Genomic DNA, 57,234 nt, shown 5'->3' with positions numbered 1-57,234 from the left:
CTCGTTCTCATGGGCGCCGGCGTCTGCGCCAACGTCTCGCTGAAGGGCACCCTGGGCAGCGCCGCAGGGTGGGTCGCCATCAGCTTCGGCTGGGGCCTGGCCGTCTTCTCCGGTGTCTGGGTTTCGGCCCCGTCCGGCGCCCACCTGAATCCCGCGGTCACCCTGGGATTGATGGTGAACCCCGAAGCAACCGAGCTGGCCCCAGGCATCCCGAAGTCGGCAGCGACCGCGCTGGTCTACGTGGCCGCGCAGTTCATCGGCGCTTTCCTGGGCGCCGTCACCGCCTGGCTGGCCTACAAGAAGCACTTCGACGAGCCGGCCAACCAGGGCAAGGTGCTCGGAGTGTTCGCCACCGGCCCGGCCATCCGCTCCTACGGGTGGAACGTGGTCTCCGAAGCCATCGGCACCTTCGTGCTGGTGTTCGTGATCGGCGGCTTCGGCGGGACGCCGCACGGGCTCGGCCCGCTGGCGGTCGGCCTGCTGGTCGTCGCGATCGGCCTATCCCTCGGCGGAGCAACCGGATACGCTATCAATCCAGCACGTGACCTCGCCCCGCGTCTTGCGCATGCGGTGCTGCCGATCCCCGGCAAGGGGTCCTCGGACTGGGCCTACTCGTGGGTTCCCGTCTTCGGTCCGCTGGCCGGCGGAGCCTTGGGCGGCCTGGCCGTCGCCGTCCTGCTGTAATGCCGCACCCACTAGAGAAAGTTGATCGACAGTGAGCAACAAGTACGTCATCGCCATTGACCAGGGAACCACCAGCTCCCGCGCCATCGTCTTCGACCACGCCGGAGAGGTCGTCTCCGTGGGGCAGAAGGAGCACGAGCAGATTTTCCCGGCCGCCGGATGGGTGGAGCACAACCCGATCGAGATCTGGGACAACGTGCGCGAGGTCATCGGCACCGCGCTGGCCAAGGAGAACCTGACTCGCCACGACATCGAGGTCGTCGGCATCACCAACCAGCGCGAAACCACCGTGGTGTGGGACAAGCACACCGGTGAGCCGGTATACAACGCGATCGTCTGGCAGGACACCCGCACCCAGGACATCGTCGACGCGCTGTCCGCCGAGGGCGGGATCGAGCGCTACAAGGACCGTGTCGGGCTGCCGCTGGCGACCTACTTCGCCGGCACCAAGATCAAGTGGATCCTGGAGAACGTCGACGGGGCGCGCGAACGTGCCGAGGCCGGCGACCTGCTGTTCGGCACCACCGACACGTGGGTGCTGTGGAATCTGACCGGCGGGCCGGAGGGCGGCGTGCACACCACCGACGTCACCAACGCCTCGCGCACCCTGTTCATGAACCTTGAAACCCTGCAGTGGGACGAGCAGATCCTGGCCGACTTCGGGGTTCCCGCCTCGATGCTGCCAGCGATCAAGTCCTCCTCCGAGGTGTACGGCACGGTCGCCTCCAACCAGCTGCTGCGCGAGGTGCCGGTCGCCGGCATCCTGGGCGACCAGCAGGCGGCAACCTTTGGGCAGGCCGCCTTCGGTGCGGGCACCGCGAAGAACACCTACGGCACCGGCTGCTTCCTGATCTTCAACACCGGGCAGGAGATCGTCTCCTCGAGCAACGGGCTGATCACTACGCTGGCCTACAAGCTGGGCGACGCCGCCCCGGTGTACGCGCTGGAGGGCTCGATCGCGGTCGCCGGGTCGCTGGTGCAGTGGCTGCGCGACAACATCGGCATGATCGCCAGCGCCCCGGAGATCGAGGAACTGGCCAGCCACGTCGAGGACAACGGTGGGGTGTACATCGTGCCGGCGTTCTCCGGACTGTTCGCCCCGTACTGGCGTTCGGACGCGCGCGGCGCGATCGTCGGGTTGACCCGCTTCGCGGACAAGCACCACATCGCCCGCGCGGCCCTGGAGTCCACCGCGTTCCAGACCCGCGAGGTGCTGGACGCGGTCAACGCCGACGCCGAGGTGCCGCTGACCGAGCTGAAGGTGGATGGCGGCATGGTCGCCAACGAGCACCTGATGCAGTTCCAAGCCGACATCCTCGGCGTGCCCGTGGTCCGCCCGAAGGTCACCGAGACCACCGCGCTGGGCGCCGCCTACGCGGCCGGCCTGGCCGTCGGGTTCTGGAAGGACCTGGGCGAGCTGGAGGCGAACTGGTCAGAGGACAAGCGCTGGGAGCCTGTGATGGGTGCCGAAGAGCGCGAACGCAGCCTGCGGCTGTGGAAGAAGGCTGTCACCCGCACCTTCGACTGGGTCGACGAAGACACCAAGGCCTAGCGTTTTCCCGACGGCCCAACAGTCGGCCGACCACTGATCCCGGTCAACCACCAGGTTGGCCGGGATCCTTTTTCGTTCACCCGCGCCGGTCCGCGGGAGGATCCGTGGCCGGGGGCCCAGCGCCGCCGGGCGGGTCGTCGTCGAGCTGCAGGGCGCCCCAGTAGGTATTGCGCCGGGGCTTCTGCTCGGGATCAAGGTGCGGCGGCAGCAGCACATGCGGCAGCCCGTTGACGTCGACCACTTTCAGCTGGCCGGAGTGGCGGCCGTGGTGCTCGTTGGAGCACATCGCCGCCCCGGAGTCGACGCTGGTCGTGCCGCCTTCCGCCCATGGCTTCTTGTAGTGGTCGATCTCCACCAGGTCCGGGGGCGTCGTGCATTCGGGCACAATGCACCCGCGATCACGGGCCATCACCGCCATCTTGATGTATCCCTGGTGGAAGCGCCTGGAGCGTCCGACGTCCAGCGGTTGGCTGTTGCCGCCCAGCACCAGCGGGATCACCCGGGCTGTGACCAGTAGTTTTCTCAGCTCGCCCGGCGGGATGTCCACCCCGTGGGCGCTGATGCCATGGGCCTCGGCCAGGTTCTGCAGGTCCTTGAGCCGCAGGTAGACCAGGACCTTCGGCACGATCGGCTTCGCGGCGCTCCCCGTGAACGACGTGGTGAGGATGGCCATCAGCGCGTTCAGCCGGCGCAGCGGGGCGCTCGGCTCCTCGGCGGCCGGCTCCTCGGTGTCGTTTTCATGTGGTTCGGCGTCGGGATCGGGCTTCGGGCCGTCATCATCCGCTGCGGTGCCCGCTGGGGACTCCTGATCGGGCTGCTGGTCCGCGCTGCTGGAGGGCTCCAGGTCTTCCGCGGCCCAGCCGGGCATCGGCCCCTCGGGCTGGAGCCAGTCAGGCGTCGGCCGCTGATCGCCGGACGCGGTGCCCTCATTCTCCGCTGCGGGGGATTCCTGTTGTGCGGGGGAGTCCGGGGGCTCGGGCGAAACGGCCTGATCCGCGTCGGGCTTGCGCGCGTGCTTGCCGGCCTTGGTGCGTTTGCTGCCGGACTGGGCCGCTACCGAGCGCAGGTACTCCGCGTGGGCGGCCAGGGTGCGCAGGGTGAAGGTGTGCACACCCCGGACGACTGGCCCGATGAACAGGCCCAGGTCCGGCGGGAGCTTTTCCTCGTGCAGCTCCTTGTAGGTCTTGATCTGCGTGCCGATCTGCTTGCGCGCCTCGATCGGGCCGAGCTCGCGCAGCGCGGCGGCTGCATGCTCCTCCAGCAGCCTGCCGTCGGCCGCGCGGGCGGTGAGCGAACAGGGCACCCCGTCGAAGGTGGTGTCCGGTTTTTCGAGCTTCTCCAGGCTGCGGGCGGTGCCGGCGATGGCGCGGCGGTCGGCCTGGCCCTGGGCGTAGATGCTGGCCAGGTGCTCGAAGCGCGGCGCGCAGATGGTGCCTTGGGCGGTGCGCCGGCCGATGAGCAGGTGCGCGTCGTCGATCCGGCGTTGCGCCTCGAAATAGGTGATGCCCAGCCATGCGGCGAGCAGATCGCCGGCGGTCTTGTAGCTAGCCCGCCCGGTGGCGAACTCGGGCTCGACCTCCAGATCGCAGGTTCCGGCGCGCAACGCATCGTAGGTGGCCAGGCTGAGCCCGGCCGCGCCGGTGACCTCGGCCTCCAGCGCGCCGGCCAGCTGCTCGCGGTGCACCTGCTGGGCGAACTGCTCCACCAGCTGCGCATGGGCGAGGACCAGGCGGGGATCGCGCGTCTCGTGGACCAGCCGGCCGAGCGCGGTGAACAGTGCCAGGCACAGCGCGCCCAGGCGCACCAGCATGCCAGCGGTGAGCTGGGTCCCCAGATGCTTCGGGGAGGTGCACAAGGTGTGCAGCGCGGTGAGCAGGGCTTCGGTGGTCATGAATCCAGCCTCGGGCCGAAGCCGGCGGCGCGGGGGCAGGCGCCTGCGCAGTGTGGATAACCCGGCCAGCCGATTTTCCGGCTGCGGCCTAGGGCGCCGCGGAGGAGGGTGGCGAGGCAGGGTCCCCAGGCGCCGGCGGCAGCTCCGGATAGGCGTCGTCGGGCAGCGAGATGGTGAAGCCGGCGTCCCACACCGCGTGGCCGGTGACGGCGACCCGGCCCTCTCCCTCGGTGCTGCCCAGCAGCACGGAATAGGAGCTGCCCATCTGCTCGCCGACCAGCACCTGCACATTCTGCGGGGTGACCCCGGCGCCTGCCAGCAGCTCCCGGGTCCTGCCGAGCATGCTCGGCTCCAGCTCGACGCCGGCGTAGGGGGTTGCCACCCGGCAGGCGGCTTCCACGTCCTGGTCGTACGCGGCCTGGACCAGCTGGCGGCCGGCTTGCTCCAGGGAGGCGACAGGTTTCCTGCCGTCGCAGGTGTGCCCTTCGTAGGTGCCGAGCATGGCGCAGCCCGAGAGCAGGAGCGCGCCGACGGGCAGCAGCAGGCCCGGGGCGAGGACGCGGCGCGCACGGCGCGGGAAGCATGGGATCATGAGCCCATTGTGGCCGATGGCGCGATCGACCGCATCGATGTTTCAGGCGCGAAGGTGCCGCGGCGCGGACTGTGGGCAAGCTTGCGCTTCATCGATGCGGCATGCACCGCCCGGGGTGCGATAGAATCACCCTATGTATTCCCAGCGCGACCTAGTCTAAGAGCGGCCTGACGGCCGTACCCCCGAGTGGAAATTTGGGGGCTTTTGTTGTGTCTGGAAGCAGAAACCAGTTTTCCGTCAGGAAATTTTTCCGCGAATCTGTGAGAAGAGCTCAGTGACATCATCGACGAACGAGACCAGAACCTACGACTTCAAGGACATTGAGTCCAAGTGGCTACCGGTTTGGGACGAGCTAGAGGTGTTCAAGCCGGCCGACGACGGCACGCGTGAACGCCGTTACGTCCTGGACATGTTCCCCTACCCCTCGGGCGACCTGCACATGGGCCACGCCGAGGCCTTCGCCATGGGCGACGTCGTGGCTCGGTACTGGCGCTTGCGCGGCTACGATGTCATGCACCCGATCGGCTGGGACTCCTTCGGCCTGCCCGCGGAAAACGCAGCGATCAAGAACAACGCGCACCCCTCGGACTGGACCTACACCAACATCGACACCCAGGCCGCCAGCTTCAAGCGCTACGCCATCTCCGCCGACTGGGACCGCCGCCTGCACACCTCGGATCCGGAGTACTACCGCTGGACCCAGTGGCTGTTCACCAAGTTCTACGAGAAGGGCCTGGCCTACCGCAAGGACCACCCGGTGAACTGGTGCCCGAAGGACCAGACCGTGCTGGCCAACGAGCAGGTCGTCAACGGCGCCTGCGAACGCTGCGGCACGCAGGTGACCAAGAAGTCGCTGAACCAGTGGTACTTCAAGATCACCGACTACGCCGACCGCCTGCTGGAGGACATGGAGCAGCTCAAGGGCCACTGGCCCGAGCGCGTGCTGCTGATGCAGAAGAACTGGATCGGCCGCTCCGAAGGCGCCGAGGTGACCTTCGAGATCGAGGCGCACGATGAGAAGCCTGCGGTGAAGATCCCGGTCTTCACCACCCGCCCGGACACCCTGTATGGCGCGACCTTCATGGTGGTCGCCGTGGACGCGGACCTGGCCGGAGAACTGGTCACCGACGAGCACCGCGAAGCCCTGGAAGCCTACCAGGAGCAGGTCAAGGCGCTGTCCGAGATCGAGCGCCAGTCCACCGAGCGCGAGAAGACCGGCGTGTTCACCGGGCGCTTTGGCATCAACCCGCTCTCGGGGGAAAAGCTGCCGATCTGGGCCGCCGACTACGTGCTGGCCGACTACGGCACCGGCGCGATCATGGCAGTGCCCGCGCACGACCAGCGCGACCTGGACTTCGCCCGCACCTTCGACCTGCCGGTGCGCGTGGTCGTCGAAACCGGGCTGGAAGACCCGAACGAGACCGGCATCGCCACCGCCGGCGAGGGCAAGCTGGTGAACTCCGGCGCACTGGACGGCCTGGAGAAGGCCGACGCGATCGCCAAGGCCATCGAGATCGTCCAGGCCGCCGGCACCGGCGAGCACACCGTGAACTTCCGCCTGCGCGACTGGCTGCTGTCCCGCCAGCGCTTCTGGGGCACCCCGATCCCGATCATCCACTGCGAGGCCTGCGGCGAGGTGCCGGTTCCCGAGGACCAGCTGCCGGTGCGCCTGCCCGATGACCTGCGCGGCGAGCAGCTGGCCCCGAAGGGCACCAGCCCGCTGGCGGCCGCCGATCACTGGGTCAACGTGGCGTGCCCGACCTGCGGCGGCGCCGCAAAGCGCGACACCGACACCATGGACACCTTCGTGGACTCCTCCTGGTACTTCCTGCGTTTCGTCTCCCCGAACTACACCGAGGGCCCCTTCGACCCGAAGGCCGTGCGCGACTGGATGCCGGTCGGGCAGTACGTCGGCGGCGTCGAGCACGCGATCCTGCACCTGCTGTACTCCCGCTTCTTCACCAAGGTCATCTACGACCTGGGGCTGATCGACGTGCAGGAGCCGTTCAGCGCGCTGCTGAACCAGGGCCAGGTGCTCAACGGCGGCAAGGCCATGAGCAAGTCGCTGGGCAACGGCGTGGACCTGGGCCAGCAGCTTGACAAGTTCGGCGTCGATGCCGTGCGCCTGACCATGGTCTTCGCCTCCCCGCCGGAGGACGACGTGGACTGGGCCGACGTCTCGCCGTTCGGTTCGCAGAAGTTCCTGGCCCGCGCCTGGCGCGTCGCCCAGGACGTGGCCAGCGCCCCGGGCGTGGACTACGCGGCAGGGGACAAGGCGCTGCGCCAGGTCACCCACCGCACCGTGCACGAATCCGCCCAGCTGCTGGACTCGGGCAAGTTCAACGTGGTGATCGCCAAGACCATGGAACTGGTCAACGCCACCCGCAAGACCATCGACTCGGGCGCCGGCGCCGCGGATCCCGCGGTGCGCGAGGCGGCCACCGTTATCGCGCAGCTGCTGAGCCTGTTCGCCCCGTACACCGCGGAGGACATGTGGCAGGCGCTGGGCTACGCCCCGAGCGTCGTGACCAGCGCCTGGCCGACGGTCGACGAGTCGCTGCTGGTGGACGACACCGTCACCGCCGTGGTGCAGATCAAGGGCAAGGTGCGCGCGCGCCTTGAGGTCCCGGTGGACATCTCCGAGGACGCGCTGCGCGAGCAGGCGCTGGCCCACGAGGCCGTCGTGCGCATGCTCGACGGGAAGGCGCCGCTGAAGGTGATCGTGCGCGCCCCGAAGCTCGTGAACGTGGTCCCGGCGCCGTAGGTCCGGCCCGACGTGTACCGTAAGCTCAAGACATGACTGAGCGATCCAAGAGCCCACGCACGGGCTGGCTGCACAAGCTGCTGGCCCCGCGTGGGCTTTCTGGCACCCGGATCGGGGTGGTGACCGATTCGGCCTCCTGCCTGCCGCCGGCCCTGCTGCAGGCCCCGGACTTCATCCAGCTGGGCATCCCGATCATCGTGGACGACCATGTGCACGGCGAGGACACGACCGCGCTGATGATGGGCCTTGCCATGGGGCAGGCGGTGAAGACCTCGCGCCCGGCCCCCGGCGAGTTCGCCCGCGCCTACCGCCAGCTGGCCGAGGCCGGCTGCCAGGCGGTCATCTCCATCCACCTCTCGGCGGGGCTGTCCGGAACCGTCGACGCCGCCCGGCTGGCCGCCTCCGAGGCGCCGGTGCCGGTGAGCGTGATCGATTCGCGCACCGTGGCCATGGCCCAGGGCTTCGCGGTGGCCGACGTGCTCGCCGCGCGCGACGCCGGCGCCGGGCTGGGCCTGCTGGAGCAGATCGCCTCCGGCGCGGCGGTGAACCGCGTGTACTTCGCGGTGCCCTCCCTGGAGCAGCTGCGCCGCGGCGGGCGGATCAGCGCGGTGTCCTCGGTGTTCGGCAACCTGCTGAACGTCAAGCCGATCCTGGGCATCGCCGGCGGGGTGATCGCCCCGCTGGAGAAGCCGCGCTCCTTCGCGCGCGCCCAGGCGCGACTGGTGGCCCTGGCCCAGCGCGACGCCGCCGCGGCGACGGGCCCGGTGCGGCTGGGCGTGATGCACTTCGGCGCCGCGGAACTTGCCACCGAGATCGCCACCGAGCTGAACCCCTACTGCGAGGGCGAGGTGCTCATCGAGTCGCTGCCGGCGGTGCTGGCCGCGCACACCGGCATGGGGGTGCTCGGCGTGGCAGTGGCCCCGCTGTATCCACAGCCCGCGCCGCACCAGGGGCCTGCGGCATCCGGCTAGCCCAGACTGGGGTCCATGGGGCGCCATGACTTCTTCAGCAGGTACGCGCCACGTGCCTCGCGGCTGCGTTTTGCCGTGAGCCGCGTGGCGGTGCTCGTGCTGGTGCTGGTGGTGCTGGCCTGGATCGGGCTATCCATCCTGCTGGCCCCGCCGCCGACCACCACGCAGCTTGAGACCGTGCCGCTGGTCTCCGACCCCTCGCCGCCGCCCGGCGCCGCAACGCCGAGCACGGCGGCTGCTGGCGCCCTGCCTTCGGGCACCGCCGCGCCGGGGAACTCCGAGGGCGCGGTGACCGTGCACGTGGTGGGTGCGGTGAAGAAGCCCGGGGTGTACACCCTGCCCGCCGGGGCGCGCATCGTCGACGCGCTGGAGGCGGCCGGCGGCATGCGGCGCACCGCCCGCCCCGAACTGCTGAATCTCGCCGCCCGGTTGGCCGACGGCCAGCAGATCGTGCTGCCCGGCAGCGCGGACGCCCAGGCCGCCCCGCCCTCCGCCGCCGGCTCCAGCGCTCCGGTGGATGGCACGGACGGCGGCGCCGCCGGTGCGAAGATCTCGCTGAACAGCGCCGACGCGCAGCAGCTGCAGGAATTGCCGGGGATCGGGCCCGCGCTGGCCCAACGCATCATCGACTTCCGCGAAGCCCATGGGCCGTTCGCCTCCGTGGAGGAGCTGGACGCGGTCTCCGGCATCGGCCCGGCGGTGCTGGGCAACCTGCGCGAGCTGGTGCAGCCATGAGGTGCTTGTAGTGCGCACCGACTTCCGCGGGCTGTGGCTGCTTGCCGGGGCCTGGCTCGCCGCGCTGCTGCAGCCCCCGGGGTGGGCGATGCTGGCCCTGCTGGGCGCCTTCGCCGGGCTGTTCGCGCTGCTGCTGCGCGCCCGGCACGACGCGCCGCATGCGGCCCCGTGGTTCACCGGCCCGCTGGTGCTGCTGCTCGGCGCGCTGGCGGTGCTCGGCACGAACCTCGGCGCCGCCGAATGCACCCTGCCCGAACCAGGGGACCAGCAGCGCCGCATCACCGCGCACTTCGAGGACCCGCCGCGGCCCGCCGACGGCGGCGGGGTCGCCGGCGCCGCCCTGCTGACCGGCTACCAGCACCGCGGGCACTGGCAGCGGTGCCCGATCCCGATCCACCTGGCCCTGGCCGCCCCGCTGCCGGGCCACGCGCGGGAGTTCACCGTGATCGCCTCGCTGCAGCCGGCGCAGGACTCCGGCAGCTTCACCTGGTGGGCCCGGGCCGACAGCGAGCCGAAGGTCACCAGCTGGCAGCTGCCCACCCCCGCCTCGAATCTCAAGGAGCGCTTCGCCGCGCAGCTGGTCGGGCTGCCGCCGAACGCCAGGGCGCTGCTGCCTGGCATGCTCTACGGGGACCGCTCCGGGCAGGACCAGGCCCTGGGCGAGGCGATGAAGGGCAGCGGGCTGAGCCACCTGACAGCGGTCAGCGGGTCGAACATCGCCCTGGTCGGCTCGATGCTGATGGTGCTGCTGCGGCTGTTCGCCGTGCCCCGGGTGCTGGCCGGGGTGCTGATGGCTGCCGGGCTGGGGCTGTTCGTCGCCTTCGTGGGGCCCGATCCCAGCGTGCTGCGCGCCGGCCTGATGGGCGCGATCGCGGTGTTCTCGCTGCTCTCCGGGCGCGGCCAGGGCTCGCTGGGCATCCTGGGGCTCAGCGCCGCCGTGCTGCTGCTCGTGGACCGATCGCTGGCCGCCGAGCCGGCGTTCGCGTTGTCGGTGCTTGCCACCGCCGGCATCATCATGCTTGCCCCGCCGCTGGCCGAACTGGCAGCACGCATCCTGCCCGCGCTGCTGGCCGAACCCACGGCCATCTGCGTCGCAGCCCAGTTCACCTGCCTGCCGGTGGTGATCGCGCTGAACGCCGACTTCAGCCTCTACTCGCTGCCGGCGAACCTGCTCGCGGCCCCGCTGCTGCCGGTGATCACGGCGCTCGGGGTGGCCGCGCTGCTGCTGTGCACCGTGATTCCCGGCGCAGCGCACGTCCTGGCCTGGCTGATCGGCTGGCCGGCCGAGGCGATCGGGCAGCTCGCCCACCTGGCAGTGCGGCTTCCCGGGGCCAGCCGCCCGTGGCCCGAGGAACTGCCGGGCATCGTCATCGCTGCGGGCATCGCGGTGGTCTTCTGCGTGCTGCTCATCGCCGGCAGCCAGACCGAGCGGCTGCGCGTGCGCCGCACCTGCCTGGCGCTGCTCGGGGTGCTGGCGGTGTTCCTGGCCGCGCTGGTGCTGCCGGCGACGCTGTTCTGGAAGCCCCCGCTGCACGATCCGTGGACCATCGCCATGTGCGACGTCGGGCAGGGCGACGCGCTGGTGGTCCGCGACGGCGAATCCTCCGGCTGGCTCATCGACGCCGGGCCGCCGGGCGGCGGGGTCTCCGGCTGCCTGCGCCAGCTGGGCATCACCACGCTGAGCAAGGTGTTCATGACCCACCAGGACGCCGACCACTTCGGCGGCGTGCCGGAGCTGGAGTCCTCGGGCATCACGCTGGGGGAGCGCCTGGTCTCCGCCGGCTTCCCCGAGGCGCTCTGGCAGCCGCACCGGGTGCTGGTTCCGGGGGACACCGGGCAGGGGCAGGGCGTGTCCTACCGGGTCATCGGACCGGATCCCGCCATGGTGCCGGGGGCCGAGCCGAACGACATCTCGCTGGTGCTGCGCTTGAGCTTCACCCGCGGGGACCGGCAGATCGACTTCCTCACCGGCGGGGACATGGAGGAGCAGGCCATGCACCGGCTGCTCGCCGCCAGCCCGCAGGGGAACGCCACGATCCTCAAGGCCTCGCACCACGGCGCCCGCAACGGCGGGCAGGAGCTGATCGAGGCCGCCCGGCCCCGGGTGTTCCTGGTCTCGGTCGGCGCGGAGAACACCTACGGGCACCCCAACCAGGGCATCATCGACACCGCGCAGCGCCTGGGCGCCCAGGTGCTGCGCACCGACCAGCTGGGCACCGTTCTGCTCACATTGGATGCCGACGGCGTGCACGCGGCCTCGCTGGGGGCGCCGGTTCGGTAGGATCGAAGTATTGCCCCAGCACTAAGGAGTTCGATGGCACGCGCCCAGGCCAATCCCGGGATCTCTTGGCGAGACCTCACCCCGCAGCCGCTGATCCTGCTCTCCGGCTCGGAGCAGTACCTCGCCTCCCGGGCCTTCGAACTGCTGCGCGCCCAAGCCGCCTCCCGCGAGGACATCGCGCACACCCGGCTGAACGCGCAGAGCTACGAGCCCGGTGAGCTGCTGCTGGCCACCAGCGCCTCGCTGTTCTCCACCGCGAACCTGGTCGAGATCCACGACCTGGCGAGCATGAACGAGTACTTCCTGAAGGACGCGCTGGCGTACCTGAAGAGCCCGGCGCCGGAGAACGTGCTGATCATGCACCACTCAGGCGGCACCCGCGGCAAGAAGCTGCTGGACGCCATCAAGGCCGCCGGCGCGGTGATCGTGAATTGCCAGCCGGTGAAGAAGGACGCGGAGAAGATCGAGTTCGTCACCGCCGAGTTCAAGGCCGCCAAGCGCCGCATCACCAACGACGCGGTCAAGGCCCTGGTCGCCGCGGTCGGCAATTCGCTGGCCGAGCTCGGCTCCAGCTGCTCGCAGCTGAGCCAGGACACCACCGGCACCATCGACCAGGACGTGGTCGACAAGTACTACGGCGGCCGCGAGGAAGCCACTGCCTTCAAGGTCGCCGACGCCGCGATCGCCGGCAACGCCCAGGTTGCGCTGCGCATGCTGCGCCACGCGCTGAGCACCGGAACCGACCCGATCCCGATCGTCGCCACGCTGGCCATGAAGGTGCGCCAGCTGGCCAAGGTGCTAGGCGTGAATGAACCCGCCGCAGTGCTGGCTTCCCAGCTGGGCATGGCCCCGTGGCAGGTGCAGCAGGCGCAGCAGCAGGCCCGCGGCTGGAAGCGCTCGGATCTGGCGGCCTGCGTGGAGACGATCGCGCAGACCGACCGCATGGTCAAGGGCGGGGGACGGTCGCCGGGCTACGCACTGGAACGCGCGATCCTGTTCATCGCGGGCAAGGCCCCGCGCCACTAGCCTGAACCCACCAAGGCGCTGCCAGAAACTGGCGGCGCCTTCGTCGTAGTCCGGCTGAACAGCTGCAGCGGCTGCAGGTTGCCCGGAGTGCAGCACACAGAGGGCAAAACAAAACCCCCGGAACCGAAGTTCCGGGGGAGTTGCAAAGTCTAGCTGCGCTTAGAGGGCGTTAACCTTCTTGGCCAGGGCCGACTTGCGGTTAGCGGCGTTGTTCTTGTGCAGAACACCCTTGCTAACAGCCTTGTCCAGCTTCTTGCCGGCCAGACGCAGTGCGTCGGTTGCCTTGTCCTTGTCACCGGCAACCACAGCTTCGTTCACGCTGCGGATAACGGTCTTGACCTCGGAGCGGACAGCTACGTTACGCAGGCGTGCCTTCTCGTTGGTGAGGATGCGCTTCTTCTGGGACTTGATGTTTGCCACTTAATAAACTCTCTCGTTTATCGTCTTATACGGTCGGTAGAGGGTTCATCCTTCAGGCCATCGACTGAGCGGTGTGGGGCACCTATGGCGACCCGAAGGGGGCGTGTCGCCCAACCTGCGCGACACACAAGAGTTAACTCTAGCAGAACGGGCCCCCAACGGCGACCGGTCAGCGGCGGTTGTTTAGGACCTTCACCACATTGCGGAAGCGGTCTTCGTCGAGGATTGCGCCTTCTCGCCGCACCGCGTCCTGGGACAGCCGGATGATGCGGTCGAGCTTCACCTCGCTGGGGCGCCGTTCGCGATCCCAGGAGCCGGTGCCGATGTCCAGGTAGTTCGGGTTGTGGTGCTGCGAGTTGTTCTTGTCCTTGCTGGTGAGCATCAGGCCCAGCAGCCATCCGCCCTCGCGCCCGATGACCAGCACCGGCCGGTCCTTGCCCTGGGAGTGGTCCTCCTCGTAGGGGACCCAGCCCCAGACGACCTCTCCCGGGTCTGCATCCCCGTCCATGCTGGGGTTGTACTCGTAGCGGACGGGTCCGGTGAAGTCCCCGGGGTACTCCGTGCTGGTGCCCGCCGCCGGGGCGGGTCGATGGCCGTGGTGGGCGGGTCGAGCGCTTTGCGCGGCGGGACGATGGGAGGTCGAGGCACCGCTTCGCTGCGGCTTGGCACCGCCCGATTTGGTGCTCTTGGTGCTGGAGGAACTCAGTTCCTTGACCGCGCGGAGGATGAAGTCGAATATCTTCTGTGCATTCAAAGCCATGCACCACAAACTATCAGTGCGCGCCGCGGGGAATATGTCCTCACCCGCAAATCATGACAGAATAGGCGTAATTCAATCATGTCTGCTCATTGCTAGTGAGGTCTGTTTAGGTGTCTCCATTGGCCCGCACCGCTCCGGTGCCTGCCGCGACCGATCCGTCGCTTATCCGTAACTTCTGCATCATCGCGCATATCGACCATGGCAAATCCACCCTGGCCGACCGCATGCTGCAGCTGACCGGCGTGGTTTCTGCGCGCGAAATGAAAGCGCAGTACCTGGACCGCATGGATATCGAGCGCGAGCGCGGCATCACCATCAAGTCCCAGGCGGTTCGCATGCCATGGGAGGCCGACGGCACGGCCTACGCCCTGAACATGATCGACACCCCGGGCCACGTGGACTTCACCTACGAGGTGTCCCGCTCGCTGGCCGCCTGCGAAGGCGCGATCCTGCTGGTGGACGCCGCCCAGGGCATCGAAGCCCAGACGCTGGCGAACCTGTATCTGGCGATCGAGGGCGACCTGACGATCATCCCGGTGCTGAACAAGATCGATCTGCCCAACGCGCAGCCTGAGAAGTACGCGGCCGAACTGGCGAACCTGATCGGCTGCGAGCCTGAGGAAGTGCTGAAAGTCTCCGGCAAGACCGGCGAAGGCGTCGAGGCGCTGCTGGACGAAGTCATCAAGCAGCTGCCTGCCCCGGTCGGCGAGGCCGACGCCCCGGCCCGCGCGATGATCTTCGACTCGGTCTACGACACCTACCGCGGCGTGGTCACCTACGTTCGCGTGGTCGACGGCAAGCTGGAACCGCGCGAGCGCATCCAGATGATGTCCACCGGCACCACCCACGAACTGCTGGAAATCGGTGTCTCCTCCCCGAATCCGATCCCGTCCAAGGGCCTGGGAGTGGGCGAGGTGGGCTACCTGATCACCGGCGTGAAGGACGTGCGCCAGTCGAAGGTCGGCGATACCGTCACCAACTCGCTGAAGCCCGCCACCGATTCCCTGGGCGGCTACGAAGAGCCCAAGCCGATGGTGTTCTCCGGCCTGTACCCGCTGGACGGCACCGACTACCCGGCGCTGCGCGACGCGTTGGACAAGCTGCAGCTGAACGACGCCGCGCTGATCTACGAACCGGAAACCTCCGTGGCCCTGGGCTTCGGCTTCCGTGTGGGCTTCCTGGGCCTGCTGCACCTGGAAATCACCCGCCAGCGCCTTGAAAGCGAATTCAACCTCGACCTGATTTCCACCGCCCCGAACGTGGTGTACGAGGTCATGGGCGAGGACAAGCAGCTGATCACGGTGACCAACCCCTCGGAATTCCCGGACGGGAAGATCCTCGAGGTGCACGAGCCGATGGTCGCCGCGACCATCCTGGCCCCGAGCGAGTTCATCGGCGCCGTCATGGAGTTGTGCCAGTCCCGCCGCGGCACCATGCGCGGCATGGACTACCTCTCCGAGGACCGCGTGGAAATGCGCTACCACCTGCCGCTGGCCGAGATCGTGTTCGACTTCTTCGACCAGCTCAAGTCCCGCACCCGCGGCTACGCCTCGCTGGACTGGAAGGCCGACGGCGAGCAGGTCGCGGACCTGGTCAAGGTCGACATCCTGCTGCAGGGCGATACGGTCGACGCGTTCTCCGCGATCACCCACCGCGACAAGGCCTACAGCTACGGCACCATGATGACCTCGAAGCTGCGCGAGCTGATCCCGCGCCAGCAGTTCGAGGTGCCGATCCAGGCCGCGATCGGTTCGCGCATCATCGCCCGCGAGAACATCCGCGCGATCCGCAAGGACGTGCTTGCCAAGTGCTACGGCGGCGACATCAGCCGCAAGCGCAAGCTGCTGGAAAAGCAGAAAGAAGGCAAGAAGCGCATGAAGATGGTTGGCCGCGTGGAGGTCCCGCAGGAGGCGTTCATCGCCGCGCTGTCCACCGATGAGCCGAAGAAGTAGCTAGATGCCCTCAGTATTGCCTGACGGCGATCCGGCTCCGGCCGATGGTCTGCTCCCCGCAGCGTGCGCGCACGGTGCGGCGGAGCGGACCATGTCCTTTTATGTCCACATTCCGTTCTGCACGGTGCGCTGCGGCTACTGCGATTTCAACACGTATACCGCAACCGAGCTGGGCAATGGCTCCAGCCAGGCCACCTACGCTGCCACGGTGGGCCAGGAGATCGGCTTCGCCCGCGGCGTGCTTGACCGTTCCGGGGTACCGCACCGCGAAATCGACACGGTCTTCTTCGGCGGCGGCACCCCGACCCTGCTGCCCGCCTCGGACCTGGTTTCGGTGCTCGGCCGGATCCGCGACGAGTTCGGCATCAAGCCCGGCGCTGAAATCACCACCGAAGCCAACCCGGACTCGGTGAGCCGCGAAAGCCTGCGTCAGCTGGCCGACGGCGGGTTCACGCGCGTGTCCTTCGGCATGCAGTCAGCCGTGCCGCATGTGCTGAAGGTGCTCGAGCGCACCCATGACCCGGCGCGCGTGCCGCAGGCCGTGGCCTGGGCCCGCGAAGCAGGGCTGGATGTCAGCGTCGATCTGATCTACGGCACCCCGGGGGAGTCGCTGGCGGATTGGCGTACCAGCATCGAGGCCGCGCTGAGCTACGAGCCGGACCATATCTCCGCTTATGCGCTGATCATCGAGGACGGCACCAAGCTGGCCGCGCAGATCCGCCGCGGCGAGGTTCCGGACATTGACGACGACGACCACGCGGAGAAGTACCAGCTGGCCGATCAGCTGTTCGAGGCCGCCGGCCTGCAGTGGTACGAGGTGAGCAACTGGGCGCGCGGCGAAGGGCATGCCTGCCGCCACAACATCGCCTACTGGCAGGGCGGGGACTGGTGGGGCGCAGGCCCCGGCGCGCACTCGCATGTCGGCGGGCTGCGCTGGTGGAACGTCAAGCACCCGGCCGCCTACCAGCAGCGCATCGACGGCGGCATCTCGCCCGGACACGGCCGCGAGTTCCCCGACGCGCAGGCAGTTCAGCTCGAACGCACCATGCTGCTCACCCGGCTCAGCTCCGGCATGCAGATCAGCGAACTGGAATCCGCCGGCCGCACCAAGGTTGCCGGGTTGATCGCCGACGAGCTGATCGATGCCAAGGCAGCGTTCGCCGGACGCATCGTGCTAACGCAAAGAGGCCGGCTCCTGGCCGACCTCGTGGTGCGTGAACTGCTGGATTTCTAGGACGTTCGCAAGCGCTGGCGTCCCTGCCGCTACTTCATCAACCGCAGGTTGATCGGGTAGCGGTAGGGGCGTCCCTTGTTTGCCTGGATCGCGGCATACGCGCCCATCAGGGTCATGAAGACCCACAGGCACACGGCGATGACCGCGAAGAGCCAGCCGATGCCCGGCAGCAGGTTCAGGATGTTCAGCACGATCGCCAGAATGGTCAGCGGGAAGGTGAAGTTGAACGCTTCCTTGGATTCCTGGGCGGTGAAGGGGCCGCGGTCGCGGTAGACGGCGAAGATGATGGCCGAGGGAATGCAGCCGAGGATCGCGCCGAAATGCGCCATCATGGCCCACTGGCGGTCTTCCGACGGGGAGAGCGGCAGCGCGGACACGTTTGATCCCTCGAAACGCGAATTCTCAGATGATGGTACCTGGCGAGATGTCACGGAAATGTCCTTGTCTTACGGTGCGGCTTCTCCACCATGATATCGAGCTTCCGCTGACGCCCCGCCCAATGGCACCCTGAAAGTCCAAATCTTAGTCAATTGTTAGGAAACCGTAATCTTCCGTGGTAAGGAAATCGATTAGTTCCTCAACTTTACCCAATAGCGCCGGTTCCAGCTGTCCGTAGTGCTTGACCGTGGACAGGATCCGCTGCCAGCCGATGCCGATATCCTCGGCGGTTGCATGCGGCCAGCCGAAGGCGCGCAGCACGCCGGTTTTCCAGTCGGTCCCGCGGGGGATGACCGGCCAGGCCTTGATGCCCAGCGTGTCCGGCTTGATCGCCTGCCAGACATCCACGTACGGGTGGCCGAGGATTAGCACGTTGCCCGCAGCCCCGGGGACCTTCATGGCCTCGGCGACGATGCGCTCTTCCTTGGTTCCGGAAATCAGGTGGTCGACCAGGATGCCCAGGCGGCGGGTCGGCGAGGGGTTGAATTGGCGGATGGCCCCGGCCAGGTCGTCGACGCCATGCAGCGGTTCGACGACGATGCCCTCCACGCGCAGGTCGTGGCCCCAGACCTTCTCGACCAGTTCCGCGTCGTGCTTGCCTTCGACCCAGATGCGGCTGGCGCGGGCGGTACGGGCCTTGAGGTCTGCCACCGCGCGCGAGCCGGAGGCGGAGATCATGGTGCTCGGCGCCTTGGCCTTCGCGACAGGTTCGACGATCTCCACCGGTTCGCCCTCCAGCAGGAAGCCGAAGCCGGCCTGGAAGGAACGGGTCTTGCGGTGGCGGTCCTCCAGCACGATCACGCGCATGCCGCCGGACTTCTCGGTCTTGACGACCTCGCCGACCCAGCCGGAGACCGCATCTTCCAGGATCATGCCGCGTTCAACGGGCACCTGGCGGAGTTTTTTGGGTGCCGGAGCACTCAGGTCTTGCGGTCCCCAGGAGAAATTGGACACGGACTGCCTTTCGCTGTGATCGAATACGCTCGAAATCCAATGCTAGCAACTGCCGAAGGTATTAGACTTGGCACTTGACAGGTTAGAGTGCCAATTGTGCGGGCGTGGTTTCCCGGGAGGTGTTTTCGTGAGCGAAGTACGACGTCTTGACGTGTTGCGCGCCATCGTGGAGGACTATGTCCAGTCCCGCGAGCCCGTGGGTTCCAAGGCGCTGCGCGAACGGCACAACCTCGGGGTCAGCGCCGCCACCATCCGCAATGACATGGCCCTGCTCGAAGAGGAGGGCTTGATCGCCGCCCCGCACACCTCCTCGGGGCGCATCCCCACGGAGAAGGGCTACCGCCGCTTCGTGGACGAGATCGGCGAGCTCAAGCCGCTGTCGCGCGCCGAGCGCGAGGCGATCAACAAGATCCTGGACAGCTCGCAGGACCTCGACGAGATGCTGCACAGCACCGTGCGCCTGCTGGCCCGGCTGACCAACCAGGTTGCCATGATCCAGGTGCCGCACTACGACACCGCGGAGCTGCGCAACCTCGACCTGGTGGGCTTGGGCTCGGGCCAGGTGCTAATGGTGATGATCGCCTCCAACGGCACCGTGGACCAGCGCATGATCGCGGTGACCCGGCCGTACTCGGACGAGGAGCTGGACAACCTCAAGCAGTGGCTGCTGACTTCCTTCGGCGGCCACCGGCTGGCGGACCTCGTCGGCCCGCTGAGCAACGAGGCAGTGGTTCCGGCGCAGCACGAGACGCCGCTGGTGGGCAGCGTGCTGCGGTCGCTGGAGGAAATGGCGCAGGCGGCGAACGTGCAGCGCATCGTCATGGCCGGCACGGCGAACCTGGCCCGCGTCGAGGGGGACTTCCCGCTGAGCATCACCCCGGTGCTCGAGGCGCTGGAGGAGCAGGTGGTGTTGCTGAAGCTGTTCTCCGAACTGGAGGCGGATTCGCGCGGCCTGGCCGTGGCCATCGGCACCGAGAACCACTACGGGCAGCTGACCGACGCGGCGGTCATCGCCACCACCTACAGCACCGACCAGCGCAGCAAGCTCGGCGTGCTCGGCCCGACCAGGATGAACTATTCCTCCTCCATGGCCTCGGTGCGCGCGGTGGCCCGCTACCTGTCGAAGATTTTGGCGAACTAGCCGCGCGGCCGGTTCGCAGCACAACTTGAGAAGTGAAATTTTAAAGGAAAGGACACGGCGAAGATCGTGAGCTCGCATTACGAGACCCTGGGTGTCGCCAAGGACGCGACCCCGCAGGAAATCAAAAGCGCCTACCGCAAGCTGGCGCGCAAACTCCACCCGGACGTGAATCCCAGCGAGGACGCGGCCGAGCAGTTCAAGCTGGTCACCCGCGCCTACGAGGTTCTTTCCGACGAGAAGAAGCGCGCCAACTACGACGCCACGGGCGACGAGAACGGCAACGGCCAGCCGGGCTTCGGCGGGGGCGCCGGATTCGGCGGCTTCGGCGACATCTTCGAGCAGTTCTTCGGCGGCGGCCAGGCGCAGGGGCCGATGTCCCGCACCCAGCCGGGCCGCGACGCGCTGATCACCATCACCATCGACCTGGAAGACGCCGTCAAGGGCACCGTCTACCCGCTGGAGATGGAAACCGCCGTCACCTGCAAGACCTGCCACGGCGACGGTACCCGCGAGGGCACCAGCCCGGTCACCTGCACCATCTGCCACGGCGCTGGCCAGGTCCAGCGCCCGGTGCGCTCCTTCCTGGGCCAGATGATGACGGTGGAAACCTGCGCCGCCTGCCACGGCTTCGGCACCACCATCCCGGATCCCTGCATCGAGTGCAACGGCGAGGGCCGCGTGCGCGAACACGTCTCCAAATCGCTGAACGTGCCGGCCGGCGTGGATTCGGGCACCCGCATCCAGCTGCGCGGCCAGGGCGAGGCAGGCCCGGGCGGCGGCCCGAACGGCAACCTGTTCGTCGAGGTCGACGTGCGCCGCCACAAGGTGTTCGAGCGCTCGGGCAACGACCTGCACGCCAAGATGACCATCCCGATGACCGCCGCGGCCCTGGGCTGCGAGCTGAAGCTGGAGACCTTCGACGGCGAGCAGACCCTGAACGTGGAGCCGGGGGCCCAGGACGGGGACACCCTGACCCTGCCGGCCCTGGGTGTGCCGCGCCTGCGCGGCGGCAAGCGCGGGGACATCATCGTGCACCTGCAGGTGGAGACCCCGACCAAGCTGGACGCCGCCCAGCGCGAGCTGCTCGAGCAGCTGGCCACGCTGCGCGGCGAAGAGCTGAGCGCCGGACGCGTCGAGCATTCAGGCGGCATGTTCTCGCGCCTGCGGGACAAGCTGAACCAGCGCTAGGCCATGAGCAACCACAGTTTCGTGATCGACCCGCAGCAGGGGGCCGAGGCCCGCGTGGGCGACACCCTGGCGCTGACCGGGCCGGAGGCGCACCACGCGGTGGCGGTCAAACGCACCCAGGCCGGCGAGCAGCTGGACCTGCTCGACGGCACCGGGCTGCGCCTGGTGGTCAAGGTGGCAGCCGCCTCCAAGGAGCTGCTCACGGTGACCGTGCTTGAACGGCTGCAGGAGCAGCCCCCGGAGCATCCAGCCACGCTCATCCAGGCGCTGTCCAAGGGGGACCGCGACCTGCAGGCCGTGGAATCCGCCGTGGAGCTGGGCGTCTTTACCGTCCGCCCATGGCAGGCCGAGCGCTCGATCGTGCGCTGGAACGCGGCGAAGGCGGACAAGGCGCTTGCCAAGTGGCGCGCCCAGGTGCGCTCGGCGCAGAAGCAGTCCCGGCGCAGCTTCGAACCCGAGGTGAAGGAGCTGGTCTCCAGCAAGTCGCTGGCCGCGGCGATTTCCGCGCACGCGGCCGCCGGCGACCTGGTGCTGGTGCTGCACGAGCAGGCGCGGGATTCGGTGGCCCAAGCCGTGTCCGGCTGGCTGCCCGAGGCGGCGCCGGGTACCGGCGTGGTGCTGGTCGTCGGCCCCGAGGGCGGCATCAGCGATGCAGAGCTCGACGCGTTCGTGGCCGCCGGAGCGCATCCGGCGCTGCTCGGACGCCATGTGCTGCGCGCCTCCACCGCCGGCCCTGCCGCGCTGGTCCTGGTGCGCCACCTGCTCGGCGAGCTCTAGCCGGATTAATCAGCGGATGCCGCGAACCCCGAGGGGTTTGCGGCATTCGCTGTTTATTCGGTGGTGGGCGGGCGCCGGCGCTCAGCGCACGGTGAACTCGGAGCTGGTCTCGCCGACCTTGGCCTTGCTGCCGGCTTCCTCGCCCCAGACGCTCAGCGCGTAGCTGCCGGCGGGCAGCCGGGTGGTCAGCGTGAAGGATCCGTCGGGCTCCACGCTCTCGTCGTTGATCCGGTTGGCGGCGGTGATGACCTTGGACTGGCCGTCGGCGGCCTTGGCCTGCAGGGAGTAGAAGGTTCCGCCGTCGAAGCTGGAGGTGCGGCCGTGGAACTTCACGGCGCCCGCCGCGGTGGTGGTGCCGAACTGCGGGTCGATGATCCAGATCGGGGCCATGTACTTCGCGTCGCGCTGGTAGACGTCCTGCAGGCGGTATCCGCCGAAGACGGTGGCGTTCTGCTTCCCGTCGACCAGGATGCGCACGCTGGCGGGGGTGTCGCCGACCAGGATGCCCGCGTTGGAGGCCGCGGCGGTCGCGGTGAACACCAGCTGCTGGATGGCGCGCTCGGACAGGCCCTCGTCGAGCGTGGCGCTGAAGACCTTGGCCGGAAGGTCCAGCGTGATCAGGTTCTGGTTGTCGATGGAGACCCCGACGTCGTCGGTGGACTTCAGGTGCGTGTACCAGGCCGGGTCGGCCGGCTTCCCGGCGAGCAGGTAGGTGATCGCGTCGCCTATCGGCTCCTGGTGGCGGGTGTCGGTGGCGTATTCGCGGTAGAGGTAGACCCCCGAGTCGGTGTTCTCCAGCCAGTAGACCGGCATCTTTTGCCCGGGGAAAGCCTGTTCCATCGAATCGGTGGCCTGCGGGACACCCTGCGCCGCGGCGGCGGAGTTTGCAGGCATCTCGAAGCTGTCGTCGCGCGCGGCAAGTCCGCAGCCGACCACCAGGGCCACCGCTGCGATGACGCCGGTCGCCGCGAAACGTCGCGGGATTCGGCGCTTGTACCACTGCTGCACGTTGGGACCAGTCCATCTGTTCTGCGGGGATTCTTGGGCGCCTGGAACGAGAACGTGGTTCCGCGCGCTCATATAGCGTGACACATCAAGGTGTGCGATGAGGCCGAAATTCGCCAAACCTACCAATCCGTAACCAAATCTATACCTTTGCGACCTGCTCGGATTAGATTCATTTCATACTAGTTTCAGAATTTTCAGCGCTCGGCGGAGCCCTACGTATCGCGTTGGGAGCCGGGGACTAGCTAGACTGGACTTGCGCAAGTTTTTTATTTTCCGAGCTCAAAAGGGGCACGAAGCACTGCATGCAGGTTGAACAGAACCAGAGGCAATCCGAGACCGGGCCGGCGACGCTGGCCATCACGTTCGAGACTCCCGAGCTGATGATCGCAACCCTGGGCCCGAACGACGAGTTGCTGCGCATCCTCACCGGCGCCTACCCGGACGTGCAGTTCCGCCCCAACGGGTCGACCCTGAGCCTCCTGGGCGATCCGGTCCAGGTGCGCAAGGCGCAGCGGGTGACCGAGGAAGCCAGGTCGCTGGCGCAGCGCGGCTCGCGGATGAGCGCGGAAACCATCGAGCAGATCATCAAGATGCTCAGCGCCGGGAACCGGGACGCCCCCACCGACGTGCTGGGGCTGAAGATCCTCTCCGGCCGAGGGCGCTCCATCCGGCCCAAGACGGTGAACCAGAAATCCTACGTGGATGCCATCGAGGACTCCACGGTGACCTTCGGCATCGGCCCGGCAGGCACCGGCAAGACCTTCCTGGCCATGGCCATGGCCGTCGCGGCGCTGCAGGACAAGCAGGTCAACCGCATCATCCTGACCCGTCCGGCGGTCGAGGCGGGGGAGAAGCTGGGTTTCCTGCCCGGCACCCTGAGCGAGAAGATCGACCCCTACCTGCGTCCGCTCTACGATGCGCTGCACGACATGGTGGATCCGGATTCGATCCCGCGGCTACTGGAGGCGGGCACCATCGAGGTCGCCCCGCTGGCCTACATGCGCGGGCGCACCCTGAACGACGCCTTCGTCATCCTCGACGAGGCGCAGAACACCACCAGCGAGCAGATGAAGATGTTCCTGACCCGCCTCGGCTTCGGCTCCAAGATGGTGGTCACCGGGGACGTCACCCAGGTCGACCTGCCGGGCAACGCGGTCTCCGGGCTGCGCATGGCCAGCGAGGTGCTGGAAGGCATCGAGGACATCTCGATCTGCCGGCTGGACGCCAGCGACGTGGTGCGACACCGGCTGATCGCTGACATCGTCTCCGCCTACGACCGCTGGGACGACGACCGCCGCAAGGGCCGCCAACGGCCGCGACATACGAAGTGAGCAGCGAAGCAATGAGCATTGAAGTCAACAACGAAACCGAGTTCGACGTCGATTTGGCCGACGTGAACAAGCTGGCGCAGTCGGTGATGAGCGCCATGTACCTGCACCCGGAGACCGAGGTGTCCATCGTCTTCCTGGATGAGGACGCGATGAGCGCGCTGCACGTGGAGTGGATGGACCTGGAGGGCCCCACCGACGTGATGAGCTTCCCGATGGACGAGCTGCGTCCTGGGCGCGAGCACGTCCCCTCGGAGGCGGGGATTTTGGGCGACATCGTGATCTGCCCGAGCGTCGCGCAGGCGCAGGCCGAAGCCGGCGGGCACAGCACCCATGACGAGATCCTGCTGCTGGCCACGCACGGCCTGCTGCACCTGATGGGCTTCGACCACATGGAGCCCGAGGAGAAGGAAGAGATGTTCTCCCTGCAGCGCCGCCTGCTGGAGTCCTACACCGGGCGCCCGGCGCCGAAGGAAACGGTGGAATAACCGCCGTGGGTATACTCCTGCTGATTCTCGCCGTCGTCTTCATCGCCTGCTCGGCGGTGCTCACGGCCGCGGACTCGGCCTTCTACGCACTTTCCCGCCACGCCGCCGAACGGCTGCGGGCGGATTCCGAATCCAAGGCGCTCAGCGCCATCCTGGACGACACCGAATCCCACGCCCAGGCCATCAAGTTCTGGCGCGTCTGGTTCGAGACCGCCTCCGCGGTGTCCGTGGCGCTGCTGGTGTCCACCCGGGTTCAGAACATCTGGCTCGCCGGGCTGATCGCCACGATCGCCATGGCCGCCCTGGGCTTCGTGCTGGTGAGCATGTCGCCGCGGCGCTACGGCCGCTCCAACGCGCAGCGCGTGGTGCAGGCCACCGCCCCGATGGTCCGCCTGCTGCGCCGCGCCCTGGGCCCGGTGGCGAACTGGCTGGCGAACATCGCCAAGGCGCTAAGCCCCGGAGGCACCGACGAGGACGGCTACCTGGGCAAGGAGCGCCTGCGCGACCTGGTGGACCGGGCCAGCGAGGGCGAGGACCTGGACGAGGAATCCGCGGAGCTGATCTCCGGGGTCATCGACCTGGAGGAAACCAACGTGCGCGCGGTCATGGTGCCGCGCACCGACATGGTGGTGCTGGATCCCGACCACACCTTCCACAGCGCGCTGGACCTGTTCATGGCCTCGGGCTACTCGCGCATCCCGCTGATCGGCGAGGACTCCGACGATATCCGCGGCATCATCTACCTCAAGGACCTGATCGGGGAGATCCACGGCCTGCAGCAGGCCAAGGACCTGCTCGAGCTGGCCCGCCCGGTGCGCTTCGTGCCGGAGTCCAAGTCCGCCGCGGAGCTGCTGCAGGAGCTGCAGCAGGAGTCCATCCACTTCGCGATCGTGGTCGACGAGTACGGCGGAACCGCCGGGCTGGTCACCCTGGAGGACCTGATCGAGGAGATCGTCGGCGAGATCGACGACGAATACGACCGCAGCCGCACCGAGCTTGTGGAAAACCCGGACGGCTCGCTGTTCGCGGTGGCCAGCGCCTCCATCGACGACGTGGCAGACCATTTTGACCTGCTCATCGACGAGGAGGACGTGGACACCGTGGGCGGGCTGCTGTCCAAGGCGCTGGAGTCCGTGCCCGTGCTCGGCTCCACCGCGGATGTGAACGGCCTGCGCCTGACCGTGGTCGCCCTGGCGGGGCGCCGCAACCGCATCGGCAAGATCCATGTAGAGCGTCTGGCCAAGGACGCTTTAGACCATATCGAGAACGACGAGGAATCCTCTGATGAGCGATAACCACACCCCGCGCGCCCTGGGCGAATGGCCCGAGGGCTTCCGCTCCGGCTTCACGTCCTTCGTGGGCCGCCCGAACGCCGGCAAGTCCACCCTGACCAATGCCCTGGTGGGCCAGAAGGTGGCGATCACCTCCGCGAAGCCGCAGACCACCCGCCACACCATCCGCGGCATCGTGCACCGCGAGGATGCACAGCTGGTGCTTGTCGACACCCCGGGGCTGCACCGCCCGCGCACGCTGCTGGGCCAGCGCCTGAACGACCTGGTCGCCGAGACCCTCTCCGAGGTGGACGCGATCGGCTTCTGCCTGCCGGCCAACGAGAAGATCGGCCCCGGCGACCGCTTCATCGCCACCCAGCTGGCGCAGCTGCAGCGCAAGCCGATCGTCGCGATCGTGACCAAGGCCGACCTGGTGGACCGCGAGGCGCTGGCCGCGCAGCTGATCGCCGTGACCGAGCTGGGCAACCAGAACTTCGGCCCGAACGGCTTCGCCGCGATCGTCCCGGTCTCCGCGGTCAAGGAGTTCCAGGTGCAGGAGGTTGCCGACGTGCTCGTGCAGCAGATGCCGGCCGGCCCGCCGCTGTACCCGGACGGCGAGCTGACCGACGAGCCCGAGGCGAAGATGATCGCCGAGCTGGTCCGCGAGGCGGCGCTGGAAGGCGTGCGCGACGAGCTGCCGCACTCGCTGGCGGTGGTCGTGGAGGAGATGGTTCCGCGCGAGGGCCGCAGCGAGAACAACCCGCTGGTGGACATCCACGTCTCGCTGTACGTGGAGCGCTCCAGCCAGAAGGCCATCGTGATCGGCCGCGGCGGCTCCCGGCTGCGCGAGGTCGGCACCAACGCCCGCAAGGGCATCGAGAAGCTGCTGGGCACCAAGGTGTACCTTGACCTGCACGTGAAGGTCGCCAAGGACTGGCAGCGCGACCCCAAGCAGCTCGGCCGCCTGGGCTTCTAGCCCGCAGCGCCTCACCGGCATCCGCCGCCGGGATACGGCTTCCCGGCGGCGGATGCCGCGCTTAACGCCCGCAGGGGCACTACTACTTGGCCAGCGTCGCCACGATGCGCCGGGCGATGAGCCGGTCGATCGGCGGTACGTTCGAACCGCGGACCACCCACCGGCGCAGCAGCAGCCCGGCGCGGGTCGCGGGCAGGAAGCTTGCCGCGGCCCGCCGGCCCGTGGCCTGCGCGGTGCGCACCGTCACCTGCCAGCGGGCGGAGAAGCCGGCCAGCGCCGCGGGGATCCACTCCGGGTCCTCCAGGTGCTCTAGCGAGGCCGCGAGTTCCGCGGCGCCCGCCACCGCGAGCGATCCGCCCTGGCCGGCCAGCAGCGACACCGCGCCGCCGGCATCACCCAGCAGCACCGTGTTCCCGCGCGACAGCCGCGGCATCACCACTTGCGCCACCACGTCGTCGTAGGGCTCTTCCGGGCACAATTCCAGCAGCCTGTCCACAGCTGCCCCCAGCCCGGTGAAGTGCCTGCGCAGCCGGTCGCGGGCGTTCTGCGGGTCCCCGGGCAGCGCCCGGTACACCAGCAGGCAGGCCACGCGCCCGTCGTGCAGCCCGTAGTAGCCGGCGGTGCGACCGACGCTGTCGGTGAGCACGAAGCGGTTTCGGGCTCCCGCGTTGATCCCCGGTTCGTCCACGATGTACGCCGCGGCGCGCAGACCCAAATCCCGAAGGCAACCGGAGTCGGGACCGAATACCGCACCGCGCACCGCCGAATGCAGCCCGTCCGCGCCGATCAGCAGGTCGGCGTCGAACCATCGGGTTTCGCCATGCCGGTCCTTGGCCGCGAGCGCGACCGAGCGCGGCTGCTGCGCGACGCGCGATGCCCGGTGCCCGTAGTGCAGGCGGACGCTGCCCGCTGGGGCGTCGCCGAGCGCGCGCAGCGCCGCGTTTTCCATGTCCGGCCGCAACAGGCTGAGCACGTTGCCGCCCGCCAGCTGGGAGAACCGTGCGTAGTCCAGGCGAGCGGTTTCCCGGCCTTCGTGATCGACATAGGCCGCGGCCTCGATCCGATAGGCCGCCTGGGCCAGATACGGGTAGATCCCGATGCGCTCGGCGGCTCGCACCCCGGGACCGAAGAAGTCCATCATGTATCCCTCCGGCCTCGGCTCTGGCGCGCGCTCCAGCACGTCCACTGACCAGCCGGCCAGGCCCAGTTGCCGGGCCGCGACCAGCCCGGCGATTCCCGCTCCCACGATGAGCGCCCGCATGCGACACCTGCCTTCCGCGACCCTGGCGATGGTCCCATTCTTCGCCCGCCGCTGCCTCCGTGTCCAGCGTCCTCCGAGTCCACAATGTGACACAAACGCGCAACAGTTTCAGTGCGGGCCACGGGCCGGTGTTATGCTCAACACGTGCATTTCGAGCTTCTACTACTAATCAGCCGCTGCGAGGATCCAACGGACCGCTAGTGGTCCCTCGGCCGACCCCTCGTTGCGGAGTAAGCTCTTGTCTGGCCCCACACAAACTACGCACCAACTTTTTGTCTAGGGGACAACCGAAATGCAGAACATGCAAAAGCCTTCGAACATGCCGATCCACAAGTATGTTCCGTTCCAGGACCAGATCGAAGTCAACCTTCCCGATCGCACCTGGCCCGACAAGTACATCACCAAGGCCCCGCGCTGGTGCGCCGTCGACCTGCGCGACGGCAACCAGGCGCTGATCGACCCGATGAGCCCCGAGCGCAAGCACAAGATGTTCGACCTGCTGGTGCAGATGGGCTTCAAGGAGATCGAGGTCGGCTTCCCGTCCGCCTCGCAGACCGACTTCGACTTCGTGCGCCAGCTCATCGAACAGAACCGCATCCCCGAGGACGTCACCATCCAGGTCCTCACCCAGTCCCGCGAGCACCTGATCGAGCGTACCTACCAGGCGCTGGAAGGCGCCAAGCAGGCCATCGTGCACCTGTACAACTCGACCTCGATCCTGCAGCGCGAAGTCGTCTTCCGCCAGGACCAGGACGGCATCGTCGACATCGCCGTGCAGGGCGCGCGCCTGTGCAAGAAGTACGAAGAGCAGATGACCGGCACCAAGATCACCTACGAATACTCCCCGGAGTCCTACACCGGCACCGAGCTGGAGTTCGCCAAGCGCATCTCCGAGGCCGTGGCCGAGGTGCTGGAGGCCAGCCCGGAGAACAAGATGATCCTGAACCTGCCGGCCACCGTGGAAATGGCAACGCCGAACGTGTATGCCGACTCGATCGAGTGGATGCACCGCAACCTGGCCAACCGCGATTCGATCATCCTTTCGCTGCACCCGCACAACGACCGCGGCACCGGCGTGGCCGCCGCGGAGCTGGGCTACCTGGCAGGCGCCGACCGCATCGAGGGCTGCCTGTTCGGCAACGGCGAACGCACCGGCAACGTGGACCTGGTGACCCTGGGCATGAACATGTTCGGCCAGGGCGTGGACCCGCAGATCGACTTCTCCGACATGGACCACATCCGCCGCACCGTCGAGTACTGCAACCAGCTCCCGGTCCCGGAACGCAGCCCATACGGCGGCGACCTGGTCTTCACCGCGTTCTCCGGCTCCCACCAGGACGCGATCAAGAAGGGCCTGGAGGCCATGGAGGCCAAGGCCGGCGAGCAGGGCAAGGATCTGAACGAACTGGTCTGGGCCGTGCCGTACCTGCCGGTGGACCCGAAGGACATCGGCCGCTCCTACGAGGCAGTGATCCGCGTGAACTCGCAGTCCGGCAAGGGCGGCGTGGCCTACCTGCTGAAGAACGACTACAACCTGGACTTGCCGCGCCGCGCGCAGATCGAGTTCTCCGGCGTGATCCAGAAGATGACCGACACCGAGGGCGGGGAGGTCTCCTCCTCGACCATCTGGAACGTCTTCCAGGACGAGTACCTGCCGGCCGAGGAAGGCTCGGACCACAAGACCTGGGGCCACTACCGCATCGCCTCGGCCACCGCGACCTCCGACGAGGACGGCAGCTTCCAGCTGGACGCCAAGCTGGTCATCGACGGCGCGCCGCATGAGCGCTCCGCCGGCGGCAACGGCCCGGTCTCCGCGCTGGTGCACATGCTCAACGAGGACGGCGTGGACCTGCGGGTGCTCGACTACTCCGAGCACGCCATGAGCGAGGGCGGAAACGCCCGCGCCGCCGCGTTCGTCGAGTGCGCCGTGGGCGACCGCATCCTGTGGGGTGTCGGCCTGGACACCAACACCAACATCGCGGCGCTGAAGGCAGTGGTTTCCGCGGTCAACCGCGCGATCCGCGACGCGAAGTAGCCGCCGCTACCGCAAGCGCACGTCATCAACGCCACGGCCGGCACATCCTCGCTGGCCGTGGCGTTGGGCATTCTGTCGGTGGCCAGGTGGGAGAATTGAGCACGTGTCAAGATCAGGTTTCGCCTCCAAGAGCTACCGCACCCGCGGCATCGTTCTGCGCACCCACAAGCTGGGGGAGGCCGACCGCATCATCACGCTGCTGACCCCCAACGGGATCGTGCGCGCGGTGGCCAAGGGCGTGCGGCGCACCTCCTCGCGGCTCGGGGCCACCCTCGAACCGTTCATGGAGGTCGAAGCCCAGCTGGTGATGGGGCGCAACCTGGACATCGTCTCCCAGGCGCAGCTGCGCCACGCCTATGGCCAGCTGCTGGTCGCCGACTACCCGAGCTACACCGTGGCCACCGCCATGGTGGAGATCGCCGAAAAGCTGCTGGAAGCCGACAGCGACTCGAACTTGCGCCAGTACCGGCTGCTGCACGGGGCGATCGCGCTGCTGTCCAAGCACCTGGTGGAGCCCGGCGCCGTGCTGGACTCCTATATCCTGCGTGCCCTGTCCATCGCCGGCTGGGCCCCGTCCTTCACCAACTGCGTGCGCTGCGGGAAGCCCGGCCCGCACGAGGCGCTGCATGTGCAGCTTGGCGGCGTGGTCTGCTCCGACTGCCGCCCGCCGGGGTCGCTCTCGCCGCACCCGGTGACCATCCAGTACCTGCAGGCGCTGCTGGAGGGGGACTGGGACACCGTCGCCCTGGCCGGGCCGCGCGCCCGCAAGCAAGCGGCGGAGATCACCGCCAATTATCTGCAATGGCACCTGGAGCGTGCCGTCAAGTCCCTACGCCATGTGGAGAGATCATGAAGAAGCTGCCCAAGATCACCGGCCGCCGCGGTCCGGTCGCACCTTTCGCGCACCCCCAGAACCCGGTCATGCCGCAGATCCCGACGGAGTTGATCCCGGAGCACGTCGCCATCGTGATGGACGGCAACGGCCGCTGGGCCAACCAGCGCGGCCTGCCGCGCACCGAGGGGCACCGTGCCGGGGAAGCCGCGCTGCTGGACGTCATGGCGGGCGCCGTGGAAATGGGCATCAAATACGTCTCCGTGTACGCGTTCTCCACCGAGAACTGGAAGCGCAGCCCGGAGGAAGTCCGCTTCCTCATGGGCTTTTCCCGCGACGTGCTGCGCCGCCAGCGCGACACCCTGCATTCCTGGGGCGTGCGCATCCGCTGGTCCGGCCGCGAGCCGAAGCTGTGGAAGTCGGTGATCAACGAGCTGCGCGAAGCCGAGGAGCTGACCCGCGAGAACACCGGCTGCCAGCTGACCATGTGCGTGAACTACGGGGGCCGGGCCGAGCTCGGCGATGCCATGGCGGCCATCGCCAAGGACGTCGCCGCGGGCAAGCTGCGCGCCTCCTCGGTCGGGGAGAAGACCATCGGCAAGTACCTTCACGCCCCGGAGCTGCCTGACGTCGATTTGTTCCTGCGCACCAGCGGCGAACAGCGCACCAGCAACTTCCTGCTGTGGCAGTCCGCCTATGCGGAGATGGTGTTCCTTGACCAGTTGTGGCCCGACGTCGACCGCCGCACCCTGTTCACCGCGGTGGAAGAGTACGCCAAGCGCGACCGCCGCTACGGCGGCGCGATCGACAAGCCCGGCGCCTAGCCGTCAAGCATCTTCAGCCACAGGTTCAGGTCCCTGAACGCGGTGGCGCGGGCAGGCTCCGCCGAGGTGAAGACGTCGTGCATGGCACCGTCGAGTTCCGAGAGCGTCACGAAGCTGCCGAGTTTCAGCGCGCGCAGGCGCGTCTGGGTGACGTCGATGACCGAATCGGTATGCTGCATCTGCTCGGAATACGAGGTGCTGAAATGCGAGGTCTTCGAGGTCAGCATCAGGATCGGAAGGCTCAGGTTCAGTCCCCGGGCCACTTGGGCGTGGCCTTTGAGGATCGTGTGCAGCCAGCCAGCAGTGGTGGGAAAGGCCAAGGTGGGACGCCAGATGGGATGGATATCCCACTGGCCGCTGGCCTGGTCGCTGAGCGACTGCCAGTAGTGGTCGAACTGGTTGGCCAACACCTTGCGCCGCGGATTGCTGCGCGACATCGCTTCCATCAGCCCGTTGATCGGCACGCGCAGGAACGCCGTGCCCTGGAACTCCAGCCACGGCGCGTTGAGCACCAGGCCCTTGATGTTCGGCGAAGTGCGCGAGATCCACAAGCTCAGGATGAGACCGCCCATGGAATGCCCCTGCGCCACCACCGGCAGTTCGGGATGTTCGCGCTGCAAGATGCCAAGGCTCGCGTCCAGCTCGAGGTCGAGGTCTTCCAGGGCCGAAATGTATCCGGGAAGCTCGTGCTCCTTGCGAAGGCTGCGACCGTGGTGGCGCAGATCCAGGGCGTAGAAGTGGTAGCCCCGGTGGTGCCAGAACTCGGCAAGTTCGCGGTTGTAGAAATAATCGCTCCAGCCGTGAACCGACAACACCACGCCCTTGGCCCGGCGGCCCAGTTTCCGGAACCAGCCGGAGGGCGCATACCGCACCAGTGTCGCGACTAGCGGCCCCTCGGCGTCGGACCCGAAGTCCAAGGTCTGGTACTCGTAGCCCGGTCCCAGTGGATCGGGCACCCAGACACCCGGCGGTGTGGACGGCAGGAATTCAGGCCATCTCGCTGCGGGAAGAAGTTCTGCGACCGTCATGAAATCAGCTTACCGACCTCAAGTTGTCTACAGACCCCATTTCACGGGAAGATTGGAACCATGCGCATTTATCCTTTGGTCTTCAAGCACGTTTTCGCCAAGATGGATCCTGAAAAGGCCCATCACTTCGCTTTCGATGCGATCAAGATCGCCCAGCGCGTTGGATTGACCAAGGCAGCCCGCAAATTCTTCGCTCCCGCTCCGAAGCTGAAGCGTACCGTGATGGGGATCGATTTCCCCTCGCCCTTCGGCCTGGCCGCAGGTTTTGACAAGGGCGCTACCGGCATCATGGCCTTGAGCGACATTGGTTTCGGCCATGTCGAGATCGGCACAGTGACCGGACAAGCCCAGCCAGGAAACCCGCAGCCTCGCTTGTTCCGTCTGGTTGAAGACCGCGCGGTCATCAACCGCATGGGATTCAACAACGAAGGCGCCGAGGTTGTTGCCGCGCGGGTGGCGCAGGCTCGCCAGCAGTTGAAGTCGGACTACGCGGCAAATCGTCCGGTGGTGGGCGTCAACATCGGCAAGACCAAGGTCGTCGAGCTTGGCGAAGCGGTGGGGGATTACCTCGCTTCAACCCGACAGCTGGCCATCCACGCCGACTACCTGGTCGTGAACGTCTCCAGCCCGAACACCCCGGGGCTGCGTCTGCTGCAGAGTGTTGAAACGCTGCGTCCCCTGTTGACCGAGGTCGGCGAACTCGCCGACCATGTTGCAGGCCGGCACGTACCGCTGCTCGTCAAAATCGCACCGGATCTGAGCGACGAAGACATCGCCGATGTAGCAAAGCTCGCCACCGAGCTGGAACTCGACGGCATCATCGCCACCAACACCACCATCGGACGCGAAGGGCTGAAGAGTTCCGCGGCGATGGTCGAGAAGATCGGGGCCGGAGGCCTGTCCGGCGCCCCGCTGAAGCAGCGTTCCCTGGAAGTCCTGCGCCAGCTTCGAGCCTTGGTTCCATCCGAGATGGCAATCATCGCCGTTGGCGGCGTGACCGACGCGCAAGACGTGAAAGCCCGCTTGGATGCAGGTGCAAACCTTGTGCAGGGCTACACCGCATTCCTCTACGAGGGGCCTTTCTGGGCGCGCTCGATCAACCGTGCTTTGGAGCAAATGCTCTAACCAAGGCACAGCCAAACACTACAACGGAGCTTCGAACCGAATTGGTTCGAAGCTCCGTCGTTTTAAAGAGCGTGGAGACTGAACGCCGCTGCTTCACTCCCGGGCAATGTGGCCACGCTGCATGGATGCGGGGGAGTATCGACACACGAAGGGTCTTGTCTTCCAATAAACAAGATTGAAAGCTTGTTTGCAGATTTCTGTTCAAACGTGCGCATGAGAACTTGTAACCACGGGTACAAGAAAATTTCGCCGAACCAGCAATTTTCGCGCACTTCGCGACGTCAGACTCCGACAGCTCGGGCCAAGCGCGCCTGACGTTGATAGCGCTCACGAATTTCCAGCCTCCATCAAAGCCCTGACCTTGTAAATGGTCGCCTGCCTGCCTGCGAAAGGGTGACAGGACAAACTTTAAAGCTGGTGAAACCATCCTCAGGGAGGCTCACCAAAGGTTGCGCCGCGTGCGGAATATGTCGATTTCGGTCAAGAGAAAAGGGCGGATTCCGAGTGGAATCCGCCCTTTGAAGTTGTCGGGATCGATTAGTCGATCGATGCTCCGCGCTTGACCTGCGGTTTAGGCAGGCGCAACTTGCGGAACTGCATTCCGCGCATCGTGGCATACATGCGAACACCGCGATCCAGCGAGCCAAACTTGGCGACGAGACGACGCTTCAAGATCGAAGTCGTGACGATTGCCTCGATGATGATCACGGCAATCAGGACCCAGAGGGCGCCCTGGACGTACATCTGTACGGCCAGATTACCGCTGAAAGTCAGCGAAACAACGAGGAAGGCGAGGATGAAGAACATCATGAACTCGCCTACCATCCACCGCGAGTCGATGAAGTTGCGTGCATAGCGCTTCTGCGGGCCCTTGTCGCGAGCCATGAGGTAGCGTTCATCACCGGTTTCGTTGGCAACACGCAGGCGATTCTGGGCCTCGATGCGCTGTTGGCGCTCAGCTTCCTTCGCGGCCTTGCGGTCAGTCGGGACCAACGGACGCTGGCGATTCGCCTGCTGCGCGTTGCGCTTGGGCGTCGGGCCAGCCTTACGACCGTCGGTCGATTCAGAAGCCTGCTCAACAGGCTCCACATTTACTTGGGATTGAGATTCATCCTTCTTACGTCCAAACACCCCTCTATCCTAGCGGGGATTGAATCATCAGGTGACATTCGCAACCACAAGAATTGCTAGGCTGAAAGCATGTCATCAAATTCAATGCCTGAGGCCTCCGCACATGGTGTGGACGTAGCTAGCCTCAAGAACCACATCCAGTCGAACTTCGAGCAGATCCTCGAAGAGTTGACCTCGTTGGTTGCCATCCCCAGCATCGCGTGGGAATCCTTCGACCCAGCGAACCTCGAAAAATCTGCCGAAGCGGTCGCGGCTCTGGCCAAGGGCGCCGGCATGCCAAGCGTTGAGATCCTGCGCGAACCCACCGATTCGGGCGCCATGGGAGCTCCTGCAGTTGTCGCCCGTCGCCCGGCGGCCCCCGGCAAACCAACCGTTCTGCTGTACGCCCACCACGATGTACAGCCTCCAGGCGATGAAGCGGACTGGAACACGCCGGTGTTCGAGGCCACCCGAGTGGGAGACCGGCTCTTCGGCCGGGGAGCCGCAGACGACAAGGCCGGCATCATGGTCCATATCGCCGCCCTGCGCGCCGTCCTGGACTTGGTGGCGGACTTCGGCGTCGGTGTTACGTACTTCTTCGAAGGCGAGGAAGAAGCCGGTTCGCCGTCCTTCCGAAACTTCCTCGAAGCCCACCAGGACAAACTGGCGGCAGACGTCATCATCGTCGCCGATTCCAGCAACTGGGCCGTAGGAACCCCGGCGCTTACAAGCTCCCTTCGTGGTATGTGTGCTGCGGAGATCACCGTGCGCTCGCTTCGCCATGCGGTGCATTCTGGCATGTTCGGCGGTCCGATACTCGACGCCCCGATCCTGGCGGCGAAACTCATCTCCACCTTCCACAACGAGGACGGTGCCGTGGCCATCGCGGGCCTCGTGTCCAACGACGCGGCGGATGTCGACTTCGATGAAGCTGAATTCCGCCGGGATTCCGGTGCGCTCGATTCCTATTCGCTGGCTGGAACGGGAAAGATCACCGATCGCCTGTGGAATAAACCAGCGCTCAGTGTCATTGGTATGGATATGCCAAGTGTCGACCACTCCTCGAACACCCTGATTCCGCAGGCGCGCTTCAAGGTTTCAATGCGGTTGGCACCCGGGCAGGATCCAGCCAAGGCCCTGGAAGCCTTCGAGGAACACGTCATGAATGTGGACCTCAGGGGAGCCGAAGTGGAGTTCAAGGCGGTTGAAGCCGGCAATGCCTATCTGGCGGATCTGGCTGCCTCAGCCAATGGCGCCGCTTCGTGGGCCCTGGAACAAGCCTGGGGAGTTGTACCGGTTCACATGGGACTGGGCGGCTCCATTCCGTTCATCGCCGACCTTTCGGACGTTTTCCCGGAAGCTCAGATTCTGGTGACCGGTGTGGAAGATCCGGACTCGCGAGCCCACTCGGCAAACGAGTCGTTGCATTTGGGAGATTTCCAGCATGCAATTGAGGCAGAGGCGCTGCTTCTGGCACGGATTGACTCCGAAGGTCTATGAGCCGCGTCATAGACGCAGTTCAAGGGGGAGCTTTATTTGGGTCCCCGACGTAGGATAGAACTAAGAACAAAGGCCCCAGGTGCCCGTCACAATGATGAAACCTGGTGCCTAGCCAAGCAGTTTGGGAGGAAATGATGACTGCAGCCGTAGACCAGACCAAGGGTGATCCAACCGAGGTCCCAACTCACGACGTCAATATTTCAGATGTCGCAGCAGCCAAGGTTCGCTCGCTCCTGGAGCAGGAAGGCCGCGATGACCTGCGCCTGCGCATCGCCGTTCAGCCAGGCGGCTGCTCGGGCCTCATCTACCAGCTCTACTTCGATGAGCGCATGCTCGATGGCGATGCGGTCCGCGACTTTGACGGCGTGGAAGTTATCGTCGACAAGATGAGCGTTCCATACCTAGCCGGAGCCTCCATCGATTTCGAAGACACCATCTCCAAGCAGGGCTTCACCATCGACAACCCCGCAGCCTCCGGCTCCTGCGCCTGTGGAGATTCCTTCCACTAGGCCCTAGGGAACTAACGCCGCTGTTCAAACGTTGAAGAAATTTCTCGTTTGAACAGCGGCGTTTTTCGGTATTCTGGGCCCTGAGAGGGTAAGCTCTACGTTAAGTAGTAAAACTATGTTTCGCTTCATAAGCCGCCTCACCGTGCAAGCAGTAATTCGCGAGGTGACTTATGGAGACCACATTCTGCACCAACAAAGAGGAAGGGCCGTCTGTGAGTTCGCAAGACCGAACCGGCAGTCGCGGTAAAGCCAAGGCCAAAGTATTGGCCTTGGTCGGCACCAGCGCATTGCTGTTGACGGGATGTTCAGCGGAAGTTCAACGCGGTTGGCTTCCGAACGTGGACCGCGACACCACCAACCACACTGCAGCAATCCAGGACTTCTGGGTTAACTCGTGGATTGCAGTGGTTGTCATCGGTGTTTTGACCTGGGGCTTGATGCTGTGGTGCATCATCGCCTACCGTCGCCGCAAGAACGATACTGGCTACCCACGTCAGCTGAGCTACAACCTGCCATTGGAGATCTTCTACACGGCCATTCCATTGGTCCTTGTTCTGGTCTTCTTTAGCTTCAACAACAACCTGGTTAACAGCATCAACAAGCCTGTTGACTCGGAGATCGTCGTCGACGTTCGCGCCAAGCAGTGGGCTTGGGACTTCAACTACACCTTCGATGGTGGCCAGGAGAAGCACTACGCCGGCATTCAGGCTCACCTGAACGAAGATGGCTCCGAGGGCATTCAGGAAACTCTGCCAACCCTGTACCTGCCAGTTGGCAAGTCGGTAGAGTTCCAGCTCAACAGCCGCGATGTCATCCACTCGTTCTGGGTTCCGGCCTTCCTTCAGAAGCTGGATATGATCCCAGGTAAGACCAATCACATCTACCTGACCCCACAGGTTGAAGGTACCTTCGACGGTAAGTGCGCCGAGCTTTGCGGCGAGTACCACTCCGAGATGCTCTTCAACTTGAAGGTTGTCAGCGAGGCAGAGTTCAAGGCTCAGATGGCCAAGCTGGAAGATGGACACATTGGTGAAGAATACGATCGCAGTCCGGACACCGTGAACAGCGTGATCGTTAAGCACGAAGGGGAAGGAGAGTAATCGCTATGACTACGTTTGAATATGCAACTGACGACGTGAAGTCGATTGCCCCAGCCGTTGTGCCGAAGTCCAAGGGTCGCCTCTTCGTCGACTTCATTACTTCGACCGACCACAAGAAGATCGGGTACATGTACTTGATCATGTCGTTCGTCTTCTTCTGCATCGGTGGCGTTATGGCGCTGCTGATCCGCGCAGAGCTTTTCGAACCAGGTATGCAGATCCTGCAGACCAAGGAACAGTACAACCAGCTGTTCACCATGCACGGCACCGTCATGCTCCTGATGTTCGCAACCCCGCTGTTCGCAGGTTTCGCCAACGTCATGATGCCGCTGCAGATCGGCTCGCCGGACGTGGCCTTCCCACGTTTGAACGCACTGGCTTTCTGGTTCTTCGCCTTCGGTTCGACCGTAGCGCTGGCCGGCTACCTCACCCCGCAGGGTGCAGCCAGCTTCGGCTGGTTCGCTTATGCACCGCTGTCAAACACCACGTTCTCGCCGGGCATCGGCGGAGACCTGTGGGTCTTCGGTCTGGCTCTGTCGGGCTTCGGCACCATCCTTGGTGCAGTGAACTTCATTACCACCATCATCTGCCTGCGTGCACCAGGTATGACCATGTGGCGTATGTCGATCTTCTCGTGGAATACCCTGATCACTTCGTTGCTGATCCTGATGGCTTTCCCGCCGCTGGCAGCTGCTCTGTTCGCACTGGGTGCTGACCGCCGCTTCGGGGCGCATATCTTCGATCCGGAAACGGGCGGTGCCATTCTTTGGCAGCACCTGTTCTGGTTCTTCGGCCACCCTGAGGTGTACATCATCGCGCTGCCGTTCTTCGGCATCGTTTCCGAGATCTTCCCGGTCTTCTCCCGCAAGCCGATCTTCGGCTACAAGGGCCTGGTCTTCGCGACCATCTCGATTGCTGCCCTGTCGATTTCCGTGTGGGCACACCACATGTACGTCACCGGCTCGGTTGCACTGCCGTTCTTCGGCTTCATGACCATGCTGATCGCGGTTCCGACCGGTGTGAAGTTCTTCAACTGGATCGGCACGCTATGGCGCGGCTCGATCACCTTTGAAACCCCGATGCTCTGGAGCATCGGCTTCATGATCACCTTCCTGTTCGGTGGCCTGACCGGTATTATCCTGTCGGCTCCGGCTCTGGACTTCCACGTTTCCGATACCTACTTCGTTGTGGCTCACTTCCACTACGTGGTCTTCGGTACCGTTGTCTTCGCAATGTTCGCTGGATTCTACTTCTGGTGGCCAAAGTGGACCGGGCACATGCTCAACGAGCGTCTGGGCAAGATCCACTTCTGGTTGCTGTTCGTTGGCTTCCACGGAACCTTCCTCATCCAGCACTGGCTGGGTGTCATGGGTATGCCACGTCGCTACGCCGACTACATGCCTGAAGACAACTTCACTGCCATGAACCAGGTCTCCACCGTCTTCGCATTCATCCTGGGCGCTTCGATGATTCCATTCTTCTGGAACGTCTGGATCACCCACCGCAATGCCAAGAAGGTTGAAGTTGATGATCCATGGGGCTTCGGCGCTTCGCTGGAGTGGGCAACCTCTTGCCCTCCACCACGTCACAACTTCCACTCGATTCCTCGCATCCGTTCGGAGCGTCCAGCTCTGGATCTGCACCACCCGGAATTGAGCGGCCGCGTCACCCCAGAGTCTCCGGTAGCGAAGATCTTTGGCCCCGCTGATCAGAAGGACCTGTAAAGATGAAAGTTGAAGCATGGATGTTCCTGGGAGGAATTTTCTTCTTCATCCCAGTGGCTTTCGTTTACGGTTACATGACCAACTGGCAGGAACTCGTCGGCTTCCCTGCACTGCTGCTGACCGGCGGCCTGTGCGGCATGGTCGGCTGGTACCTGTACTTCACCGCCCGCCGTGTCGGCCCTCGTCCAGAGGACCGCGTCGACGGTGAGATCCACGAGAACGCAGGCGACATTGGACACTTCTCCCCATGGAGCTGGTGGCCACTGGTACTCGCCGGCGCTGCAGCCATCGGCTTCCTCGGCATTGCCGTTGGATGGTGGGTGTTCTTCGTAGGCGCAGGCCTGGCAGTGATCGCACTGGTTGGTTGGGTTTATGAATACAGCCGCGGTGACCACGCACACTAGGCACTAACCCTAACGGGGTGACAAGCAATATTGCTTGTCACCCCGTTAGTCTTTTAACAGCAGTATTCCTACCCGCTTGATATCCAGGCGCGTTGATGAGGAGGAGTTCCCGGTGCGCCATGCTCCGCAGCCGATCGTGCAGGCAGTTCTTGATCCGGACAGCAAGGTCAGCAAATACCGACAGATCAGAGAAATCCTCAAGAACCATGCCCGCGAGGATTGCAAGCCCGGCTACCGCCTCCCGCCAGAACGTGTGCTCGCAGAACACTTCGGAGTGGCCCGCAAGACCATCCGGCAGGCAATCGACGCGCTGGTCGATGAACAGGTGCTCAAGCGTGTTGTGGGTATCGGAACATTCGTTGTGCCTGAGAAGCTCGACCTGCGCGTACGTCTGCACTCCTATTCAGAAGACATGATGCGCCGAGGCATGGTGCCAGACGCCCACGTACTGGAATTCTCCGAAATCAAGGCCAACCCCAACCTCGCATCCCAGCTCATGGTCGAGGAGGGAACCGGTGTCGTGCAGTTCAAGCGCCTCCTGCTGGCCGACGGCACCCCCATGAGCTTGGATGAAAACTACATGCCAGCCGATCTGGTGCCCGGATTCGTCGACGGCGAGCCTCCTTCGAAGCTCTACCAAGCCCTGCACGAACGCTATGGCATCCTTCTGGAGTGGGGCGAGGACCAGGTCGAAAGCACCGCCGCCAGCAAGCGACAGGCGCAGCTGCTGGGCGTGGAACCCGGTTTCCCCCTGCTGCAGATCACCCGCTACGCCTACATCGGCGAACGCCTGGCCGACTACTCGATCTCCTTGTACCGTTCGGACCGCTACAAGCTGTTCGTGCCGCTGCAGCGCCTCGGAACCGGCACACCGCGTTATACCGACACGGTCTAGTAGCGGACCCTGATGGACAGGCGCACGGGCGGGGAGAGTGCTCCATCCGACTCTGGGTGCTGTACCGTCCCTTGCGCAGGAGCCTCCGCTTGGAAAGTTCTCCCGGAGCATCTACAAACCTCCGATTAGCGCGAGGTGCGGGAACCCCAGCAGCGCGGGACCAGATCAGTCCTGTCGATACATCGGGAGCGTGGCGATTCCTGGCCACTAGCAGATCAGCGGTGGGTATCCTGCCGATGAGAGCCGAAGTCCCAGTTTTGCACTTTACGGCGGGGGGAGGCCCGCGCTTAGCCCTCAGCTCGGACTCGATGATGTCGGCAGTCCGGTCAACGCTTGCCATGGCCAACAGCTCCTGGTACCCGTGTAGCAGGGTCAGAACGCCGCCGGCCGACGAGGAACCCACTTGGCTACTGTTGAGGCCCTCAGCGGTCATTCTGCGGCCTGCAGGGTTGCGGGTTAACGAAACGAGGGACATACCTTTCGGTATGTCCCTCGTTTTGTGACTAACGCGAGTCGAGATTACTTCTCGATCGAGTCCTGCTTCTCGCCTTCAACCTCGTGGTGGCCGTGGGCTGCCTTGGCAGCTGCGAGCTCCGACGGGGTTACTGGGGCGACGCGATCTTCGAAGAAGAACTTCGAGATCTTCGCACGACGCTTCTCCTTGCGGGAGATGTGCCCGGCAGCATCCGGCTGGGCCGGGATGTACTGGTTGTCGTTGAAGTTGGTCAGGAGGTAACGCTTGTAGACATCTACTTCCTCGTGCTTCTCCGAGAAGCCACCTTCCGGCGACATCTGGATGATGCCGGCTTCGCGGCCGTGCAGCACGATCTCGCGATCCTTGCGCTGCAGCGACAGGCAGATGCGGCGAGTCAGCCAGAAGGCCACCAGTGGGCCGACGAAGAACAGCGCGCGCAGCCAGTAAGTGACATCGTTCAGTGCGACGTGGAAGTGGGTTGCAATCAAGTCGGACGAGGCAGCTGCCCACATCACGCAGTAGAAGACAACACCAGCGGCGCCCATTGCGGTGCGGAACGGTGCGTTGCGCGGACGGTCGAGCAAGTGGTGCTCGCGGTTGTCCTTGGTAACCCAGCGTTCGATCCATGGCCATGCGAACATGACCGTGAACAGGGCACCTGCAGGAACCAGGGCTGGCAGCAGCACCGAGAGGACCAGGGAGTTGTCGCCCCATGGGAACGGAATGTTCCACACGAAGCTGAAGTCGCCCAGGACACCCGGCATCAGGCGCAGCGCGCCGTCAACGAATCCGATGTACCAGTCAGGCTGGGTACCAGCGGACACCGGCGACGGGTCGTACGGACCATAGTTCCAGACCGGGTTGATCTGGAAGATACCCGAAATGAAAGCAACGATGCCGAAGACGATGAAGAAGAAGCCGCCAGCCTTGGACGCGTACACAGGACCCACTGGGAAGCCAACAACGTTGTCATTGGTGCGACCCGGACCAGGGTACTGGGTGTGCTTGTGGGTCACAACCATGAACAGGTGGATAACCAGCAGCAGGATAATGACCGCAGGCACGATCATGATGTGCAGCGAGTACAGACGCGGGATCACGTGCTCGCCAGGGAACTCTCCGCCGAAGAAGAACATCGACAGGTAGGTGCCCACAACAGGCAGGGCCTTCATCACGCCGTCGATGATGCGCAGACCGTTACCGGACAGCAGATCATCTGGCAGGGAGTAGCCGGTGAAGCCAGCAGCCAGGCCCATGATCAGCAGCACGCCGCCGACGACCCAGTTCAGCTCACGCGGGCGACGGAACGCACCGGTGAAGAACACGCGCAGCATGTGCACGGAGAGGGAAGCAACGAACAGCAGCGCGGACCAGTGGTGTACCTGGCGCATGAACAGACCGCCACGCACGTCGAAGGAGATATCGAGCGTCGACGCCATTGCGGTCGACATGCCGATACCCTTCAGCGGTACGTACGAGCCTTCGTAGACCACGTGGGCCATCGAAGGATCGAAGAAGAAGGTCAGGAAGGTGCCGGAAAGCAGCAGCAGTACGAAGGTGTACAGCGCAACTTCACCGAACATGAAGGACCAGTGGTCAGGGAAGATCTTGCGACCGAATTCCTTGACGATGGTCGAAGCTCCGACGCGGGTGTCGACGAAGTTGGCCAAGCGGCCGGTCGCGGTCGACGGAGTGTATTCGTTAGTAGTCGCCATGATTACTGACCACGCTCCCAGTAAGCCGGGCCAACCGGTTCGTGGAAGTCGCTGCGGGCTACCAGGTAGCCTTCGGCGTCAACCATGATTGGCAACTGCGGAAGTGCGTGACCTGCCGGACCGAAGACAACCTTGCACTCGTTGGCGAGGTCAAAGGTGGACTGGTGGCAAGGGCACAGCAGGTGGTGGGTGTGCTGCTCGTACAGAGCAATGGGGCAACCCACGTGGGTGCAAATCTTGGAGTAGGCGACGATGCCGTCGACATTCCAGTCTTCGCGGCCTTCGGAGATGTTCATCTCCTGTGGATCCATACGCATCAGCAGAACAACGGCCTTGGCCTTTTCGTTCAGTACGTCCTCGGCCTCGTTCAGACCCTCGGGAATGACGTGGAAAGCCGAGCCGATCTGTACGTCCGAAGCCTTGATCGGGGTACCCGATGGGTCGCGGGTCAAACGAACGCCGGTGTCCCACATGGTGTGACGCAGCTGTTCGACCATTTCGCCAGCGGTCTTTCCGGAACGCTCAAGGTCGCGGAACATGAAGATCGCAGGGATCGGAGCCAGTGCAATGGCGCCAATCAGGCTGTTGCGGATCAGCGGACGGCGCTTGATGCCAGACTCTTCGATGATGGTGTCAACGATTTCGACTGCATCCTGGCGATCTGCTTCGGTGCGAATCTCGTGGCGGCTCTCGACCAGTTCGTGGTCCGGCATCAGGGTCTTGGCCCAGTGAACGATGCCGACACCGATACCCAGCATCGCGAATGCGGTGCCGAGGCCCAGAGCTGCGTTCTGAACACGAAGTTCAGCGAAAGTCATGTCGCCCAGGTGGCCCAGGACGAAGTAGGACACGAAGAAGAACAGCGTGCCGATGATGGAGATGGTAAATAGGAGCGCTACTTGGCGCTCGTGTCGCTTGGCTGCGCGCGGATCGCGGTCTGCGAGACGCGGACGGTGCGGAGGTAGTCCTGGATCCGGGAACCGGTCCTGAGCCACATCGTCAGCCTTAGCAACGGTGCCCGAGTTTTCGGGACTGCCGTGACTATGGTCGCCCATGTTTCTCTCTCATCCTTCTGTTAGGAATTTTTGTACGTAGTGATGTTTGCGGCGCTACGCCGCGAGTGCCTTAGGAAGGACGCGAGGTCAACCAAATGGTGAAGGCGATGATGATACCCAGACCAGCGGTCCAGACGAACAGGCCTTCAGCCACTGGGCCAAGCGAACCGAGAGCAACGCCGCCGGCCGAACCATTAGCTTCAATGGTCTTCAGGAAGGTGACTACGTCACGCTTCTCGTCCGGGGTGATGTTCGAATCGTTGAACACAGGCATGTTCTGTGGGCCGGTAACCATTGCTTCGTAAATGTGCTTCTCGCTGACACCAGCCAGGGTCGGAGCAAACTTACCGCGGGTCAGGGCGCCACCGGCAGCAGCGGCGTTGTGGCACATTGCGCAGTTGACGCGGAACACGGTTCCACCGTGAGCGGCGTCGCCCTTGGTGGTATCCAAGCTTTCCTCATCCGGGATTGCCGGTCCTGCGCCGAGGCTGGCAACGAATGCTGCCAGCTGCGAGATCTGCTCATCGGTGAACTGCACTGGCTTCGCCTGGGCCTGCGGGCCCTGCATCTGCATCGGCATGCGGCCGGTACCAACCTGGAAGTCGACCGATGCGGCGCCGACGCCGATCAGCGACGGACCCGAGTTGGTTCCTTCAGCGTTCATACCGTGGCAGGTCGCGCAGTTGGCGACGAAAAGCTTTCCGCCTTCATCTACATCCGACTGCGAGGCAGTGGTGGTGTCCGCAGCCTTCGCTTCGCTGATGCTTCCCGCTGCAGTGTAGAGACTGCCGGTAATCAGCAATCCGAATAACAGCAGGGCCACAGCGGCGAGCGGGTGGCGGCGCTTTTTCGAAAGAGCCTTCACTTGCTGATTCCTCACTTAATTTCTTGGTGTGGTGTTGCCGTACTTCTGTGGAGGCAACTGATGAATTGTTAGTTGCCTACTTCAAGAAGTAGATGATCGCGAACAGAGCAATCCAGACAACGTCAACGAAGTGCCAGTAGTAGGACACGACGATGGCGCCGGTTGCTTCGAAGTGGCCAAACTTCTTCGCGAGCATCGCACGACCAATGATCAGCAGGAATGCAATCAGGCCACCGGCAACGTGAATGCCGTGGAAGCCGGTAGTCATGTAGAACGCCGAAGCATAGCCGTTCGAGTTCAGAGCAACGCCCTCATGAACGAGGACGGCGTATTCGTAGGCCTGGACCGAAACGAAGATAGCCCCAAGGATGAAGGTGAGAATGAACCATTCGATCATTCCCCATTCCTTGAGGTTGAACACTCCGCCGGTGCGGCGAGGCTTAAATGCCTCGGCCTTGAAAACACCAATCTGGCACGTGAACGAGCTGGACACCAGAATCAAGGTGTTTACCAGCGCGAACGGTACATTCAGCTTGGCAGTTTCAGTCGCCCAGAGATCGGGCGCGGCAGCACGGAGGCTGAAGTACATGGCGAAGAGGGCGGCGAAGAACATGAGCTCGCTGGAGAGCCACACCATCGTTCCCACCGACACCATGTTTGGGCGGTTCGGCGCATGTGGCGCCGTCGTATTTGGGGCATGAGTCGCAGTTGTCACACTGACATTATGTCTCTAAACGGCCCTCAGATACCAATACAAAAAGGGTCTGACAGTGGTTTCTTCCACCACATCAGCGCAACAACCGCGGAAACACGCGGAAGTTCGAATCAAACTCTTTCTACAATTCGTAGAGCTTGATTCGGCGAGTCACGCGAAACATTTACTTATGCAACACCTGTGTTGCGTAATTCTTCCCTGCAAAGTGCCGTTTTCAGAGGCCGGAGACACAACTTCTTAAGACATGAAGTAGAACGATTTCCGTGCTTCTCGTTAGGCTTACATACGTGTCAACGAGCCTTGTAAACGAAAAGTTCCCAACGTGGCCAAATCTGCTGTCCACACTGATTTCAGGCGGCGATCTCAGCCGTGATGAAGCCGGCTGGGCAATGAACGAAATCATGAACGGCGAAGCAAGCGACGTACAAATCGCTGGCTTTTTAGTCGCGCTGCGCGCCAAGGGCGAAACAGTGGGCGAATTGACTGGTTTGGTCGACTCCATGGTGGCCAATGCACGCCCATTGAGCATCAAAGCACCAACTCTGGACATTGTTGGAACTGGTGGTGATCGACAGAATACGGTCAACATTTCAACCATGGCGACGCTCGTCTGCGCTGGCGCCGGGGTCAATATCGTTAAGCATGGCAACCGCGCCTCGTCGTCATCCTCCGGTTCCGCTGACGTGCTCGAAGCCCTCGACGTGCGACTTGATGTACCAATCGAGCAGCTTGTGGAGGTTTACGACAAAGTTGGGATTGCGTTCTGCTTTGCCAATATCTTCCATCCTTCGATGCGGCATGTGGCGAACGCGCGGAGTCAGCTCCGGATCCCGACAGCCTTCAACTTCATGGGGCCGCTCACCAACCCAGCGCTCCCCAGTGCTTCAGCGATTGGTTGTTCAGACCTTCTAATGGCACCGATCATGGCAGGCGTCTTGGCCAGTCGCGGTGTTCGAGGCCTGGTATTCCGGGGCGAGGACGGGCTAGACGAAATGACCACCACCGCGCTGAATCGCGTTTGGGAAGTCCGCGATGGGCAGGTCAACGAGTTCACTTTCGATGTTCAGGATATTGGCATCGCTCCAGCGACGCTCGAGGATCTTCGCGGTGGCGACGCTCAACATAATGCTCAGGTTGTACGCGACATCGTCAACGGTTCCACGGGTCCGGTGCGCGACGCGGTTCTTGTGAACGCGGCCGCTGGCATCGTAGCGTTCAATGAACAGGCCGAGGGTAGCTTCGAAGACCGAATGGCAGCCGCCCTGGACATGGCCAAGCGGTCAATCGACTCTGGTGCCGCGGCCAAGGTGCTAACCACTTGGTCCCAAACCACCACTGCGATAGTCGGTAGGTAGCCACATACCGCGGAAAACAAATCGAGGCCTTGGTTCAACGCATTACAAGCGTTGAACCAAGGCCTCTTTTGGATGGTGCGCTTAGTCGCCCAAGTCCAGGGAGAACGCAGCATCCAGGTCGTGCGTGGAGTACGCGCGGAACGCAATATGCGTCTGGGTCGCTTTGATCCCAGGGATCTTGGAAAGCTTGTTCGCGATAACCTCAGCCAGGTCTTCATGCTTGTGCACGTGTGCGATCGCGATCAGGTCCCAATCGCCGGCAACGGAGTAGACCTCGCGAATGCCTTCGATTTCCGAAATCTGCTGGGCGGACTCAGGAATGCTGTCGGTAGCCGTCTGAATCATTACGAATGCGGTAACCATTGATACCTCTCAATGCTCGTGACCCGCCTACTTTTGGGCCATCCTCTTGACTCAACCTTAGTCGACGTTGGGTCAGACTCCAGCTTTTCGAGTACGACCAGAATTACCGAGGTACAAGTTTTAAGATTTGTGAAATAGAAGACAATGTTTTAACATTGTTCCATGATTGTCTTGACTATTGATCAGAGGCGTTCGCGTTCCTCTGACGACAAGGTTGAAGCACTGGTCAAACAGGCCAATACTACCGTATCGGTGGTCCGCCCGTTCCAGCGAACCGCCGGCGACGAAATCCAAGCCGTGATGGATGATGCTTCGGAAGCGATTCGTCTTGCGGTGATGATGGCGGCTTCGGGGGACTGGAGCGTTGGCATCGGCTTCGGTCAGGTTGAAACGCCCTTGCCTGCCGAAACGCGCGCAGGTCGCGGTCCCGCTTTCGAATTCGCCAGGGTGGCAGTTGAGCGGGCCAAGAACACCAATGCGCATCTAGCAGTGCATGGGCCGACCAATGAAGCGACTCGGTTGGAAGCGGAGTTGCAATTGACAGCTGCGGTCGTATCCAAGCGTCGCGCCACGGCGTGGGAGGCTGGAACGCTGGCTGATGAAGGCATGACCCAGCAACAGATCGCCGCACGTCTTGGCATCACGCAGCAGGCCGTTTCGTCTAGGCTGTCAGCAGCCCTGTGGTTCGAGGCGAACCGCATGATGGATGAGGCGGCCAAGTCGCTTGGCCGCCAATTAAAGCGGATAGGGGAGTAGCGCACGTGTTCTGGACTGCCTGGGTCATTTTGATCGCTGCCACCGGCCTGTCTGTTGCGGCGAGTTTTCTCAGTTACGCAAAAGGACGCCGCGCTTCGATCCGAACTTGGCTTACCATCGCCGCCGCAATACTCGTGCTGGCTGCGCTGGTCTTCGGGCTCATGGGTCACGCGGTCGACGGCAACCAGCCAGTACCGGCCACCCTGGCGATTTCGCTGAGTGTGCTCTTTGCCTTGGCCTTCGGCGGTCCGTTCACCGAATTGGTTTTCACCTTGGCCTCTCGAAATCCCGATCCCTCGGCACAAGAAAAGTCCGATCCGTCGCCGCTGCGTGGCGGGTTGTGGATCGGACTTCTTGAACGTGCGGCGATCGTGGGGACGCTCTGGGCCGGCTGGCCCGAGGGGACTGCGGTCGTCCTGGCCGTCAAGGGGCTTGGCCGATTCGCTGAACTGAAAAACCACCAAGCTGCCGAACAGTTCATCCTCGGGACTTTCGCCAGCGGGCTTGTAGCGGCCGGCGCTTACGGATTAGGCCTGTTGCTTAGCTGAGCGCTTGGCGATCAGCCCTGTGACTAGGCGCCTGCCCAGCAGGAACAGTCCGAGTACCAGCGTGGCAACGATAACGAAGGCCACGGCAGCCGTGTCGTTGAACGCAAGTCGCAACGCGATGCCCAAAGCCACGGTTCCAATCCATATGAGGATTCCGCTGGGCCATAGGTTGTTAATGGTTTTCCACGGGCGCGAGGCCAGGGTCACGATCGCGTAGCCGATTAAGAATGGAAGTGCCGTCCATAAGATCCCGCCAAGCGAGAGCCCGTGCTCATGTTCGCGGCGGCCGAGCAGGGCGAAGATAACGATCAGTACAAGGTCAATGGCAACCCAAGCGGGCCACTGACGGATTTTTTGAGCCATGAAATTATCCTAGGTTCTTCTTCCAGCAACAACGAATCAATTGATTGCCCGGACGGTGTTGCGGTGCGGCGGCAGAGGCCGGAATCACGGCACAGGCAAGAGAGGCGGATCCCCGAGTGTTGGAGCGCACCAATCGTACTTTTCAAAAGTGGCAGGTGCCCTTGTACCTGCTTGCGGTGGCGGCCGCCGCGGCGTTCGGCCTGATGCGACCTCAGGCGGCCGCCGAGCTGGATTCAGGAATCAATCCGGTTCTCGGCCTGTTGCTCTTCGCGACCTTTCTCGCCATTCCGCTGACCCGGCTCGTCGGAGCTTTGCGCAACATCCGGTTCCTCCTGGCCGTGGTGATCCTGAACTTTCTTGCGGTTCCGCTGGTTGGCTGGCTGCTGAGCCGCGTGGTTGCCGCAGATGCCGAATTGCTGATCGGCTTGCTGCTGGTGTTGCTCGCACCGTGTGTCGACTACGTCATTGTGTTCACCCGGATCGCCGGGGGAGCGGGCCACCAGCTGCTGGCGGCCACGCCTGTATTGATGCTCCTCCAGGTGGTCTTACTGCCCGTCTATCTGTCCTGGTTTGCCGGCGGAGCATTGGGTGAGGTCGTCACCCCCGAACCGTTCGTCCATGCATTCACGTGGCTGATAGCAGTTCCGCTGGTTTCAGCCATGCTGGTGCAGCTTTTGGCCCGCAGGTTTAGATCGGCCGAGGTTCTCGAGGATCTGATGGATTTGCTCATGGTGCCGCTGATGATCCTCGTACTGTTCCTGGTGGTGGCTTCACAGGTCAGTTCGGTCAAGGCCGATTTCTCCCGTCTGTTGGCGGTCGTGCCTCTCTACGTGCTTTTCCTGGTCATCATGCTGCCCTTGGGAAAGGGAATCTCACGCATCTTCAAGCTCGCAGTGCCAGCTCGGCGTGCACTAGTCTTCTCCGGTGCCACGCGGAATTCGCTGGTCGTCCTGCCGTTGGCCCTGGCCATGCCTGAGCCATTTGCCCTGGTGCCTGCCGTTGTAGTGGCACAGACGATCATCGAGCTTCTCGGAATGCTGATCTATGTCAAGGTGGTGCCTCGACTGATTCCAGAGAAGCTCGGTCTGGGCAGTTCATCGAATTCCTGACCGCCCTCGGCGGATCCAGCCGCCCTGGCTGAATACCCGTCCGACGGGTCTAGACTGGGCAGACCAATCAGAGGGGAGTACCAGCCATGGGCCGCCTGATCTACGGCATGAATGTGAGTCTGGACGGCTACATCGCCGATGCCGACGGGGATATTTCATGGGGCGTTTCCACCGAGGAGCTATTCAGATGGTGGCTTGAGGAAGAACAGTCGATGAGCCTCATGCTATACGGGCGCAAACTGTGGGAAACCATGAGCTCGTATTGGCCCACGGGGGACCAGGCCCCCGATGCCCGGCCAGACCAGGTTGAATATGCCCGCAACTGGCGGGACACTCCCAAAATGGTGTTCGCTTCCGACAGCCTTCCGCTTGATTGGAATACGAGGCTGTTTACCGGTGATGCAGTAGCGGAAATCCGAAGGCTCAAGAAACAGTTCATCGGCTCCATCCGCATCGGCGGTGCATCGCTTGCCTCCGCTGCCATGCGCGCGGGCCTGATCGATGAATACACCCTGGTCACGCATCCGGTGCTTGTCGGAGGCGGCACCCCGTTCTTCGCCTTGATCGACCGGTATATACACCTCGAACTCGTGGAAACTTGAGTCTTCGACGGGGGAGTGACGATGGGTAGGTACCGGTTTGCGGGTTGAGCGCATGGACCGGTTGTCGCGGCATCCTGGAAACCCGCATCCGGCAATTCGCAACTGCCACACGTTCATGGTTGCTTTCTGGCCCCGGTCGGTACGTGGACGCGAGTTACTGGGCGTCTTCTGGCGGGGCTTCAAGTCATCTGGGAGCCTGTAATCCAACTCACCGTACAAGGAGCTTCGCATGGGTCGCATAGTAGCCGTGAATTTCGTCAGTATCGACGGGGTCATGCAAGCGCCATTGTCGGCAGAGGAAGACCGTGACGGTGGGTTCACTGCTGGAGGCTGGGCCGCAGCCGCAGGTGACGACACCGTGGACGCCGTCATGCGCAAGCTGACGACCTCCGCAGCTGGCATACTGTTGGGCCGAAGGACCTATGACATCTTCACCGAGGCTTGGTCTCAGGCGGATGCCGCCGACCCTTCCATAGCGTCAATGAATCGAATGCCCAAGTATGTCGTCACCCGGAACACCGACCGGCTTGCATGGGCCAACAGCCGGCGGCTCGGGGGAGACCTGGCCTCTGGAGTCCGCGAGGTCCGGGAATCAACGAAAGGTAGGTTGGTCGTCTTCGGTTCGGGCCAACTGGTGCAGGCCCTGGCGAAAAACGATCTGATCGATGAATACACGTTGCTTCAGCACCCGATCGTCCTCGGATCCGGCAAACGACTTTTCGGCGTTGACGGCCACCGCACGGACTTTATCTTGTCAGGCTCGCTGATTTCACCAGCTGGCGTCGCCATCCTGACCTACCAGCGATCTGTGAATCCCTGAACGCAGGACGCAGTTCTCGTTCCGGGATGGTGAACTGCGCGGCCCAGGATCACAGCGGCACGGTTATCTGGCGACAGCGCTGGATCGTCGCCGCTGATCAATCACTAGACGCAGGAATCTACTGACCTGAGGCCGTCGCCAATCGATGCTCGCATGCACGGTTGAACCGGCAGTACCTGGTCGGTTGGGGAGAGTCAGATTTCCACTACTTTACATAATGTAGATTATCGGCTTATCGGCAATGTCCGTAGAAGCCACTGCATTCCCTGTTTTTATCGCGTTTCAGCAACGTGAATGAATACGCGCTACGAAGCTTCACCATCGGCCTGCTGCTCCATGCGGTACCGCGCAAAGTCCAAAGTCTGGCGGATGAACTCTCGTGCACGCTCGTCGCGCATCGAATAGATCATGTGACGCCCGGACTTGCGGGCTTGCAAGACTCCAGCCGTCCGCAGACGTGTCAGCAGCTGGCTGACGGTCGACGGCGTCACGCCAACCTGCTGGGCCAATTCGGACAACGTACGGTCCTCGTGACATAGTGCCCACAGGATCTGCAGCCGCGCCGGGTCGGAAAGAGTCTTGAGCACCAGCACGGACATATCCAGCAGGTCGCTGTCGATAATTTGGTCGCGCATCGGTTCAGCCACAGATTCACTGGTCATGACGCGCGCTCCCAATCATCCAAATGGCACCGAGACCTTCCCGGAGCCGATACATGCTTCCCGTTCGCAAGTGAGTCCATTATGGTCACGCAAGCGGATAAAGCGATAGGTTCAAGGAAGAGATCTTAGGAATCGTCACTGTATTCAGCTCTCCCGCACCTGCTCCCCTGAATAAATCTTCTTGTTCGAATTAACGTAATACGACTCTGACGACTGCGTTTCTGCGCTATTGACGTCCTTTGGGTGTTCTAGGTTTCGATCGGCGTGGCACGGAGCACATAAATTGGCCAACCACGCGCCAGATGGGAAGATTTATATATGCCCTCCATGCCCCCGAAAACAGCACCGGCCAGAGAGCTTGAGGCCCGGATTCTATGGAATATCGAAGGCCATCAGCTGTCCCCGGACGCACAGCAGCTGCGGTTGATCGGCACTCTCAGCTCGACCGCGGCCAGCGGATTCTCGGGCGACCTACACGGCGCCTATATCTTCGGCCCGCCGGGGCGTGGAAAGACGCTGATCATCAATGCGCTGGTTGCCTCGTTGCCGCCGCAAACTACAGCGAGGTTCCACTTCCACGAGTTCTTCCAGAACCTGAACTCCCCCAAAAACCGTGTTCCAGGCCAGCGCCTGGGCGCGATCTTCAGCCAAGGCTTGGCGCGTGAGCTCAAGGGGCTGCAGATCCTGGTCTTCGACGAGTTCCACTGCACCGAACCCGGCGACGCGATGCTGATGGTGCGGTTGGTCAAATACTGCGCGGAACATTCGATCTTCCTGGTTGCCACCTCGAACTACGAACCGGAAAAGCTGCTCGACGACGACGCCTTCCACCACCTGGTGCAGCCCACCATCGCAGCGATCCGCGAGAACTTTGCGGTCTTCGAACTCAATGGAGCCGTCGACTACCGCACGCTGGATTCTGATGATCAGGAATTTAAGCACGGATACCGTGCGGGAACCCTGTCGGTGGGAATCAACGCCGAACCGGGCTCCGAGCTGCGCGACTTGATCCGGATCGGCTACGACGAGATCGGCCCTGCCTGCGTGGTGGGTGAAACCATCTGGATCAGCTTCGCCCAGTTGTGCGGCACCCGACGCAACACGGCGGACTACCTCGAGCTGATCCAGCGATTCACCCGCTGGCACATCACGGGAATCCCGGCCAGCCTGGGCCTGCCCAAGGACGAGGAGCGCCGGCTGGCGAACGTCCTGGACATCTTCTACGACCGCGACATCGAGCTGCACCTGTACACCGCTGACAGGCTCGAACACCTGGGCTCGATGCTCCACGACACCGAACGCGACCGGCTGGCCTCACGCCTGGCGCAGCTGAAACTTATTGAACTTGAACGGATGGGCCTGTAACCATGAGCATCACCTACTCCCCCGAAGAACTCGAAAACCTGGTCGTCGAGGTGCTCAGCCAGGCCGAAGACAATGTGGTGCCGATCGTCCAGCTGGGACACCCCGTCCTCCGCCAGCCGGCCGTCAGCTACACCGGGCAGCTGCCCAAGGAACTGCTCGACGAGCTGCTGGCCGTCATGCGCCACACCATGTACGACGCCCCCGGCGTTGGCCTGGCCGCCCCGCAGATCGGCATCCCCCTGAAGATTGCCGTGCTCGAAGACCTCTACAACCTGCCAGAAGACATGGCCGCCGAACGCGAGCGAGAGCCTCTGGAATACTTCGAGATCTTCAATCCGAGCTACGAGGCGCGCGGCGCACGCACGGCCAAGTTCTACGAAGGCTGCCTGTCCTTCGACGGATTCCAGGCAGTCGTGACCCGGCCTGCCGACATCCGGGCCATCTACGAGGACCGCGACGGGAAACAGGTAGTCCGCGACTTCTCCGGCTGGCAGGCGCGGATCGTGCAGCACGAAACCGACCACCTGTACGGGACCGTCTACATCGACAAGGCGGCCACCCGTTCGCTCATCAATGAAACCGAACTGTGGCGCCACCAAGGGCTCTCGGTGGCCTCCGCCAGAGAAACCCTGGGATTCTGATGCAGGACGCCACCACGCTGCTCTGCCCCCTTTGCCGCGGCGCGCTGGAGCTGTCCATCGCACCCCGCCGCACACTGGCCTGCCCCGCCGGCCACCGCTATGACGCGGCCAAGCAGGGCTACTTCAACTTCCTGACCGGCAAGGGCACGAACTTCCTCGAAGACACCTCGCCGATGGTGCTGGCTCGCGAGGCCTTCCAGAACCGGGGGCACTACGCGCCGCTGGCCGCCGAACTCGCAGCCCTGGTCGCAGCGCACCATCCAGCCGACCAGCTGGATATCATCGACGCCGGCGCCGGCACCGGCTACTACCTGGGAGAAATCCTGGACCGCCATCCGGCCACTCGCAAGGACGCGCTGGCCATGGACATCTCCCGCTTCGCCATGCGCCGGGCCGCCAAGCTGCCGGACACGCTGGCCGTCGTCTGGGATGTCTGGCGCGAGATCCCCAGCCGGGATGAGTCCCGCGACGTCGTGCTCAACTGCTTCGCGCCGCACAACCCGGCGCAGTTCCGCCGCGTCCTGCGCCCGCAAGGGCTGTGCCTTGTCGTCACCGGAGCCGCTGACCATCTGGAAGAAGTCCGTGAGCCGCTGGACATGCTGTCGATTGCCGGCGGCAAGCAGGAGGCACTGGTCGAGAAGTTCGGCACGGAGCAGCTGGCCCATCTGGGATCCCGAAACCTGAGCTACGCCATGGAACTTGATCCCGAGGACCTGTTCAACCTGGCCTTCATGGGACCGGCCGGGCACCACCTGTCCCCCGAGGTGCTGCGCGCCAAGGCCGCGTCCCTCGGAAGTCGCACCGTCACAGCATCCTTCGACGTACATTTATTCGTCCCGCAGGGCTAGAAAATACCCCAAAATGACTACACCTTTCCCCTGCTGATTACGGCAGAATGGAGAAAAGGCCACTCGCAACTGGCCCTTGATCTATTTGAGCAAAGGTGGAAGCCATGACAACGGCGGAATGGATCGTCAGCAACGCATGGGTCATCTGGCTCGCGGTGTTCCTGCTGCTGGCGATCATCGAGATGCTTTCGCTCGACTTGTACTTCATCATGCTCGGCGTCGGGGCCCTTGGCGGTGTCGCGGTCGCGCTCTTGGGCGGCCCCATGTGGCTTCAGGTCGTCGTCTTCTGCGGTATCTCCCTGCTGATGATCCTGCTGGTCCGACCCATTGCCGTGCAACACCTGAAAAAGTCCCCGGACGGTTTCCGGACCAATATCGAACGCCTGATCGGCGAGGACGCCTTGATCCTGGAGCCGACCTCGCGCCTGTCCGGCTCGGCAAAGATCCACGGAGAAATCTGGACGGCCCGCTCAGAGGCGAACTCGCCCACCATGATGCCCGGCACCTACGCGGTGGTCCGCCGCGTCCAGGGTGCCACCGCTTATCTGGAACCCGCGCCCCAGGCCCCGGAAAGCTGACCCGCCATAGCGGCTTTCCGTCCCATGATTTATCACTCAAGCACAAGGAAAGAGAGTACAAACCATGTCCGGTAATGGCTTTGGCTTGACCATCGTCCTTGTCGTTCTGGCGATCTTCGTGATCGTCGTGCTACTACGCAGTGTGCGTATCGTGCCCCAGGCACGAGCGGGCATTGTGGAACGCCTCGGCAAGTACAACCGCACCCTCAATCCGGGTCTGACCCTCCTGATTCCCTTCGTGGACCGGCTGCTCCCGCTGCTGGATCTGCGCGAGCAGGTTGTGTCCTTCCCGCCCCAGCCGGTGATCACCGAAGACAACCTCGTCGTCTCCATCGACACCGTGGTGTACTTCCAGATCACCGAGCCGCGTGCGGCCACCTACGAAATCGCCAACTACATCCAGGCAGTTGAGCAGCTGACCACCACGACGCTGCGTAACGTCGTCGGCGGCCTGAACCTGGAAGAGGCCCTGACCAGCCGCGACCAGATCAACGGCCAGCTGCGCGGCGTGCTGGACGAGGCCACCGGCAAGTGGGGCATCCGCGTCTCGCGCGTCGAGCTGAAGGCAATCGATCCGCCCCTGTCGATCCAGGACTCCATGGAGAAGCAGATGCGCGCCGAGCGTGACCGCCGCGCCGCGATCCTGACGGCAGAAGGCACCAAGCAGTCCGACATCCTGACGGCCGAGGGTGAGCGCCAGGCGGCCATCCTCAAGGCCGAGGGCGACGCGCAGGCCTCGATCCTGCGCGCCGACGGCGAGGCCCAGGCCATCCAGAAGGTGTTCGACGCAATCCACGCCGGCCGCCCGGACCAGGAACTGCTGGCCTACCAGTACCTGCAGACCCTGCCGAAGCTGGCCGAAGGCACCTCGAACACCCTGTGGGTGATCCCGAGCGAGCTGACCGAAGCGCTCAAGGGCATCGGCGGAGCACTGGGCGGAACGGGCGCTGACAAGAGCCCGACGACTCCGGGTACCACCGAGGGAATCTGATTCCCCGGGTGATCCGAACAGATCAATAACCACGCTGCGGCGAGGTGCGAAGCTTGCACCTCGCCGCAGACGCGTATAATGGATGTTTTGGTGCGAAAATTTACCTTCCCCCCACTTGGGATGGAATTATTTCAGCGCGCCAAACGTTGGTACGTGTAGCGAATTTTTTAGACATCGCGGAGGGAAAACATGAGCGATCGCAGCCTACGAGGCATGCGCCTGGGTGCACAGAGCATGGAATCTGAGGCAGGTGTGGAGCCGGCTGCCCGTCAGCGCGTCGAATACCGTACCGAAGAGGGTGAAACCGTCTTCATCGTCTTTGCCGCCGAGGCAGAGATCCCGGCAACTTGGACCACCAAGACCGGCAAGGAAGCCAAGCTGGTGCATGGCGAGGCCAAGGCCGAGGAAGCCAGCAACGAGAAGCCTGTGCGTACGCACTGGGACATGCTGCTGGAACGCCGCAGCGAAGAAGAACTTGAGAAGATTCTGGCCGACCGCCTGACCCAGTTGCGCACCTCGCGCGGCGAAGCCGTCTAGGCAGCAGCGGCACTGCGGGCCGGTTCCCCTAACCATTCGTCAGCGGCACCTATAGGTTATACAAAACTCCCATCCCACCAGACGGACAACTAT

At 64.2% G+C, this 57,234-nt stretch carries 55 protein-coding genes (1 of these 55 only partly in view); 38 read left to right on the top strand and 17 right to left on the bottom strand.

Features of this window, described 5'->3' with window-relative positions; translation table 11 throughout:
- Nucleotides 1-684 carry the 3' portion of an MIP/aquaporin family protein gene (locus RF641_RS07430; protein ID WP_053798103.1) on the top strand. It extends 45 nt beyond the left edge of the window, so only the last 684 of its 729 coding nucleotides appear in the window; its start codon lies off the left edge, out of view; the stop codon is at nt 682-684.
- Between the two features lie 31 nt (nt 685-715).
- The gene (glpK, locus tag RF641_RS07425; protein WP_047119160.1) at nt 716-2,236 is read left to right on the top strand and encodes a glycerol kinase GlpK; all 1,521 of its coding nucleotides are present in this window, start codon (nt 716-718) and stop codon (nt 2,234-2,236) included.
- A 76-nt stretch (nt 2,237-2,312) separates the two neighbouring features.
- On the opposite strand, the gene RF641_RS07420 is transcribed toward glpK, so the two are convergent.
- Entirely contained in the window at nt 2,313-4,127 is a 1,815-nt protein-coding gene (locus RF641_RS07420) for an HNH endonuclease signature motif containing protein (RefSeq protein ID WP_424572885.1), read from the bottom strand.
- Between the two features lie 88 nt (nt 4,128-4,215).
- Complete coding sequence (locus tag RF641_RS07415) at nt 4,216-4,719, bottom strand: hypothetical protein (protein WP_120989417.1); 504 nt, start codon at nt 4,717-4,719, stop codon at nt 4,216-4,218.
- Nucleotides 4,720-4,993: 274 nt separating this feature from the next.
- On the opposite strand from RF641_RS07415, the gene leuS reads away from it, so the two are divergent.
- The 5 genes from leuS to holA are packed head-to-tail and all read left to right on the top strand — an operon-like array spanning nt 4,994 to nt 12,496.
- Nucleotides 4,994-7,483, top strand: coding sequence for a leucine--tRNA ligase (leuS, locus tag RF641_RS07410; protein WP_424572884.1), 2,490 nt, complete (start codon nt 4,994-4,996; stop codon nt 7,481-7,483).
- Nucleotides 7,484-7,515: 32 nt separating this feature from the next.
- Nucleotides 7,516-8,454, top strand: a complete 939-nt coding sequence (locus tag RF641_RS07405) for a DegV family protein (RefSeq protein ID WP_047119156.1) — start codon at nt 7,516-7,518, stop codon at nt 8,452-8,454.
- A 15-nt stretch (nt 8,455-8,469) separates the two neighbouring features.
- Complete coding sequence (locus tag RF641_RS07400) at nt 8,470-9,189, top strand: helix-hairpin-helix domain-containing protein (RefSeq protein ID WP_424572883.1); 720 nt, start codon at nt 8,470-8,472, stop codon at nt 9,187-9,189.
- 10 nt (nt 9,190-9,199) lie between these two features.
- Nucleotides 9,200-11,470: a ComEC/Rec2 family competence protein gene (locus RF641_RS07395; protein WP_424572882.1), complete on the top strand. Its 2,271-nt coding sequence runs from the start codon at nt 9,200-9,202 to the stop codon at nt 11,468-11,470.
- 33 nt (nt 11,471-11,503) lie between these two features.
- Nucleotides 11,504-12,496, top strand: a complete 993-nt coding sequence (holA, locus tag RF641_RS07390; protein WP_424572881.1) for a DNA polymerase III subunit delta — start codon at nt 11,504-11,506, stop codon at nt 12,494-12,496.
- A 159-nt stretch (nt 12,497-12,655) separates the two neighbouring features.
- Here holA and rpsT read toward each other — a convergent pair whose 3' ends face one another.
- Both rpsT and RF641_RS07380 read right to left on the bottom strand, forming a co-directional pair.
- Nucleotides 12,656-12,916, bottom strand: coding sequence for a 30S ribosomal protein S20 (rpsT, locus tag RF641_RS07385; protein WP_047119152.1), 261 nt, complete (start codon nt 12,914-12,916; stop codon nt 12,656-12,658).
- Nucleotides 12,917-13,085: 169 nt separating this feature from the next.
- Nucleotides 13,086-13,676 carry a type II toxin-antitoxin system PemK/MazF family toxin gene (locus RF641_RS07380; protein ID WP_424572880.1) on the bottom strand — a complete coding sequence of 197 codons (591 nt, stop codon included), beginning with the start codon at nt 13,674-13,676 and terminating at the stop codon, nt 13,086-13,088.
- Nucleotides 13,677-13,786: 110 nt separating this feature from the next.
- Here RF641_RS07380 and lepA point away from each other — a divergent pair, with 110 nt between their 5' ends.
- A complete protein-coding gene (gene lepA / locus RF641_RS07375) occupies nt 13,787-15,628 on the top strand; it encodes a translation elongation factor 4 (protein ID WP_424572879.1) in 1,842 nt (613 codons plus the stop codon).
- 4 nt (nt 15,629-15,632) lie between these two features.
- Nucleotides 15,633-16,862 carry a radical SAM family heme chaperone HemW gene (hemW, locus tag RF641_RS07370; RefSeq protein ID WP_113606264.1) on the top strand — a complete coding sequence of 410 codons (1,230 nt, stop codon included), beginning with the start codon at nt 15,633-15,635 and terminating at the stop codon, nt 16,860-16,862.
- Between the two features lie 29 nt (nt 16,863-16,891).
- Here the strand turns inward: hemW and RF641_RS07365 are convergent, their stop codons facing one another.
- On the bottom strand, nt 16,892-17,239 hold the full coding sequence (locus tag RF641_RS07365; RefSeq protein WP_231735948.1) for a DUF4870 domain-containing protein: 348 nt from the start codon (nt 17,237-17,239) through the stop codon (nt 16,892-16,894).
- A gap of 145 nt (nt 17,240-17,384) precedes the next feature.
- Complete coding sequence (locus RF641_RS07360; protein WP_161448190.1) at nt 17,385-18,254, bottom strand: DUF3097 domain-containing protein; 870 nt, start codon at nt 18,252-18,254, stop codon at nt 17,385-17,387.
- A gap of 127 nt (nt 18,255-18,381) precedes the next feature.
- Here RF641_RS07360 and hrcA point away from each other — a divergent pair, with 127 nt between their 5' ends.
- The 3 genes from hrcA to RF641_RS07345 all read left to right on the top strand — a co-directional run bounded on the left by hrcA (nt 18,382) and on the right by RF641_RS07345 (nt 21,360).
- Nucleotides 18,382-19,395, top strand: a complete 1,014-nt coding sequence (gene hrcA, locus RF641_RS07355) for a heat-inducible transcriptional repressor HrcA (protein WP_047119146.1) — start codon at nt 18,382-18,384, stop codon at nt 19,393-19,395.
- 66 nt (nt 19,396-19,461) lie between these two features.
- The gene (gene dnaJ, locus RF641_RS07350; protein ID WP_053798093.1) at nt 19,462-20,583 is read left to right on the top strand and encodes a molecular chaperone DnaJ; all 1,122 of its coding nucleotides are present in this window, start codon (nt 19,462-19,464) and stop codon (nt 20,581-20,583) included.
- A gap of 3 nt (nt 20,584-20,586) precedes the next feature.
- Complete coding sequence (locus RF641_RS07345; RefSeq protein ID WP_424572878.1) at nt 20,587-21,360, top strand: 16S rRNA (uracil(1498)-N(3))-methyltransferase; 774 nt, start codon at nt 20,587-20,589, stop codon at nt 21,358-21,360.
- An 81-nt stretch (nt 21,361-21,441) separates the two neighbouring features.
- Here RF641_RS07345 and RF641_RS07340 read toward each other — a convergent pair whose 3' ends face one another.
- Nucleotides 21,442-22,368, bottom strand: a complete 927-nt coding sequence (locus tag RF641_RS07340) for a GerMN domain-containing protein (protein WP_424572877.1) — start codon at nt 22,366-22,368, stop codon at nt 21,442-21,444.
- A 302-nt stretch (nt 22,369-22,670) separates the two neighbouring features.
- Here RF641_RS07340 and RF641_RS07335 point away from each other — a divergent pair, with 302 nt between their 5' ends.
- The 4 genes from RF641_RS07335 to era are packed head-to-tail and all read left to right on the top strand — an operon-like array spanning nt 22,671 to nt 26,431.
- A complete protein-coding gene (locus RF641_RS07335) occupies nt 22,671-23,699 on the top strand; it encodes a PhoH family protein (RefSeq protein WP_047119143.1) in 1,029 nt (342 codons plus the stop codon).
- Nucleotides 23,700-23,710: 11 nt separating this feature from the next.
- Complete coding sequence (ybeY, locus tag RF641_RS07330; RefSeq protein ID WP_424572876.1) at nt 23,711-24,184, top strand: rRNA maturation RNase YbeY; 474 nt, start codon at nt 23,711-23,713, stop codon at nt 24,182-24,184.
- Nucleotides 24,185-24,189: 5 nt separating this feature from the next.
- Complete coding sequence (locus RF641_RS07325; RefSeq protein ID WP_113606260.1) at nt 24,190-25,479, top strand: hemolysin family protein; 1,290 nt, start codon at nt 24,190-24,192, stop codon at nt 25,477-25,479.
- On the top strand, nt 25,469-26,431 hold the full coding sequence (gene era / locus RF641_RS07320; RefSeq protein WP_047119140.1) for a GTPase Era: 963 nt from the start codon (nt 25,469-25,471) through the stop codon (nt 26,429-26,431). The genes RF641_RS07325 and era overlap by 11 nt, the downstream gene beginning before the upstream one ends.
- A gap of 82 nt (nt 26,432-26,513) precedes the next feature.
- On the opposite strand, the gene RF641_RS07315 is transcribed toward era, so the two are convergent.
- Entirely contained in the window at nt 26,514-27,785 is a 1,272-nt protein-coding gene (locus RF641_RS07315) for an FAD-dependent monooxygenase (protein WP_424572875.1), read from the bottom strand.
- Nucleotides 27,786-27,984: 199 nt separating this feature from the next.
- On the opposite strand from RF641_RS07315, the gene leuA reads away from it, so the two are divergent.
- From leuA to RF641_RS07300, 3 genes are all read left to right on the top strand, one after another.
- On the top strand, nt 27,985-29,727 hold the full coding sequence (gene leuA / locus RF641_RS07310; RefSeq protein ID WP_047119138.1) for a 2-isopropylmalate synthase: 1,743 nt from the start codon (nt 27,985-27,987) through the stop codon (nt 29,725-29,727).
- A 103-nt stretch (nt 29,728-29,830) separates the two neighbouring features.
- On the top strand, nt 29,831-30,580 hold the full coding sequence (gene recO / locus RF641_RS07305; RefSeq protein ID WP_113606258.1) for a DNA repair protein RecO: 750 nt from the start codon (nt 29,831-29,833) through the stop codon (nt 30,578-30,580).
- Nucleotides 30,577-31,383: an isoprenyl transferase gene (locus RF641_RS07300; RefSeq protein ID WP_424572874.1), complete on the top strand. Its 807-nt coding sequence runs from the start codon at nt 30,577-30,579 to the stop codon at nt 31,381-31,383. Before recO ends, RF641_RS07300 begins: the two co-directional genes overlap by 4 nt.
- Here the strand turns inward: RF641_RS07300 and RF641_RS07295 are convergent.
- On the bottom strand, nt 31,380-32,411 hold the full coding sequence (locus tag RF641_RS07295; RefSeq protein ID WP_424572873.1) for an alpha/beta hydrolase: 1,032 nt from the start codon (nt 32,409-32,411) through the stop codon (nt 31,380-31,382). The two genes, RF641_RS07300 and RF641_RS07295, sit on opposite strands and share 4 nt — an antisense overlap.
- Before the next feature lie 60 nt (nt 32,412-32,471).
- On the opposite strand from RF641_RS07295, the gene RF641_RS07290 reads away from it, so the two are divergent.
- A complete protein-coding gene (locus tag RF641_RS07290) occupies nt 32,472-33,536 on the top strand; it encodes a quinone-dependent dihydroorotate dehydrogenase (RefSeq protein WP_424572872.1) in 1,065 nt (354 codons plus the stop codon).
- 537 nt (nt 33,537-34,073) lie between these two features.
- Here RF641_RS07290 and RF641_RS07285 read toward each other — a convergent pair.
- Nucleotides 34,074-34,667 (bottom strand): DUF3043 domain-containing protein, encoded by a 594-nt coding sequence (locus tag RF641_RS07285; protein ID WP_047119133.1) that lies wholly within the window; start codon nt 34,665-34,667, stop codon nt 34,074-34,076.
- A gap of 69 nt (nt 34,668-34,736) precedes the next feature.
- Between RF641_RS07285 and RF641_RS07280 the strand changes: the two genes are divergently transcribed.
- The 6 genes from RF641_RS07280 to RF641_RS07255 all read left to right on the top strand — a co-directional run bounded on the left by RF641_RS07280 (nt 34,737) and on the right by RF641_RS07255 (nt 40,778).
- On the top strand, nt 34,737-36,146 hold the full coding sequence (locus RF641_RS07280) for a dipeptidase (protein ID WP_047119132.1): 1,410 nt from the start codon (nt 34,737-34,739) through the stop codon (nt 36,144-36,146).
- Nucleotides 36,147-36,280: 134 nt separating this feature from the next.
- Nucleotides 36,281-36,655, top strand: coding sequence for a HesB/IscA family protein (locus RF641_RS07275; protein WP_047119131.1), 375 nt, complete (start codon nt 36,281-36,283; stop codon nt 36,653-36,655).
- 212 nt (nt 36,656-36,867) lie between these two features.
- A complete protein-coding gene (ctaC, locus tag RF641_RS07270) occupies nt 36,868-37,755 on the top strand; it encodes an aa3-type cytochrome oxidase subunit II (RefSeq protein ID WP_047119130.1) in 888 nt (295 codons plus the stop codon).
- 5 nt (nt 37,756-37,760) lie between these two features.
- Nucleotides 37,761-39,479: an aa3-type cytochrome oxidase subunit I gene (ctaD, locus tag RF641_RS07265; protein ID WP_047119129.1), complete on the top strand. Its 1,719-nt coding sequence runs from the start codon at nt 37,761-37,763 to the stop codon at nt 39,477-39,479.
- 2 nt (nt 39,480-39,481) lie between these two features.
- Nucleotides 39,482-39,883, top strand: coding sequence for a cytochrome c oxidase subunit 4 (locus RF641_RS07260; RefSeq protein WP_047119128.1), 402 nt, complete (start codon nt 39,482-39,484; stop codon nt 39,881-39,883).
- 112 nt (nt 39,884-39,995) lie between these two features.
- Nucleotides 39,996-40,778, top strand: coding sequence for a GntR family transcriptional regulator (locus RF641_RS07255; RefSeq protein WP_082123898.1), 783 nt, complete (start codon nt 39,996-39,998; stop codon nt 40,776-40,778).
- A gap of 519 nt (nt 40,779-41,297) precedes the next feature.
- Here RF641_RS07255 and qcrB read toward each other — a convergent pair.
- From qcrB to ctaE, 4 genes are all read right to left on the bottom strand, one after another.
- Nucleotides 41,298-42,968 carry a cytochrome bc1 complex cytochrome b subunit gene (qcrB, locus tag RF641_RS07250; RefSeq protein WP_424572871.1) on the bottom strand — a complete coding sequence of 557 codons (1,671 nt, stop codon included), beginning with the start codon at nt 42,966-42,968 and terminating at the stop codon, nt 41,298-41,300.
- 2 nt (nt 42,969-42,970) lie between these two features.
- Entirely contained in the window at nt 42,971-44,023 is a 1,053-nt protein-coding gene (gene qcrA / locus RF641_RS07245) for a cytochrome bc1 complex Rieske iron-sulfur subunit (protein WP_047119125.1), read from the bottom strand.
- Nucleotides 44,024-44,093: 70 nt separating this feature from the next.
- On the bottom strand, nt 44,094-44,888 hold the full coding sequence (gene qcrC, locus RF641_RS07240) for a cytochrome bc1 complex diheme cytochrome c subunit (RefSeq protein ID WP_047119124.1): 795 nt from the start codon (nt 44,886-44,888) through the stop codon (nt 44,094-44,096).
- A gap of 76 nt (nt 44,889-44,964) precedes the next feature.
- Nucleotides 44,965-45,603 (bottom strand): aa3-type cytochrome oxidase subunit III, encoded by a 639-nt coding sequence (gene ctaE / locus RF641_RS07235; protein WP_082123897.1) that lies wholly within the window; start codon nt 45,601-45,603, stop codon nt 44,965-44,967.
- A 287-nt stretch (nt 45,604-45,890) separates the two neighbouring features.
- Here ctaE and trpD point away from each other — a divergent pair, with 287 nt between their 5' ends.
- Complete coding sequence (gene trpD, locus RF641_RS07230; RefSeq protein ID WP_047120732.1) at nt 45,891-46,958, top strand: anthranilate phosphoribosyltransferase; 1,068 nt, start codon at nt 45,891-45,893, stop codon at nt 46,956-46,958.
- Nucleotides 46,959-47,039: 81 nt separating this feature from the next.
- On the opposite strand, the gene RF641_RS07225 is transcribed toward trpD, so the two are convergent.
- Entirely contained in the window at nt 47,040-47,321 is a 282-nt protein-coding gene (locus RF641_RS07225) for an Lrp/AsnC family transcriptional regulator (RefSeq protein ID WP_047119123.1), read from the bottom strand.
- A gap of 162 nt (nt 47,322-47,483) precedes the next feature.
- On the opposite strand from RF641_RS07225, the gene RF641_RS07220 reads away from it, so the two are divergent.
- A complete protein-coding gene (locus RF641_RS07220) occupies nt 47,484-48,077 on the top strand; it encodes a sigma factor-like helix-turn-helix DNA-binding protein (RefSeq protein ID WP_047119122.1) in 594 nt (197 codons plus the stop codon).
- A 5-nt stretch (nt 48,078-48,082) separates the two neighbouring features.
- Nucleotides 48,083-48,625 (top strand): hypothetical protein, encoded by a 543-nt coding sequence (locus RF641_RS07215; RefSeq protein ID WP_052772366.1) that lies wholly within the window; start codon nt 48,083-48,085, stop codon nt 48,623-48,625.
- Here RF641_RS07215 and RF641_RS07210 read toward each other — a convergent pair.
- A complete protein-coding gene (locus RF641_RS07210; protein WP_047119121.1) occupies nt 48,605-48,988 on the bottom strand; it encodes a DUF3054 domain-containing protein in 384 nt (127 codons plus the stop codon). The genes RF641_RS07215 and RF641_RS07210 overlap by 21 nt on opposite strands.
- 116 nt (nt 48,989-49,104) lie before the next feature.
- Here RF641_RS07210 and RF641_RS07205 point away from each other — a divergent pair, with 116 nt between their 5' ends.
- The 3 genes from RF641_RS07205 (at nt 49,105) to RF641_RS07195 (ending at nt 51,519) form a co-directional block, all read left to right on the top strand.
- Nucleotides 49,105-50,097 carry an arsenic resistance protein gene (locus RF641_RS07205; RefSeq protein WP_047119120.1) on the top strand — a complete coding sequence of 331 codons (993 nt, stop codon included), beginning with the start codon at nt 49,105-49,107 and terminating at the stop codon, nt 50,095-50,097.
- Nucleotides 50,098-50,183: 86 nt separating this feature from the next.
- The gene (locus tag RF641_RS07200; protein WP_424572870.1) at nt 50,184-50,699 is read left to right on the top strand and encodes a dihydrofolate reductase family protein; all 516 of its coding nucleotides are present in this window, start codon (nt 50,184-50,186) and stop codon (nt 50,697-50,699) included.
- 229 nt (nt 50,700-50,928) lie between these two features.
- Nucleotides 50,929-51,519 (top strand): dihydrofolate reductase family protein, encoded by a 591-nt coding sequence (locus tag RF641_RS07195; RefSeq protein ID WP_424572869.1) that lies wholly within the window; start codon nt 50,929-50,931, stop codon nt 51,517-51,519.
- A 305-nt stretch (nt 51,520-51,824) separates the two neighbouring features.
- Here RF641_RS07195 and RF641_RS07190 read toward each other — a convergent pair whose 3' ends face one another.
- Nucleotides 51,825-52,181: an ArsR/SmtB family transcription factor gene (locus RF641_RS07190; protein ID WP_060617011.1), complete on the bottom strand. Its 357-nt coding sequence runs from the start codon at nt 52,179-52,181 to the stop codon at nt 51,825-51,827.
- Between the two features lie 327 nt (nt 52,182-52,508).
- Between RF641_RS07190 and zapE the strand changes: the two genes are divergently transcribed.
- The 6 genes from zapE (at nt 52,509) to RF641_RS07160 (ending at nt 57,141) form a co-directional block, all read left to right on the top strand.
- On the top strand, nt 52,509-53,546 hold the full coding sequence (zapE, locus tag RF641_RS07185) for a cell division protein ZapE (protein WP_424572868.1): 1,038 nt from the start codon (nt 52,509-52,511) through the stop codon (nt 53,544-53,546).
- Between the two features lie 2 nt (nt 53,547-53,548).
- The gene (locus tag RF641_RS07180) at nt 53,549-54,187 is read left to right on the top strand and encodes a peptide deformylase (RefSeq protein ID WP_424572867.1); all 639 of its coding nucleotides are present in this window, start codon (nt 53,549-53,551) and stop codon (nt 54,185-54,187) included.
- Nucleotides 54,187-55,035, top strand: coding sequence for a putative RNA methyltransferase (locus RF641_RS07175; protein WP_047119114.1), 849 nt, complete (start codon nt 54,187-54,189; stop codon nt 55,033-55,035). The genes RF641_RS07180 and RF641_RS07175 overlap by 1 nt, the downstream gene beginning before the upstream one ends.
- Nucleotides 55,036-55,139: 104 nt before the next feature.
- Nucleotides 55,140-55,613 carry an NfeD family protein gene (locus tag RF641_RS07170; protein WP_424572866.1) on the top strand — a complete coding sequence of 158 codons (474 nt, stop codon included), beginning with the start codon at nt 55,140-55,142 and terminating at the stop codon, nt 55,611-55,613.
- 64 nt (nt 55,614-55,677) lie between these two features.
- Nucleotides 55,678-56,604 carry an SPFH domain-containing protein gene (locus RF641_RS07165; protein ID WP_047119112.1) on the top strand — a complete coding sequence of 309 codons (927 nt, stop codon included), beginning with the start codon at nt 55,678-55,680 and terminating at the stop codon, nt 56,602-56,604.
- 189 nt (nt 56,605-56,793) lie between these two features.
- Nucleotides 56,794-57,141 (top strand): RNA polymerase-binding protein RbpA, encoded by a 348-nt coding sequence (locus tag RF641_RS07160; RefSeq protein ID WP_047119111.1) that lies wholly within the window; start codon nt 56,794-56,796, stop codon nt 57,139-57,141.
- Nucleotides 57,142-57,234 lie beyond the last annotated feature (93 nt).

The sequence above is a fragment of the Arthrobacter sp. 'calajunan' genome (genome assembly GCF_046940185.1).
Lineage (GTDB): Bacteria > Actinomycetota > Actinomycetes > Actinomycetales > Micrococcaceae > Glutamicibacter > Glutamicibacter soli.
Note: the sequence above shows the minus strand (reverse complement) of the source record. Positions and strands in the feature narration are given on the sequence as shown.

Excerpts from the sequence above, each read along its gene's own strand:
- RF641_RS07405 (WP_047119156.1), top strand. The coding sequence starts at position 7,516 with ATGACTGAGCGATCCAAGAGCCCACGCACGGGCTGGCTGCACAAGCTG.
- ctaD (WP_047119129.1), top strand. The coding sequence starts at position 37,761 with ATGACTACGTTTGAATATGCAACTGACGACGTGAAGTCGATTGCCCCA.
- RF641_RS07220 (WP_047119122.1), top strand. The coding sequence starts at position 47,484 with ATGATTGTCTTGACTATTGATCAGAGGCGTTCGCGTTCCTCTGACGAC.
- RF641_RS07175 (WP_047119114.1), top strand. The coding sequence starts at position 54,187 with ATGCAGGACGCCACCACGCTGCTCTGCCCCCTTTGCCGCGGCGCGCTG.
- RF641_RS07210 (WP_047119121.1), bottom strand. The coding sequence starts at position 48,988 with ATGGCTCAAAAAATCCGTCAGTGGCCCGCTTGGGTTGCCATTGACCTT.
- leuA (WP_047119138.1), top strand. The coding sequence starts at position 27,985 with ATGCAGAACATGCAAAAGCCTTCGAACATGCCGATCCACAAGTATGTT.
- RF641_RS07180 (WP_424572867.1), top strand. The coding sequence starts at position 53,549 with ATGAGCATCACCTACTCCCCCGAAGAACTCGAAAACCTGGTCGTCGAG.
- RF641_RS07190 (WP_060617011.1), bottom strand. The coding sequence starts at position 52,181 with ATGACCAGTGAATCTGTGGCTGAACCGATGCGCGACCAAATTATCGAC.
- hemW (WP_113606264.1), top strand. The coding sequence starts at position 15,633 with ATGCCCTCAGTATTGCCTGACGGCGATCCGGCTCCGGCCGATGGTCTG.
- ybeY (WP_424572876.1), top strand. The coding sequence starts at position 23,711 with ATGAGCATTGAAGTCAACAACGAAACCGAGTTCGACGTCGATTTGGCC.
- RF641_RS07400 (WP_424572883.1), top strand. The coding sequence starts at position 8,470 with ATGGGGCGCCATGACTTCTTCAGCAGGTACGCGCCACGTGCCTCGCGG.
- RF641_RS07380 (WP_424572880.1), bottom strand. The coding sequence starts at position 13,676 with ATGGCTTTGAATGCACAGAAGATATTCGACTTCATCCTCCGCGCGGTC.
- RF641_RS07335 (WP_047119143.1), top strand. The coding sequence starts at position 22,671 with ATGCAGGTTGAACAGAACCAGAGGCAATCCGAGACCGGGCCGGCGACG.
- qcrB (WP_424572871.1), bottom strand. The coding sequence starts at position 42,968 with ATGGCGACTACTAACGAATACACTCCGTCGACCGCGACCGGCCGCTTG.
- RF641_RS07195 (WP_424572869.1), top strand. The coding sequence starts at position 50,929 with ATGGGTCGCATAGTAGCCGTGAATTTCGTCAGTATCGACGGGGTCATG.
- RF641_RS07260 (WP_047119128.1), top strand. The coding sequence starts at position 39,482 with ATGAAAGTTGAAGCATGGATGTTCCTGGGAGGAATTTTCTTCTTCATC.
- RF641_RS07165 (WP_047119112.1), top strand. The coding sequence starts at position 55,678 with ATGTCCGGTAATGGCTTTGGCTTGACCATCGTCCTTGTCGTTCTGGCG.
- qcrA (WP_047119125.1), bottom strand. The coding sequence starts at position 44,023 with ATGGGCGACCATAGTCACGGCAGTCCCGAAAACTCGGGCACCGTTGCT.
- RF641_RS07225 (WP_047119123.1), bottom strand. The coding sequence starts at position 47,321 with ATGGTTACCGCATTCGTAATGATTCAGACGGCTACCGACAGCATTCCT.
- RF641_RS07300 (WP_424572874.1), top strand. The coding sequence starts at position 30,577 with ATGAAGAAGCTGCCCAAGATCACCGGCCGCCGCGGTCCGGTCGCACCT.
- RF641_RS07170 (WP_424572866.1), top strand. The coding sequence starts at position 55,140 with ATGACAACGGCGGAATGGATCGTCAGCAACGCATGGGTCATCTGGCTC.
- zapE (WP_424572868.1), top strand. The coding sequence starts at position 52,509 with ATGCCCCCGAAAACAGCACCGGCCAGAGAGCTTGAGGCCCGGATTCTA.
- RF641_RS07275 (WP_047119131.1), top strand. The coding sequence starts at position 36,281 with ATGACTGCAGCCGTAGACCAGACCAAGGGTGATCCAACCGAGGTCCCA.
- RF641_RS07290 (WP_424572872.1), top strand. The coding sequence starts at position 32,472 with ATGCGCATTTATCCTTTGGTCTTCAAGCACGTTTTCGCCAAGATGGAT.
- RF641_RS07280 (WP_047119132.1), top strand. The coding sequence starts at position 34,737 with ATGTCATCAAATTCAATGCCTGAGGCCTCCGCACATGGTGTGGACGTA.
- RF641_RS07415 (WP_120989417.1), bottom strand. The coding sequence starts at position 4,719 with ATGATCCCATGCTTCCCGCGCCGTGCGCGCCGCGTCCTCGCCCCGGGC.
- RF641_RS07420 (WP_424572885.1), bottom strand. The coding sequence starts at position 4,127 with ATGACCACCGAAGCCCTGCTCACCGCGCTGCACACCTTGTGCACCTCC.
- RF641_RS07295 (WP_424572873.1), bottom strand. The coding sequence starts at position 32,411 with ATGACGGTCGCAGAACTTCTTCCCGCAGCGAGATGGCCTGAATTCCTG.
- RF641_RS07200 (WP_424572870.1), top strand. The coding sequence starts at position 50,184 with ATGGGCCGCCTGATCTACGGCATGAATGTGAGTCTGGACGGCTACATC.
- holA (WP_424572881.1), top strand. The coding sequence starts at position 11,504 with ATGGCACGCGCCCAGGCCAATCCCGGGATCTCTTGGCGAGACCTCACC.
- RF641_RS07160 (WP_047119111.1), top strand. The coding sequence starts at position 56,794 with ATGAGCGATCGCAGCCTACGAGGCATGCGCCTGGGTGCACAGAGCATG.
- RF641_RS07345 (WP_424572878.1), top strand. The coding sequence starts at position 20,587 with ATGAGCAACCACAGTTTCGTGATCGACCCGCAGCAGGGGGCCGAGGCC.
- era (WP_047119140.1), top strand. The coding sequence starts at position 25,469 with ATGAGCGATAACCACACCCCGCGCGCCCTGGGCGAATGGCCCGAGGGC.